The organism is Flavobacterium sp. W21_SRS_FM3 (assembly GCF_052113625.1).
Lineage (GTDB): Bacteria > Bacteroidota > Bacteroidia > Flavobacteriales > Flavobacteriaceae > Flavobacterium.
Genome location: NZ_JBGQOD010000008.1, coordinates 1 through 57,671, shown reverse-complemented (window position 1 = coordinate 57,671; position 57,671 = coordinate 1). Strand labels below are relative to the sequence as shown.

Annotated in this window: 44 protein-coding genes (1 of these 44 running past the window's edge); 16 read left to right on the top strand and 28 right to left on the bottom strand. The window is 31.7% G+C overall.

The genetic code is table 11. The features are described 5' to 3' along the window. Positions 1-1,325: the 3' portion of a glycosyltransferase gene (locus ACEN2K_RS12260; RefSeq protein ID WP_441759618.1), read on the top strand. Its footprint begins 1,066 nt before the window's first position; only the last 1,325 of its 2,391 coding nucleotides appear in the window; the start codon falls outside the window, past its left edge; it ends in the stop codon at positions 1,323-1,325. Positions 1,326-1,691: 366 nt separating this feature from the next. Here ACEN2K_RS12260 and ACEN2K_RS12255 read toward each other — a convergent pair whose 3' ends face one another. The 16 genes from ACEN2K_RS12255 to ACEN2K_RS12180 all read right to left on the bottom strand — a co-directional run bounded on the left by ACEN2K_RS12255 (position 1,692) and on the right by ACEN2K_RS12180 (position 21,723). Next, entirely contained in the window at positions 1,692-1,949 is a 258-nt protein-coding gene (locus ACEN2K_RS12255) for a hypothetical protein (RefSeq protein ID WP_441759617.1), read from the bottom strand. Positions 1,950-1,957: 8 nt separating this feature from the next. Next, positions 1,958-2,641 (bottom strand): HipA domain-containing protein, encoded by a 684-nt coding sequence (locus ACEN2K_RS12250; RefSeq protein WP_441759616.1) that lies wholly within the window; start codon positions 2,639-2,641, stop codon positions 1,958-1,960. Then, positions 2,634-2,954 carry a HipA N-terminal domain-containing protein gene (locus ACEN2K_RS12245; protein ID WP_441759712.1) on the bottom strand — a complete coding sequence of 107 codons (321 nt, stop codon included), beginning with the start codon at positions 2,952-2,954 and terminating at the stop codon, positions 2,634-2,636. The genes ACEN2K_RS12250 and ACEN2K_RS12245 overlap by 8 nt, the downstream gene beginning before the upstream one ends. Before the next feature lie 16 nt (positions 2,955-2,970). Then, positions 2,971-3,168 (bottom strand): helix-turn-helix domain-containing protein, encoded by a 198-nt coding sequence (locus ACEN2K_RS12240; protein WP_441759615.1) that lies wholly within the window; start codon positions 3,166-3,168, stop codon positions 2,971-2,973. A 362-nt stretch (positions 3,169-3,530) separates the two neighbouring features. After that, entirely contained in the window at positions 3,531-4,883 is a 1,353-nt protein-coding gene (locus ACEN2K_RS12235; RefSeq protein ID WP_441759614.1) for a hypothetical protein, read from the bottom strand. Continuing rightward, entirely contained in the window at positions 4,883-8,200 is a 3,318-nt protein-coding gene (locus ACEN2K_RS12230; RefSeq protein WP_441759613.1) for an AAA domain-containing protein, read from the bottom strand. Before ACEN2K_RS12230 ends, ACEN2K_RS12235 begins: the two co-directional genes overlap by 1 nt. 42 nt (positions 8,201-8,242) lie before the next feature. Further along, on the bottom strand, positions 8,243-8,647 hold the full coding sequence (locus tag ACEN2K_RS12225) for a hypothetical protein (RefSeq protein ID WP_441759612.1): 405 nt from the start codon (positions 8,645-8,647) through the stop codon (positions 8,243-8,245). Between the two features lie 41 nt (positions 8,648-8,688). Beyond that, positions 8,689-9,993 (bottom strand): 5-methylcytosine restriction system specificity protein McrC, encoded by a 1,305-nt coding sequence (locus tag ACEN2K_RS12220; protein WP_441759611.1) that lies wholly within the window; start codon positions 9,991-9,993, stop codon positions 8,689-8,691. Beyond that, the gene (locus tag ACEN2K_RS12215; protein ID WP_441759610.1) at positions 9,968-11,905 is read right to left on the bottom strand and encodes an AAA family ATPase; all 1,938 of its coding nucleotides are present in this window, start codon (positions 11,903-11,905) and stop codon (positions 9,968-9,970) included. Before ACEN2K_RS12215 ends, ACEN2K_RS12220 begins: the two co-directional genes overlap by 26 nt. After that, complete coding sequence (locus ACEN2K_RS12210) at positions 11,902-12,702, bottom strand: lipase family protein (RefSeq protein ID WP_441759609.1); 801 nt, start codon at positions 12,700-12,702, stop codon at positions 11,902-11,904. Before ACEN2K_RS12210 ends, ACEN2K_RS12215 begins: the two co-directional genes overlap by 4 nt. 12 nt (positions 12,703-12,714) lie before the next feature. Beyond that, positions 12,715-13,854 (bottom strand): reverse transcriptase family protein, encoded by a 1,140-nt coding sequence (locus tag ACEN2K_RS12205; protein WP_441759608.1) that lies wholly within the window; start codon positions 13,852-13,854, stop codon positions 12,715-12,717. A 200-nt stretch (positions 13,855-14,054) separates the two neighbouring features. After that, entirely contained in the window at positions 14,055-15,335 is a 1,281-nt protein-coding gene (locus tag ACEN2K_RS12200; RefSeq protein WP_441759607.1) for a phosphoribosyltransferase-like protein, read from the bottom strand. 2 nt (positions 15,336-15,337) lie between these two features. Further along, on the bottom strand, positions 15,338-16,516 hold the full coding sequence (locus ACEN2K_RS12195) for a restriction endonuclease subunit S (RefSeq protein ID WP_441759606.1): 1,179 nt from the start codon (positions 16,514-16,516) through the stop codon (positions 15,338-15,340). Continuing rightward, entirely contained in the window at positions 16,516-18,084 is a 1,569-nt protein-coding gene (locus tag ACEN2K_RS12190; RefSeq protein ID WP_441759605.1) for a type I restriction-modification system subunit M, read from the bottom strand. Before ACEN2K_RS12190 ends, ACEN2K_RS12195 begins: the two co-directional genes overlap by 1 nt. A gap of 4 nt (positions 18,085-18,088) precedes the next feature. Further along, complete coding sequence (locus tag ACEN2K_RS12185; protein WP_441759604.1) at positions 18,089-18,913, bottom strand: KilA-N domain-containing protein; 825 nt, start codon at positions 18,911-18,913, stop codon at positions 18,089-18,091. Between the two features lie 11 nt (positions 18,914-18,924). Further along, entirely contained in the window at positions 18,925-21,723 is a 2,799-nt protein-coding gene (locus ACEN2K_RS12180; RefSeq protein ID WP_441759603.1) for a type I restriction endonuclease subunit R, read from the bottom strand. A 1,360-nt stretch (positions 21,724-23,083) separates the two neighbouring features. Between ACEN2K_RS12180 and ACEN2K_RS12175 the strand changes: the two genes are divergently transcribed. The 3 genes from ACEN2K_RS12175 (at position 23,084) to ACEN2K_RS12165 (ending at position 28,612) form a co-directional block, all read left to right on the top strand. Beyond that, a complete protein-coding gene (locus ACEN2K_RS12175; RefSeq protein ID WP_441759602.1) occupies positions 23,084-23,470 on the top strand; it encodes a hypothetical protein in 387 nt (128 codons plus the stop codon). 443 nt (positions 23,471-23,913) lie between these two features. After that, on the top strand, positions 23,914-26,901 hold the full coding sequence (locus ACEN2K_RS12170; RefSeq protein WP_441759601.1) for a CheR family methyltransferase: 2,988 nt from the start codon (positions 23,914-23,916) through the stop codon (positions 26,899-26,901). After that, positions 26,891-28,612 carry a PAS domain-containing sensor histidine kinase gene (locus ACEN2K_RS12165; protein ID WP_441759600.1) on the top strand — a complete coding sequence of 574 codons (1,722 nt, stop codon included), beginning with the start codon at positions 26,891-26,893 and terminating at the stop codon, positions 28,610-28,612. The genes ACEN2K_RS12170 and ACEN2K_RS12165 overlap by 11 nt, the downstream gene beginning before the upstream one ends. A gap of 27 nt (positions 28,613-28,639) precedes the next feature. Here the strand turns inward: ACEN2K_RS12165 and ACEN2K_RS12160 are convergent, their stop codons facing one another. Beyond that, positions 28,640-29,050, bottom strand: coding sequence for a hypothetical protein (locus ACEN2K_RS12160; RefSeq protein ID WP_441759599.1), 411 nt, complete (start codon positions 29,048-29,050; stop codon positions 28,640-28,642). Positions 29,051-29,268: 218 nt separating this feature from the next. Here ACEN2K_RS12160 and ACEN2K_RS12155 point away from each other — a divergent pair, with 218 nt between their 5' ends. Continuing rightward, complete coding sequence (locus ACEN2K_RS12155; protein ID WP_441759598.1) at positions 29,269-29,937, top strand: BON domain-containing protein; 669 nt, start codon at positions 29,269-29,271, stop codon at positions 29,935-29,937. Positions 29,938-30,150: 213 nt separating this feature from the next. Here ACEN2K_RS12155 and ACEN2K_RS12150 read toward each other — a convergent pair whose 3' ends face one another. Both ACEN2K_RS12150 and ACEN2K_RS12145 read right to left on the bottom strand, forming a co-directional pair. After that, positions 30,151-31,227, bottom strand: a complete 1,077-nt coding sequence (locus ACEN2K_RS12150; protein ID WP_441759597.1) for a response regulator — start codon at positions 31,225-31,227, stop codon at positions 30,151-30,153. A 581-nt stretch (positions 31,228-31,808) separates the two neighbouring features. After that, a complete protein-coding gene (locus ACEN2K_RS12145) occupies positions 31,809-33,761 on the bottom strand; it encodes an erythromycin esterase family protein (RefSeq protein ID WP_441759596.1) in 1,953 nt (650 codons plus the stop codon). Between the two features lie 362 nt (positions 33,762-34,123). Between ACEN2K_RS12145 and ACEN2K_RS12140 the strand changes: the two genes are divergently transcribed. Next, positions 34,124-36,448, top strand: a complete 2,325-nt coding sequence (locus tag ACEN2K_RS12140) for a glycosyltransferase (RefSeq protein ID WP_441759595.1) — start codon at positions 34,124-34,126, stop codon at positions 36,446-36,448. Positions 36,449-36,636: 188 nt separating this feature from the next. Here ACEN2K_RS12140 and ACEN2K_RS12135 read toward each other — a convergent pair whose 3' ends face one another. Further along, a complete protein-coding gene (locus ACEN2K_RS12135; protein WP_441759594.1) occupies positions 36,637-37,107 on the bottom strand; it encodes an Hsp20/alpha crystallin family protein in 471 nt (156 codons plus the stop codon). A 252-nt stretch (positions 37,108-37,359) separates the two neighbouring features. Beyond that, on the bottom strand, positions 37,360-38,760 hold the full coding sequence (gene mnmE, locus ACEN2K_RS12130) for a tRNA uridine-5-carboxymethylaminomethyl(34) synthesis GTPase MnmE (protein WP_441759593.1): 1,401 nt from the start codon (positions 38,758-38,760) through the stop codon (positions 37,360-37,362). Positions 38,761-38,930: 170 nt separating this feature from the next. On the opposite strand from mnmE, the gene ACEN2K_RS12125 reads away from it, so the two are divergent. The 4 genes from ACEN2K_RS12125 to ACEN2K_RS12110 all read left to right on the top strand — a co-directional run bounded on the left by ACEN2K_RS12125 (position 38,931) and on the right by ACEN2K_RS12110 (position 43,704). Then, positions 38,931-39,764 (top strand): universal stress protein, encoded by an 834-nt coding sequence (locus ACEN2K_RS12125; protein WP_441759592.1) that lies wholly within the window; start codon positions 38,931-38,933, stop codon positions 39,762-39,764. A gap of 140 nt (positions 39,765-39,904) precedes the next feature. After that, on the top strand, positions 39,905-40,741 hold the full coding sequence (locus tag ACEN2K_RS12120; protein WP_441759591.1) for a universal stress protein: 837 nt from the start codon (positions 39,905-39,907) through the stop codon (positions 40,739-40,741). A 215-nt stretch (positions 40,742-40,956) separates the two neighbouring features. Further along, positions 40,957-42,729, top strand: coding sequence for a MutS-related protein (locus ACEN2K_RS12115; RefSeq protein WP_441759590.1), 1,773 nt, complete (start codon positions 40,957-40,959; stop codon positions 42,727-42,729). 87 nt (positions 42,730-42,816) lie between these two features. Continuing rightward, the gene (locus tag ACEN2K_RS12110) at positions 42,817-43,704 is read left to right on the top strand and encodes a hypothetical protein (RefSeq protein WP_441759589.1); all 888 of its coding nucleotides are present in this window, start codon (positions 42,817-42,819) and stop codon (positions 43,702-43,704) included. Positions 43,705-43,926: 222 nt separating this feature from the next. On the opposite strand, the gene dnaN is transcribed toward ACEN2K_RS12110, so the two are convergent. The 5 genes from dnaN to ACEN2K_RS12085 form a co-directional block, all read right to left on the bottom strand. After that, positions 43,927-45,045, bottom strand: a complete 1,119-nt coding sequence (gene dnaN, locus ACEN2K_RS12105; protein ID WP_441759588.1) for a DNA polymerase III subunit beta — start codon at positions 45,043-45,045, stop codon at positions 43,927-43,929. Between the two features lie 110 nt (positions 45,046-45,155). After that, positions 45,156-46,841, bottom strand: a complete 1,686-nt coding sequence (gldG, locus tag ACEN2K_RS12100) for a gliding motility-associated ABC transporter substrate-binding protein GldG (RefSeq protein WP_441759587.1) — start codon at positions 46,839-46,841, stop codon at positions 45,156-45,158. Then, on the bottom strand, positions 46,841-47,566 hold the full coding sequence (gene gldF, locus ACEN2K_RS12095) for a gliding motility-associated ABC transporter permease subunit GldF (RefSeq protein ID WP_441759586.1): 726 nt from the start codon (positions 47,564-47,566) through the stop codon (positions 46,841-46,843). The genes gldG and gldF overlap by 1 nt, the downstream gene beginning before the upstream one ends. Positions 47,567-47,625: 59 nt before the next feature. Further along, entirely contained in the window at positions 47,626-47,922 is a 297-nt protein-coding gene (locus ACEN2K_RS12090) for a putative quinol monooxygenase (protein WP_441759585.1), read from the bottom strand. A gap of 38 nt (positions 47,923-47,960) precedes the next feature. Next, positions 47,961-48,791: an SAM hydrolase/SAM-dependent halogenase family protein gene (locus tag ACEN2K_RS12085; protein WP_441759584.1), complete on the bottom strand. Its 831-nt coding sequence runs from the start codon at positions 48,789-48,791 to the stop codon at positions 47,961-47,963. Between the two features lie 195 nt (positions 48,792-48,986). Between ACEN2K_RS12085 and ACEN2K_RS12080 the strand changes: the two genes are divergently transcribed. The 5 genes from ACEN2K_RS12080 (at position 48,987) to ACEN2K_RS12060 (ending at position 54,071) form a co-directional block, all read left to right on the top strand. Continuing rightward, the gene (locus tag ACEN2K_RS12080; RefSeq protein ID WP_441759583.1) at positions 48,987-49,937 is read left to right on the top strand and encodes a PhoH family protein; all 951 of its coding nucleotides are present in this window, start codon (positions 48,987-48,989) and stop codon (positions 49,935-49,937) included. 129 nt (positions 49,938-50,066) lie between these two features. Beyond that, the gene (locus tag ACEN2K_RS12075; RefSeq protein WP_441759582.1) at positions 50,067-50,882 is read left to right on the top strand and encodes an SDR family oxidoreductase; all 816 of its coding nucleotides are present in this window, start codon (positions 50,067-50,069) and stop codon (positions 50,880-50,882) included. A gap of 110 nt (positions 50,883-50,992) precedes the next feature. Continuing rightward, positions 50,993-51,826, top strand: a complete 834-nt coding sequence (locus tag ACEN2K_RS12070) for an HAD family hydrolase (RefSeq protein WP_441759581.1) — start codon at positions 50,993-50,995, stop codon at positions 51,824-51,826. 117 nt (positions 51,827-51,943) lie between these two features. Next, positions 51,944-52,900, top strand: coding sequence for a phosphoribosylaminoimidazolesuccinocarboxamide synthase (locus ACEN2K_RS12065; protein ID WP_441759580.1), 957 nt, complete (start codon positions 51,944-51,946; stop codon positions 52,898-52,900). Positions 52,901-52,928: 28 nt separating this feature from the next. Continuing rightward, entirely contained in the window at positions 52,929-54,071 is a 1,143-nt protein-coding gene (locus tag ACEN2K_RS12060; protein ID WP_441759579.1) for a glycoside hydrolase family 26 protein, read from the top strand. Positions 54,072-54,227: 156 nt separating this feature from the next. Here ACEN2K_RS12060 and ACEN2K_RS12055 read toward each other — a convergent pair whose 3' ends face one another. Continuing rightward, the gene (locus tag ACEN2K_RS12055) at positions 54,228-54,686 is read right to left on the bottom strand and encodes a DUF1801 domain-containing protein (RefSeq protein WP_441759578.1); all 459 of its coding nucleotides are present in this window, start codon (positions 54,684-54,686) and stop codon (positions 54,228-54,230) included. A 149-nt stretch (positions 54,687-54,835) separates the two neighbouring features. Next, the gene (locus ACEN2K_RS12050; protein WP_441759577.1) at positions 54,836-55,924 is read right to left on the bottom strand and encodes a M42 family metallopeptidase; all 1,089 of its coding nucleotides are present in this window, start codon (positions 55,922-55,924) and stop codon (positions 54,836-54,838) included. 82 nt (positions 55,925-56,006) lie between these two features. Between ACEN2K_RS12050 and ACEN2K_RS12045 the strand changes: the two genes are divergently transcribed. Beyond that, entirely contained in the window at positions 56,007-56,681 is a 675-nt protein-coding gene (locus tag ACEN2K_RS12045; protein ID WP_441759576.1) for a DUF4294 domain-containing protein, read from the top strand. Positions 56,682-57,671 lie beyond the last annotated feature (990 nt).

Here is a 57,671-nt window from a genome sequence, read left to right as displayed (position 1 = left end):
TAAACGCTTACGCAAAAACAACGCAAACTTCTTGGGAAAACACCGCAATCAAACATATTAAAGTATATCAAGAAATTGCTCCAGACTTGAAACAAAACAAAATGACGTACCCAGAAATAAAAATGGACCATCAAAGAGCCATGACTACAAACATTGGCATGATTCAATTTTGTAAAATTTCTGAACCTGATTTAACAACAGGATATACCTTAGATGATAACGCAAGAGCTTTAATTAGTATGTGCAACCATTTTAAACTAACTGCTGACCGATCAGACATTGCTTATATTGATACTTATGTAAACTTCATAGAAAGATGCCAATTAGTAAATGGGAAATTTATCAACTATGTAGATCAATATAAAGTTGTAGAACCAAGAAACGAAGATGAAAATCTTGAAGATTCAAATGGTAGAGCAATCTGGGCGTTGGGTTACATACAAACTTTAAGAAATGAAAATTCAGTCGCTACTTCAATTTATAAAGCTAATATGTGTTTAGAAAAAGCACTTTTGAGCGTAGATCAATTGAGTTCGCCTCGAGCAATGGCATTTGCAATAAAGGGATTGTACTACATGTATAATTCAGTACCATCATCAAGAGTACTACAATTAGTCGAAGTCCTAACAGAGAGATTAGAAAACATATATATGAAAACTAAGACATTAACTTGGAACTGGTTTGAAGATAAATTAACCTATGCTAATAGCATTTTGCCTGAAGCATTATTACTTTCATCTCAAATGACAGGAAAGGAAAGTTCGAAAGAATTTGCGGTAGAATCTATGGAATTTTTAATTTCAAAAATGTTTGTGGATGGCAAATTTAAAATTATCAGTAATAATGGATGGTATTGTAAAGGCGCAGTTCCGCATCAATATGGAGAACAACCTATTGAAGCTAGTTACATGATGCATGCATTAGACCTATTTTACAAAACTTTGGGAAATCCACAATATAAAAAATACATGAAACAGGTATTTGATTGGTTTTTAGGCGACAATCATCTAAATCATATTATGTATAACCCGATCACAGGTGGCTGCTATGATGGTTTAGAAGAAAAAAATGTAAATCTAAATCAAGGCGCCGAATCAACAATTTGCTATCTTTCAGCTCGCTTATTAATCGAAACATATACTTCTAAAGGCAAAAATTCTTTGCGTTCAAAACCAGAAGAGCATGTCACTGAAAATTTATCGCTAATTGTACTGAAAGAATTATTAAATAACAAACGCAAAGAGGAAGATATTCAAAAAGTAAAATACAATTACCTGAACAAAGCTACCAACTTACACGGGACCTCAAAACTGAAAAAAGCTTAATACATCTAACCACAAAAGGTTTAAAAAAATGACTAAAATTAGAATTAAGTATTTTGTCAGATTAGATAATAGCAATATCAAACATTATTAAAGTAGGTTGTGAACTAAGTAAAACTATATTAAAACTTAATTGTAAAGAAACATTTGCATACTGTCCAATTCATAAAGTAATAACACACAAAAACCCTTTATTTTCAAGGGTTTTTGTGTGTTTTGCAATCAATTTAAAAAAATGGGTTTTACTTCCCGATGCAATTAGTATTAAACGCTATTTTTAAAGGGATTACAAGAGTAGAGATGTACAGCAGCTGTAGTTCTTTTACTGTTTTTGTGTTAATTAGCGCTTATAAAAATAAATTATATTTTTTATTCGGAAAGAAATAGTTGTGTCCTTTTCTCGATTAATGCAGTGTAACTGGCCTTTTTATCATCATTTAAAAAAGATAGTTGAATGAGTTCACTTGCTTTTAGAAGCCATTTATCTAATCTCTTGTAAACAAAGTTAACTTGTTTGTCATTTAATTCTAAATTAGCTCCAAATCGATCAAAATATTTTTTATTAAAATTTTTCTTTTTTCCTCCAAACAATAAGGCTGTATCTTCATCATCCTTTGGCATTATCATTTTTACATTTATAGATCATAGGCAGGTGATAATTCCCAGCTTAAATTTGGATGCCACATGGAGAAATTTTTCAAGTGCATATCATTATTTCCAATGATATAATTAAAAACTGCCAATTCAAAAAAACGTAATTTGTCTAGCAAAGTATTTGCAGATAATTCTCCTATTGTTTTGCCTACCATTTCCATTGTTCCTTTATATTTGTCTTCAAGTTCTAGTATTTGCAGTAAATCAATTATATGGATTTTAGCATTGGGAGCGGGTCGGTCAATACGCTTTGTTATATAGCACAATTCGCCCGAAGCCAAGGGAATCAAATTATGAGGAACTACGTTAATATTGAATAATTCGGCTAATTTCATAGATAAATGCTCGTTCTCAGGCATTTGCTCATACAACTGATTTTGTGGTTTTAAAATATAATTTCCATCAAGATCATCCATTATTGTTAAACGTCCTGTTTGTCCATCTTCTAAGTTTGATTGTATTAAACTTAATGATAATTTTGGCTGTACACCAGGAACAGTTATGGATAGTTCAATGGCCTCTTTTGCGAGTTTAGCCATATCTTCTAGTCGATAGGGAAGACTTGGAGCTTTGCTTGTTCCATAAAATGCTTTATTACATTTTGCATGATAATGGTCGTTATTATCATCTTGAAGTTGCTGATAGCAATACAAACACCTACGCATTTTCACTTTGAATTAAAGGATGAACACTTACCGCACCAATACTATTTTGGCAACAAGCCAATAACAGTCCCATTCGGTCATTTTTATTAATTTTCCAACTTTCTGAATCTATATTCAACAGCCAACCTTCAGGAATTAACCCATCAAAAAAAGGAAATAAATACTTGCTTGTATAGACTTGTGTGCGCACGGGCATATTAAAAGTAATAAAATCGTCGGGATGATTTGTACAATATTCAATATCGTAAACAAATTTATATTCTCCACTATCTTGTTCGCTTAATACACCTGCTCTTTGATTGTTATATTTTATTATGACTTATCTCATCTTACTTTTCGATTATCGGACCTACTTTATGACCAAACATTCTTAAAACGTGATTCACTTTAGACAAGCTTAAGTTCTCTTTGCCTTGTTCTATTTTTCGAATGACTGTTAAAGCTACACCTGCTTTCATAGCAAACTCTTCTTGAGTAAGATTAGCTTGTTTACGTCTTGTTTTAACAAAATTTGCAATTGAATCCATGTTATATGCTTTTGGATATAAAAATAGTTAAAAAATACATATTATATGTAATTAAATATAAAATAGATTTTTAGAATTAAATTATATGCATTTAAATATAGTTTGAATATAAATTACCGAGATAACAGTAAAAATAGTCCGGTTTGATTTCGTAGAGAGTCTCCAAAAAAAAAAATTTAATAAAAAAAGCAACTCCGAAATGGAAGGAATTGCTTGAAATTTCTTTTCTTACTGAAGAAATGAAGGAAAAATATTTGAATTTATTGGAAAGTAGAGTAGGTGTGTATAAATCGTTCTTAAATGACAATTTATTAATACAAATATTAAAGTCTAACAAATGATTGTAATCTACTGACCACATTTTATAAAAATGTAGGTTCTTTTATATTATATTCATTTAAGACTTTTCCCCATTTAGTTGTAACATCAGTACTTATGAGCAAAGCTTCTTCATTAGCTACTTTTTGACCTTCTATTTTATTAAAGGATAAAAAATTAAAACTTCCATGAATGTAATAATCATTGTCTTTTATTACTAGCTTTCTGTGTGAACCCACCATTTTGGTATTTCCTGCTTTTGCAAAATGTGTTGGTAAATGGATTAGTTTAAAGATGCTGTAAGATTGCTCTAATCGTTCCATTTCTTTTAATGCATTTCTATCATGCTCATCAGTACCTCCAATACCATATAAAACCATTATTTTAATATTTCTTTTTAGAGCAGCTTCAATTTCTGATATATAATTTAGAGTAGCTCTTTTAATCCAAGGGCTTTCAATTAATAGCTTTTGATTAACATTTTGTATCGCTTCAATAAATTTTGCTTTTGTTTCCCAAATTGATAGGGTTTGTATTTTATTTTTGCTTTCGATTAATGGCAATCTATCAAATAATGGGCTACTGTCTTTATCTTCTTTTTCAATTTTAGCAATAACTGAACGCTCTGATTCTGAATATTGGTATATAATATTTGGGTATTGTTCCGAAATAATTTGTGTTAGTTTTTTATTTAATGAAAGTTCTTTATTTCTATTACGAATTTCTACTCTTGGCTCTAATTCATCTTCTTTTTCACGTGTTGGAATATATTCAATTAGATAGTAATCGTTATATTCTTTTTTATCAAATTTAATTTCGTTCGCATTATAATCAACTAAATAAGCCTTTCCAGATTTTGCTTTTTTATAAATATCAGCAAGTTGCTCACTTTTATTTAATAATAAATCTGGACTTTTAATAGGATAATTGTTTTTTGCTTCGAGTTTGTTTAGAGTTGTACCATTACTTAACAGATCAAAATCATTAATTAATACTTCATCGGTATAGGCATCTATATAAAATTCAAATTCTTCCTCTGAAAGAATTTTAAGAATGTTATTGTCTTTAACAAAATCGTTACCAATTACTGTAACTAACCATTTGCCGGATATCAAATCTAAATAACCTCTTTCTCTAAGAAAATAAAGTTCTTTCAGGATGAAATCATCTTGATCCAATCCTAAGAAATGTGATAATTCCTCTTCGGTATTTAAACCGGATTTAATTGCTTTAATAAAAACGGTATAAACTTGTTTAATTGATTCTTCTGGAGATTTATTAACAGTAGCATTAATTTTTATTCTTCTATAAGGATAAGCTATAAGTATGATTTCATTAATTCGGTAATTACTTGGGCACTGTTCCTCCAGTTTTTTAAATATATCTTTTAAATCCATTAGAAAATTTGTTCTATAGTATTAACAATCCAGTCTTTTTTTATTTCTTTTAAATATCGCTTTAAAGCAGGTATTTCTTCTTTTAGTTGTGGAGCTTCTGCCGACATTAACCAATCGTAATTTCCAATTATAATCAATAATTTCTTTTGACGTGAAAGCGCCACATTAATACGATTTGCATTTGCTAAAAAGCCTAAAGTATTTTGTCTGCTTCTCACTAAATCAAAAATAATGATGTCTTTTTCTAAACCTTGAAATTTATCAACAACAGATGAAGTAATGTTTTCTTGTTTTAAGTTGGTACATTTTCTGTAATCCAAGTTTTTTCTAAGCACGTTTTTTATTTCATTTACTTGAGCAGAATAACCTGTAATAATTCCAATGGAATAATTTTTCACCAGAGGGTACTGATCTAGCTTCATAAGAACCTCTGGAATTAGGTTGGCACTTATTTTATTTTTAGAGGAACCATTACCATTTATTTCACTTTTATAATCATTTCCAATATTTAAAAAAATAATAGAACTATTTACTTTCAAATTTAAATTATGCTCTTTTCCTTGAGGTCTATCAACTGGCTGAATTGCTTGGTCACCATAAGGTTCATAAAAGCATTTTGAAGTTAATAAAACTTGATCAATTGAACTTCGTCTGCACACCTCCAATTGACTTTTAAAATCTTCATCAATTGAAGTTATTATTTGTTCAAATAAACTAGGTCTATTAAAATAGTCATCCCAACTATCAAAGTCGTCCTCTTTTTTAAAGTTTCCTCTTAACCATTTTTCCACTTCTCTTGTGCTTGTAAGCATTGGTCTTAATTGCCTATGATCACCTACTAGTATAGCTTTGTGTGCTAACACAAGAGGTATTAATGATTCGGCAGTTGTGGCTTTACCACTTTCATCCATAATCACATAATCAAACTCAAAATTATACTTAGCATATTTTTTTGAAGCAATGTGATTAGTTGTTGCTCCAATAACACGAATACTGTCAATTAACTTTTGATTTAAGTTACTACTTTCATCTAAAGAACTAATTGTATTGAGCCATTCTTTATAGATACGTTGTTTTTCAAAATATTCTTCAAAGTCAATGCCTGTTCTCTCAGATAATTGTATAATTAGTTCTGATTCTGATTTCAAAAAATCAAGTATAAAACTTCTTTTAGTATGAGCAGTTACTTCTTTTTTTAAGTTATTAACTTTAAACTCCCAGTTTTTATTAGAGGAAAGAATCTCTACAACGGGTAACAAATTACTATTTAAATCTTTGACTACATCTAAAAACTTTTCTTTAATTGGTTTCCAATTTTCTTTAGTTCTTTTTCTAGTTTTTTCTTTCCAGCCCTCAATTTTTTGCTCTAATGTGTGTTTTGCTAAACTTGGTTTAGGTTGTCTAACTCCACTTAAACGAACAAACGGTATGTCTTTTTCGAGTAAATTATCCAATACATTATCTACCGCATCATTAGTTTGAGAGGTAATTAAAATTTTAGCATTGGGCTTTTTATTCAATATTTGAAGAACAATTTCAGTAATAACTGTGGTCTTTCCGGTTCCAGGAGGTCCTTGAATGATTGTTAATGGTTCTCTATTTAATGCATTAATTACAGCACGTTGTTGATTAGCGCTATATTCAAAAGGAATGTCATTTTCATCTGTTTGATAAACATCCTTTAGTTCATAAATATCTAAGTATTTGCTTTTCAATTCAGCAGAATTAAATAAATAATGCATCAAGTCTCTATTTTGTACATCATTAAATTCAACCTTTTTGATAGCTTCTAATTGTCGTTTTTTTTCTTCTTCCTGTTTACTGATGTTTTGAAACAAATACCCTTTTTTAGGTATTTCTTCAAATGATAGACGTTCACAATCTTTGAATTTTATAATTCGGCTTTTGGAGTCAAAATCAAAAGCAATACCCGAAAATTTTAGTGGTTTTCTTATTTGCTTTTTATCGGCTGTTTCGCTAATAATATATTCAAATTCTTCTGGACGTGGCGGTAGCGATTGGTCGATATGATTAAAAATTAATCCTTTGTTAGAATATTTTTCATTTTCGTCAATTTTAAACCAAACTTCGTAATCACTTTTCTTATCAAAACTTAAGAAAGATAACCTTAGAGAGTTTTGTTCCAGTACTTCCAATTCTTTGTTTAGTAGGTCTTTATAGAACTTTAATTCTTTATTTGTTTCTTGTTTTCCCTTCTTGTAGCTGCTTTCACTGTTTTTTGCAATTTGTTGTTTTTTTAAAAAAGGAGTTAAATTATAAGTTGTATAACTATAGGAATCAAATTTAACGGGTTCTCCAATTTTTTTAGCAAAAGTTTCTGCGTATATCTGTTTTTGATCTAAGATATCTTTTTTACTAAAATTTCTAATTACTAAATGCTTTTCATTAACTATCCAAAGGCAATGCAAATAGTAGCTTTCAGTATAAATATCTAACAAAAAATTATCTTTTGAATTTGGTCTGACATTAATTTTCGGAAGCCATTTGCCATTTTCGCTTCCATTTAATTCCTTAATTAGTTCATTCGTAAAATCTCCTTTAACTTCAATTGCATTGGATTTTTCAAATGAACTATTGAATAAGGACTTACTAATTTCTTCTTTTAAATTAGTATAATTAATACGTTCTTCAGGAGCTTGAACACAGCATTTGTCTATAACATCTTTAATTGTTTCATGTTCAGGTAATTCATTTTTTTCAAAATACCATTCAACAATTTTTCCTATCGAATAAATATCCGATTGATATGGAAAGCCCTTTGGTATGGTTCTATCCCATTTTTCAGGAGCTGCAAAATCTTTTGCAAAAATTTCTAGTTCTTTTTCCTGACTCAATGTTGTACAAATATCAGCAATACCAAAATCGATTAAATAAAAGTCTAAGTTTTCGTCCACTAATATATTGGCTGGATTTAAGTCTCCATGTGTGATTCTGAAATTTTGAAGCAATTTTTTTAAACAAGCGATGCTATTTTCTATTCCTTTTATAAATGAAGCAGGCTTAATATTATGAACACTATTTTCTAATGTATCCGCTTCTTTATATTCAAAAATAATGCAATAGGCTTGTTCTGTTTGATCCCAATCATATTCAATTATTTTTGCTAAACTTGTATGAGTTGCCTTTTTAATATTTCTCAGTTTATCGAATAAAATTTTACCAGCTTGAGAGTTTTGCTCAATTCCTTTTATCCATTTTGCAAAAAAAAGATTTTCCTCTTCATCTTGTACTATTGCAGTTGTGGAATATCCTCTTTCTTGTTTTTTGCTATGTATTTGGTATTTTTCTAAAATCATATATTTTTTATGTGGTAAAATATTTTTTTTTAATTTTGTATGCTAATTTTGTATCATTTCTAACGCAATAGGAGTTTCATTGATAAGGAAAAAAATTTTGCCTTCTTTCTCTTTAATTCCAATTCCCATAATCGAAAAATAATCCTTTTCATTTCCGAGCTTAATCATTTGTCTCTTTTGATCGAATTTCCATTTGGCATTTTTAAGCATATTCAAGGTCATTAAAAATATCTGAGAGGTATTTTTTGATTGAAGCACAAAATTGTCATTTTCGTAAAACGTAAACGTAGCATCATCGAAACCAGCAATTATATCTTTTATTTTGGGATCTGATTTTGGCGTCCAATTTTTTTGAACTTTCCAACTGCCATACATTTTTCCCGCACTGATTTCTTGACTAAATGCTTGTAGCGAAAGGAATAGAAATAGGAGGAGTAGGGTTTTCATTGGATTTTTGTTTTTAGTTTTTTTTCTATGACTGTAGATTCTCAAGTTTTATGTATTGTTGGTATTGAAACACCTATTTTTTTAAACTTAACAAAAGTGCCTAAGTCTTCAGCCTGCTCCAAATCAATTTTGAATTCAACTGAGGAGTTGCTTTCTATCGGTAACGGATAAATTAGTACGCAGTCAATAATTTCAGTTGCATCTATATCTAATTTCTTGAATACTCCTTCATCCCTGGCGTAACCACTTAATTGCCGAATGTTTTCTATATCATAATTACCTGATTTATTGTACAAAGGCTTATATTTTGCATCGGCAATACATTTTATTCCTTCTTTTGTAATCAGATAATCGGGTAAGCCATAATTAAGTTTGGCTTCTTTTCTGCCATAGAGCACATGACTTCCATAAGCGTCTTTTAATAAACCCAAGACATACAACTCAAACAATTTACTCATGTCGATCCAAAAGGGTGGTGTCTGGATTGTTTTTTGTTGGGTGTTGCTAATGTTGTAACCAAAGCGTTTCAATATTAATTTAGCCAAACGTATCGCCTCATCGTATTCTTTATAAAAAACATTCGTTTTAGTCTGTTTTACCTCATGGTGATTTACTTCATCAGAGACAAATTCAAAAGCGGGATTAATGTAATTGAATATTTCTGTGGTGTACTTTTCGTTCTGAAGGTTTTTAATCGTAGGTAAATACCGCTGAATAAAAACCAAAGCTTTCTTTAGTAATCTGTTTTCCAAACTATTTAATCCAAATTCATCATAACTGCAATAGGTGTGGAGTGGTTTGTTTTTGACTAGGTTTTGCTTAATGGTTTGACTAACCATAACTTTGCCTTTCACCTTTGCATACAAATCGTTCTCTACCTTATAATACGATTTTTTCAAACCCTTACGAACGATTTCTTTAACCAAACGTAAATATTGAACCACCAACAACGGACTCAATAAATCTTGTTCAGGAGTGATGGCTATGGGGGTTTTATCCCATTTTATTTCGAATAAATCCTCAGTATGTTTGGCAACTTCTGGATGTTTTAAGGCCGAAAATAACATTTTGAGATAATCCGTTTGTTCTGTGGCGTTTTTATTGAGTTTTGGCTCTACATAGATCGCTTTTTCCTTTTCAATAATCCAATCGACGCCTATAAAATAACTCGTTTGTATTCTTCTTGTACGAGCATTAATTTCAAAACACACTGCCTTTTCATTTTGTAAAAATAAAATGGGTTGTGGTAAGTTAGGAACATCAAATTCAGTGGCAACATCTTCAAAGTAGCAGTGATGATGTTCTACAAAATGTTTACTTTTAGAAGTTTGTAGAAATAAGCTCATTCATTACTGTTTTTAAATGTTCTGTTTCGTTCAAAATTCCATCTTTAATATATTCTTTAAGCAAAGGGATAATCTCGTACTTTAATTTCATGTTTAGGATTAGTTTTGCTATTTCATCCTCTTGATCATCATTACTGTTTTCTTTTTTGCAAATAAAGTAACTGTGCCCAATCCAAATATCTTCTGGTCTAAAATCAGAAGCTAATGAATCTGATGTTTCAATTATTTGGGGAATACTTGAACCATCAAAACCTTTAACGAATAAGCTTGATACTTTTATAAAAGTTTCTCTAATTAACGGATGTACAGGTTCTATTTCTGGCAATACATCCACAAATGCAAAACGTCTTTTAATAGCATAATCAATATGTCCCACACTCCTGTCGGCTGTGTTCATAGTACCTATGATGTAAAGGTTATCAGGTAAAACAATTTCTCTTTTTCCTTCATACTCATACATACTTTCTACAGGTTCGTTTCTATACTCTAAAGCATAGATTAACTCCCCTAAAACTGAAGGTAAATTAGCTCTGTTGATTTCGTCAATAATTAAAACATAATTTTTTAATGGTTCATTTTCAGTGGTATCAGCTACAAATGTTATTTGCTGATCAGTCAAAAATTTCCTGAATAATTCAACTGCCTTGAGGAAGTAGGTAGCATCCCAATAAGCTGAGCGTGAAACATTTTGATTGAGTTTCAGCTCCTGTCTAATTGTGTTATTATCTAAAAAAGCTTGCTTAATATCCTTAAAAAGCATTCGTGTTCCCTTTGCAGTCCATTCATTTTTCCCATTGTATCTAAAGGCATCTGTATCTAATCCTACAATTAAAACAGCTTCCGTTAATGCAATTTTTCTATTTTTTTCTAACTCATCTGAGATGAAATCAATAAATTTTTCAAATTGTGCGTTCAGCCATTTTTCTTTTGATAATGTAATAGCTTCTTTTTGACTATTTAGTTTGTTTTTTAGGGCTTTCTCAGCAAACTCAGCAAGTATTTTGTTTTCGGTTTTAAATACAACGCCTTCTCCGTCTTCATTAGGTACAGAAACAATTCCTCTTACAAAATCTTCGTAGGTATAACTTGGGTGAAACTGAATCAAATTACATTGATCATCCATTATTGATGTATAGAATCCATCGATAATATACCAAACTAATGATCGCTTGGCGTAATGTGGATAATTTACAAAATTGGTCTCCAAGTAATCTTTATTACTATAGCAATCATAAAGTTCATTAACGGAAAAGTTATATTTAGGAACAGATTTAGTACCTTCAAAATAAATCATTTCATCTTTAACCGATTCAATAGCAATGCTGTTTTCATTGATTTTTGATTTGAAGTTTTTTAATGCTAAGACTATTTTTTTAAAATATTGAATGTCAATTTTTTTGCTAGGTATTGCAAAAGATTCTGCTATTTCTTTCGCTAATCTAGTCTTACCCGTCCCTGGAGGACCTTGAAGAATGATTTGTTTTTTGTAGTTTAGTAATTCAATTTGTTGATTTAAATTTTCGTTTAGCATATACTTTGATATGAGAGATTTTGTAATTTGATGAATTTCTTGTTTGTGGATTTGGCATATACCATCTTGGGTTTTAAACAAAAAATAGTCTTCTGGTTTAAGCTCAATCCATTTAGATTTCGCATAAAGTGTTTCATTATTATAACTAATTCTATAATCATCAAATGAATCTTTTAATTCAAGGTTATTAGTGACTGGCTGACAATCTTCTAGAAGTATTGTAATAGCTTTTACAGTATGTCCATTAGCTATTAGTATTATTGATTTATTTTTAGGGTTGCAATCACTACTATGACTTAAAGAAATATTTTTACTTTTAATCATTTCATAAAAGTTTGGAGCTCCTTTTCCCCAAATACAACCTAGTTTATATATTTTCATTTATTGTTTTCATCTAACATTTTTAAATTTTCCATATAACTCTTCATGCCATGGTCATTTATAAAATTTTTCATAGGTAATTTTAAGGCATAAAATAATCTTGGAATCCAACTTTTATTATCTTTTATTTCATTTTTTCTGATCCACAGTTCTTGACCAATGTGGTGATAAAATATCGGCGGAGTAAAAGGAACAACATCAGAGCCATTGATAATTCGCACCGTTTTTTTATTTAGTTCATCATAGAATGCTTTAAATTTTCTTAAACCTACAGCTGGTGATCCAAAAAGAACAATTTCTTGTAATTGATTTTCAACTACATTTGGCATTTTAGCTCTTAATTTCACTGAAAATAAAGTGGCTAATGCACCTCCAAGCGAATGTCCTGTAATAACTATTTTTCTATTTGTAAATAAATTTAAGTCATTTATGTGTTTTATTACTGCATCAAAACTATTAAGTTTTGTTGTCTTATCTGTATAATAAAGTGTCCTTTGAAACCCCTGATGAACATTTATTTTTTTTGAATTTGTATCACAGTTTTTTAGTAAAACAGGAAGCATTTTAAGATTTGAAACCCACCAATCTACACTTTCTCTTGTCCCTCTAAAAGCAATTACTAATGTTTCATCATTCCAAAATAGTCTGCAAAAACCTCTACCATAAGAACCGTGAACAATCTTTTGTCCTGACATTTTTTTACCGTTGTACGACAAGAGATCTTGTCTAACGGGACTTCCATAAACAGATTTACACATTTTTGCTAATTCAAAATATCTCTTATAAATTGTAACCATAATTTAAATTATTTAAACGTACCAGTTTATTTTATTAAAGTCTTCAAGCATTTTTTTGCTCGCTTTTTCGTTTATAGATTTGATGAAACACATGTGGCCATAAAGCCAGTTATGAAATTTGATATTATTGTATTCTGGAAACTCTTTTTGCCTTCTTTTTAAATGACTATTTACCCCATATTTTCTACAATAATAAATATGCTCGGTTATTGTCTTTCTGTACTCTTTAGATACGTTTGTTCCATTAGTTGTTGTTAGTCCGGTTACATATTGTTTACAACCTTTTTTCATGTATTTCGTTTTCTTACTATTAATAAAAAAACCTTCGTCATCAATAATTTTAGTGATCAATTTTAAAGAGGGTAATTTTCCTTTTTTTTCAATAGAAAAAGTTAAATCATCAGCATATCTAGTATACCTAAAATTTAGTTTACTTGCCAAAGCTTCAAATCGATAATCCAATTTAGTAGCTAAAATATTGGAAATGGTTGGACTGGTCGGAGCTCCTTGCGGTAATATAGGCGGTTTATTATCTACTAATTCTTTTAGAATTTCTCTTGAGTTTTCATCGAAATCTTTCCAATAACTATCACGATGTTTTGCTGTAGTTATTTTTGCAAATGAGAATGCTAAATTACTAACATAACCTAATGATTTAAAAACGGTATAAGCTCTTTTTTCAGTTATGGTATCATAAAATTTTAACAAATCTACTTTCAAAATAATTTCAGAATTTTCATGAACCTTTGCATTATCTTTAATAGAAATGCCTTTTCTAAAGCCTTTACAACTATCTGCTAAAACATATTTACTTAATATGTTTACTAAAATCCATTTCTGGATGTATTTTAAATCTTTAGCAGGCACCATTATCTCCCTGAATTTACCGTCTCTTTTTTTTAGCTTGAAATAGTTATACCTTTGATATTTATGCTCATATTCATAAATAAGACCTCTCTTTCCATCTCCAATCAAGTTTCTGAGATAATCTGATTGAATACCTATTTGTATTGCTAGATGTTCTAAGGAAAAAATAACAGGAAATTCTTTTTCTTCTAATTTTTTTGCATAAGATACACAAGTATCAATAAATTCTTGTGATTTATTTTGCTCTTTAGCTTGTGTAATAAATTGTTCAAATGGAAATGACATAATAAATTGTTACTCTTTTTTTGAATGCTAAATAATATTCTTAAAAATATGGTTTAGGCAACAAGGAATCTAGATGACCTAGATTTATTGATGGCTGAATCATAATATTGATAACATTGATATATGCTATCAAGTAGCTTTATTAGTTCTCGATGAACTACACCGAGAAAACCTTATAAGGGTTATTTGCTAACAAAAAACTATGTCAGTCCATTGAACATTGTGGGTAAATATAAGACATCTTTTACTTCTAAATTTTCTTTTGTTTCTTTTCTGAAATTTTCTTTTTGAGTTTTTCTTTTTAATTCTTTCAAAAATTGAATTCCTCTATTACTTATGTTGTATTGAACATTTAAAAAACCTAATTGCTTTGCTTTATTATAAATTTTTTTTAATTCTGTTCTAGTTAATCCAAGTAGATGACAAATAATTACAATATCATGTCTCTCATTTATTAACGTCAATAAAGCTATTACAGAATGATCTAGTTTTGAGTTGTATTTTATTTTTCTAATAAATTTATCATCCTTCTTTTCTATAATTGATTTGCCAGAATATAAATCAATTTTCAATCGGTTACATATTCCTATGTAAAACGCTATGTCTTGTTTGAATTCACGTGCTTCTCTCATTCTAATGTTCGCCATTCTAGGAAACAATGGAGTCCAATTCCTGTTTTTCCCCCATATTATTGATAATGTATTGTTTGGCGTACAATGAAAATAAGAAATTAAAGATTGACTATTATCAAATCCGTAAGGAAAAACATAAGGGTAAGGACCTACTTTTAAATTTTCGCCATGTTTTAGTGTTGTTTTTTCAATATCACTTAAATTTCCCAAAATATTAAGAGGAGACAATGTTGGTTCAAAAATTTTATTCCTTTCTTCAGAAATAATTTTTACTTGAGGGTAACGATCCAAGATGTGTTTTTTTCCTTCAACCATTATTATGGAAGAGAGTATATATATGTTTTCAATATTATTATCAGTTAACCACTGTTGGATATCATTAGGTTTTGAAAATTCTTTGCAAAATGTTTTACCACTACCAATAAAATCATCTAGAAAAACAATATGATTGTATGATCCAGGATCCGTTACATATTTGTAATCATGTGTCAAAAGGATATCATTTTCTCTTTTTTTAAAGGCGTTTGTATTTTTTAATGGATAAGTCACTAAAGTTCCGCTTTTACCAACTTTCCCATAGGGAAATATTATTATTTTATCTCCCTTTGGAATACTTTTATAAAGTTCATATAACAAATCATTAAGTCGGAACATAAGTTCATTAAAAGGAATATACTCGTAAACACTCAATAAATCAATAGCCAAGTCAACCTCGTCTTCATCAAAGTTTTCCAACCAACGAATTATTTTCGTTGGTAAAACCGAATGTTTTAATCGAGCCAATAAATTCTCTACCTTTCTTAATGAATTTTCATTATACGAAAAAGTATGTTTTTTTTGTATTTCCATACCTATACATTTTCTATTTTAACCTTCAATTCCCCCTTAAACGCCTTCTGGCTCAAAAGCCCATACATATTCTCTAATTCTTTCAAACTGGCTTGATATTTAGTTTTCAAGGTTTCTACTTTTTCTACTATTGAAGCAAATTTGTTTTGGAGTTTTAGTGGTGGTAGAATAACTTCTACTTTATTTAAGTTTGATTGATTAATTCCTGAAATTGTTGATTTAGTAATATGTTTTAAAATATAATTTGATTTTGCCCTATCATTATTTAAGTAATAAAATAGATATATCGGAAGTATTTTTGTCAAATCAGGACTAAGTTTAATCATTGAAGATTCAAACACTAATGGTTCATCAGATTTAGGAATAAGACACGCTTTTGCAGCACCTTCAAATGTTAATGAACGCCTCGCTATAAGTAAGTCAAATTCTGTGATAGAATATTTTTCTATTTCTTTTTCTGGAATTAAAACTCTTTTTAACTTACCTCTAGGAACAATATTATAAAATAGATCTGACATATGTACCATTTCTGTACCATTTGGTAAGTATTGTTCTTTAGGTACATAATGTCCATTCATTGAAGGTTTAAATACTAAGTTTTGTATAATTTCAATCTTCCATCTCTTTTCATTTAAAGCAGGATCCCCAAACATCTCTAAAAAAGTACTCTTCAACAATTCATCCAAAAGCAAAATACTTTCTTTGCGTTGTGTGATTAAGTTTTCGGCTTGACTTAGTATTTCTGCAATACGGATTTGGTCTGGTAATGGTGGTAAAAATATTTTGTGATTGTCAAAATCTTTTTTGACAACATGTTTCATTGTAGAACCATGTGCAAATTTGGTCAATTCATCAATTGTTTGCTTCAATGCGAAAATAAAATATCGTTTTTCTACTTTACTAAAGTCAAAAACTACTTTGAATATATGTTGGTTTAATAAAGCATCTTCTTCATTCTCCCATATAAATACATCAATGGTTGCTGACCATGAAACTAAAACATCTCCCTTTTTTACGATATATTTATCATCAACTTTTCTTAATGTTCTATTATATGGTTTGTTAGGATTTGTTAAATTTTGGATACGAATAATTCTTAATCCTTCATCATTCCAATCCTCGGGTTTAAAAGCTGCTCCATTAATGAATGTTGCGATATTACCTAATCGTTCTTGATTCATTACACTAATTCTTTAAGTTCACTAATCCCTTTCAATATAGTAGCTTCAATCATTTCTAATTTCTCAAAAATAACTTTGGGATTTTCGTAGCTTACTTCTTCGTACACTTCTTTTTTGTATTTGCTTAAGCTCAAATCATAGCCATTGTCTATAATTTCTTGTTTGGGTATGGCAAAGTGAAATCCTTCTCTTTCGGCTTCGGTACTAGCTTTTGTAGGTCTGTTGTGGTATTGTGCAATGATATCTTGTAAGTCGCTTTTGTCAATTTTGTTGCGTTTGTCGTCTAGGGTGTAACCGTCGTTTTGCATTTCATAAAACCATACATTTTCGGTTTCGCTTCCTTTGGTAAACAATAATATGGCGGTACTCACACCTGCATAGGGTTTAAAAACCCCGCTTGGCATGGTAATCACGGCTTTTAGTTCGCTTTTTTCTACCATAATTTTTCGGGCTTCTACAAAGGCTTTTCCGCTACCAAACAATACGCCTTGAGGTACAACAACGGCGGCTGTTCCTCCCATTTTTAGCATGGTGTAGATGCGTTCTATAAAGAGCAATTCGGTTTTGGTAGTGCCTAGTTGTAAACTTTCGTTTATGTCGCCTTTGTCAATATTTCCCGTAAAGGGTGGGTTGGCAAGAATAATATCAAATTGTGCATCTTCGTTATAGGATTTGCTTAGGGTGTCTTTGTAATCAATATTGGGTTGGTCTATGCCGTGCATCATCAGGTTCATTAATCCCAAACGCACCATGGTGGTGTCAATATCATAACCAAATAGGGAGTCTTCTACAATGTGTTTTAAATCTTCGTTTAAAGTTGCAGAGACTGTGGCACGCATAAAACCATCTTCGTCGGCTTGCAAAGCGGCTGGGTTTTCTCTTTTGACCAAGTCGGTCAAAATGTATTGGTAAGCACCCAAAAGGAAACCGGCCGTACCACAAGCAGGATCGGCAATGCGCTGTCCTAATTGGGGTTGTACCAAATCATTCATTAGTTTAATAATGTGGCGGGGTGTTCTAAACTGTCCGTTTTTGCCGGCACTGGCAATAGCGCCCAAGAGCATCTCATACACATCACCTTGTATGTCTTGAAAAGCATGACCGCCATCTACGGCATCTTTTTCTATTTCGACAAAAATCTCTTCAATGATTTTTATGGCTTCTACCAATAAGGAAGGCTTTGGCATAATAAAAACCGCATTGGCCATGGCGTGGGTAAACTTAGAACCGCCTTCAAAGGCTTTCAAAAAAGGAAAAACTTTGGTTTGCACATGCAACAACATGGCTTCGGCAGGCATGCGCTTGAAGTTGCGCCAACGCAAATCTTGTTTGTCTACTTCCTCGTTGCTACCCGGTACTTTGTACATACCCACAAATTTTGAGGTGTAGGGTTCTCCAGTAAATTCGGCATCACGCTCGCGTTTGGCTTCGAGGTCGTCCATTTGTTTCATAAAAAGCAAATAGGTAATTTGTTCGATGGCGGTAAGCGGGTTACTGATACCACCACTCCAGAAGTTGTTCCAAAGGCGGTCTATAAGTGATTTTAAAGCAGAGTTGTTTTGTAACATGGTATTATTTAAGTTTTTGTATGTTTTTATTGCCCAATAGGGAATTCATTTGCGAAATGGCCATTTTGTTCAATTGCAACAAGCGTTCTTGTTGGTCTAAACCTTGATGAATCAAAACCGAATTGATGCTTTCCATATTAGAAAGTACCACCAGTTGCTCTATTGTGGCTTGGTCTCTGATGTTTCCTTCGGCATTTGGGTTGGTTTCGCGCCATTCTTTGGCGGTAATCCCAAACAAGGCTACGTTAAGCAAATCGGCTTCATTGGCGTAGACAAAGGTAATTTGGTTTTTGTGAAGTTCCTTCGGAATTAAATTTTCTTTAATAGCATCGGTATGAATTTTATAATTTATTTTGGACAAAGTGCGTTGCAAATTCCATTCGAGTTGTAGGCGGTCGTTTTCATCGTCTTTCAATCGTTGAAATTCTTTGATAAGGTAAAGTTTGAAACCCGCATTTACCCATGATGCAAATTCAAAAGCAATGTCTTTGTGGGCAAAAGTCCCACCATTATATCCTGATTTAGAAATGATTCCTTTTGCATTGGTTGTTTCAATCCATTTTGAAGGCGAAAGGGTAAAACTGTTGCTTCCTGCTTCAAATAGTAAGGGGTCGAATTCGACCCCTTTAAAATCAGGGTTGTATAATTGTTCCCAAAGTCCTAGAAACTCAATCGTTGCACGCGAACGCATCCAGTTTTTAACCACATCTTTGGGCTCTGCCGCATTTTTATTGCGAGCAATATCAGTTAAAGAAATATAATCCTCTTTCCCGATTTTTAGTATAGAAATGGATAGATTCTGTACGGTAAGTGTGGTTTTTTTTGCCATAGTAATGCTGTTTATGCCGCTAGTAATTTTTCGGTCAATTTCAATATTTCTTCTATTTCGCTAGGTTTAAACACGCCACGAATTCCTTCGGGATGCAACATCGTAAAAGGCGATTCTATCAAATTGCGTTTGTTGAGTGCACCTTTTTCTAAAATAAATTTTTTGAGCAAATCTAAAAATTGCAATTGTCTTGCACTAAGGTAACTGTGCGCCTTAACAAATTCTGAAAAAGCATTGGAAACCGTCTCAGGAAACGACTCTAATTCTTGAATACCTAAAATGTGTTTGATGAATTGTACCAATTGTGCTTTTCTATGCGAATAGACTCTTCGCAACAAATCGACCGTAATGTGTGGGTGTTCGTCATGCAGAACTTCGGCAAGAGCAGCAGCTTCATCAGCAGTGATCTCTTCGCCTTGTTTTAGTTTTTGCAAAATCGGATTTTGAGAAACCAACTCGATAACGGTTTGTTCTACCAATTCGCGGTATTTGGCAATGCTCAAGGCTTCGTGCTGCGGGCCAAATTCTACATATTCTTTGGCATAAACTTCGTCTTTAAAATTGAATTTGGCCGTGCCTAGTGGCATGATGGCTTCTTTGAACTTCATTAAGGGCGCTACTTTTTCAATCAATTCGTCAAATTGCTCTTCGGTTACGGTTGCCCAAAAGTTATTGGTTTGTGCTTTTCTAATTAAAGTCGCTTCTTTGGTAATTAGGCTAACGGTCAAAGGCAATTCGCTAATTTCTTCGACAATACTTTCTTTTAAAGCTTCAAACTTATCTGCTTCTTGATTGAGTTGCGCTAATGAAGCTTCAAGAATATCTTTTTCAAAACGCATGGCTTTAAAGTCAACATCCGAAATAGTTCGCATTAATGGTTTGACTACCATTCTTAAAAAATCCAGTTTATCATCGGTTAGAAGGTTCCAAAAATTATCGTCTTCCAAACGTTGCAATTCCGACTGGGCATCCAGAATTACAATAGAATTTTTGGGTAATGAAGCAATTTGTTGGCGCAATTTGGCTATTTCATTACGTACAATGGTATCGTTTAAAAGTTCTTGTGCTTTTTCTATTTTATCCAAGCGAATGCCAAACAAACGAACAGGCAACGGGATCGAAGAACTTAATTCTTTGCCACGAGGATTGATTTTGAAATATTCAAAATTATCCCAACAATCCAATATCAAGAAATTATCTTTTTTAGTACACCAAGGTTTCATTTTGGTAGGTTCAAGTAGGCGAGTACCACGCCCAATCATTTGCCAAAAACGAGTATAAGAATAGACAGGTTTGGCAAAAACAAGATTGACCAACTCCCGCACATCTACGCCAGTATCTAGCATGCCTACACTAATAGCAATGCGTGGCATATCGTTATGAGTAAATTGACTCAACAAACCACTTTTTCCATACACACGTGGATCGTCACTTACCAAAACTTTGGCTAGTTCACCATGATATTCTGGATAAAAGGCATCGAACAATTCTTCCATTCTACGCGCATGTTTGATAGTTGTACAAAAGAAAATGGTTTTACCTGGCAAAACGCCACTGGGATCTTTAATACATTCTTCCATAAACTCCCGAACAATCAAAGCATTGGTGCCTTTGTTGGTCACGGATTTTTCTATATCAGTTCCTTCATAATTAATTTCAGCCACTTCTTTTCCTTCGAGAATCAAGTTTTTTTGATCTTCTAAAGTGATGGTTCTTTTACTAATTCCCTCTTCCTGAAATTTGGTTTTAATTTTCATTACCTGAAAATTACTCAAATAGGGAGGGATGTTATTTACAGCTTCTTCATAGGAATAGGCAAAAGTAGGCACGCCTTCTTCACATTCAAAAAGTTTAAAAGTATTGTGGTCTATAACATCTGTTGGAGTTGCGGTTAAGCCCAGCGTTATAGTATTAAAATAATCTAATATTTCGCCATAGGTATTGTAAATACTGCGGTGGCTTTCGTCAACTACAATCAAATCAAAAAAATGCGGACTCAAAGAGTTTTCTTCATCCCTGATTACATTCAACATTGTGGGATAGGTAGAAACGTAGATTCGTCTGTCTTTTGCAATGGATTTTTCGCCAATCTTAGGCCATCTTGGCTCATTGGGCAAATGCTCTTTGAATGCGTCTAAAGTTTGATCTCTCAAAGCAATTCGATCTACCAAAAATAACACCCGTTCAGCCCATCCTGCCCGCATCAAAGCATCTACCAAGGCAATGCAGGTTCTGGTTTTTCCAGTTCCAGTAGCCATGACGAGTAGAAATTTCTTTTTGCGTTTTTCAATAGCTTCCATTACAGATCGGATAGCAGCAATTTGATAATCACGACCCGCAATAGCGGTATTGATTAATTCGCTTGCTAATGCTTTTCTGGCTTTTCGAATGTATTGGTATCGTTCTAAATCATCAAGAGTAGGAAATCCATGAACCTTCTTAGGAGGATAGTTGCCTAAATCCCAAAAGTAAATGTCATGACCGTTGGTGAAAAAGCAAAAGGGGAGTTCGCCACCTTTTTCATTTTGAATATTTTGACAGTACTGTTTGGCTTGTTCTTTACCAATATTAGCATCAACCAATGATTTTTTAGCTTCGACTACAGCAAGCGGTTTTCCATCTTTACCCAATAAAACATAATCACTAAATTGATGGCCTTCATATTTTGTACGAGCTTCATTTACACCTTCAGCTAATGGTACTGCAATGTCAAACTCTTCAAGTACTTGAGTAGCATCATTAACATTCCATCCTGCAGCTTGCAGCCGTTTGTCAATTATTTCTTTGCGAGTATGTTTTTCGTTTTTCAAGAATATTTTTATTAGCCTAGAGTGTGATGTAATTCCTCTCTATAAAAAATCTATTTTATAAAGAGATAGCATCAAGTATAACAGTTGCTAATTTAGATATTTTTTAGTTGAAATTATTACGTAAAACCGTAAAGTGATGAAAAATAAATAAAACTTTTCTTATTTCCAATACAGAAATTAGCAGCCCAGTTTTTATTGGGGTTTAAAGATGTCGAGGTACAAATAAGGTACTATTCTGAACAAATAAACACCTCAATAACAACAAACAAACCTTTATTAAATTTCAAGTAAAATATGGCTTTGTTGACTTTGAAGTACTAAATTTATAAGAACACATTAATCCAGTGGTTGATGCAAAAGTATAAAATCTTGTATTTACTTATAAATTATTTTAATGTTTCTTTAATATAATTTTAATTCGATAGGCACGAAGGTTCGAACTCATCATCGCCCTCTAATTTACTTTATTTTTTTATTGAATTTGACGGTAAGGAATTCGAACCTTTTATTAGAAGATTTAAAATTTTGAACAATTCATTTTAGAACAATTCCTCTTTGAGTTTGTCTCTAATTTTTGTTAGAATGTCCAATTTGTAAATGACGAAGCTGAGATTTTTCGGCTTGGCTAAAACGTGTTGCTAAACGGTAATTCCACCAAAACCCCACTATCTCAAATTAGCGATTGGGTGATGTTTTTTTATTTATCAAGTGTCTCCAAGATCCAATTTAAACACACTTCATAATTCATAATCGACCAGGAATGTGGATTTTTTGTGATGTCTAATCTAAATCCTTTTCCTACATTAAAAATTACTTTAGTATTTTCAGTTTTAGAGAGGAAAAAATATTTTGAATTTATTACTATTGTGAGAATTTGATATACAAACAAGAAACAAGGCTTAGCTATTTTTCAAGAGGTGTAATTATTTTGAATATTTTTTTGTATCTATTATTATTTTACCCAAGGAATTGATTTTATGCAAATTAACGTTAATTTTTTTTGCTTTAAAATGACCTAGGTCATTTTAAAGTGGCTTTGTTATAATTACTTTTAAAGCTAGCTTAAGGTGAAATAATTAACTGTTTACTAAAAAATAATGGCTTTTATTTGATATACTTATAAGGGCTACTAAAGGATGTTTTTTAGGATTATAATAACTAATTTTTGGAGATATTTTGCAATGGCTTCAGCTGAAGAGATCTCTCTATCCTTAACACATTAAAAAAATTAATAGATCTAAATAGAGAGTTTATCTTATCCACTATGTGAATAGGATGGTATTAGTATTCTAATAAGGTAGCTGTAAATACTATTCTATTGCTTATATAATAAAAAAAATAATCTAAAACTTAAAAAGATATGGAAACAGAAATTTTGTACAACTCAGATTTGCATTTTGAGCACATTCAGTGGCGTCGTGAACTATTATTTTGGGAGGATGAATTAAAATCTTTTACAAATAAGTTGGAAGAGTTGGTGAAACGATGGACTAAAATGGAGGTCCTTGCCCAACTAGAACATTATCAAAACCAATTTATCCTACACTCACAGGTGATAGATGAATTGCAACATGAAATTAATGTTCATGAGACTAATATGGCTGCTCACAGTATAAAACAGCAGGAAGTTCTAAATCAATCGTTAGTTCACAATCATGTGGAATTTAGAAATAGAATGGAAATGCAAAGACAAATATATAGTGATCTTAAAAAAGAATTTTTTCATTTTCTATCAAAGTACATGTAAGCTTGCACTTATCAAATTGTTTGTTTTGAATATACCAAAATTTATATAGTGGGAATTATGTAGCTATTTTACAATAGAAATAAATAGTGTAGGATTGCTTAATTGACTGATATACTGGATTAATGCGTTTTTTTAAATCAGATATTTGATGAAAAATGCATCCATAATCCTTGATCTATTTTAAATTTTAAAAGAATATAAAAGGAAAAGGCCAGACTATTTTTGCTGAAAATTGATTTCCATGAATGATGTAAATTCATGTCTTTTTTTAATTTTTAGAGCAGTTTGAACACTAGGATTGCTTTTCAATCTTGTCTTTAATAGATCCTGTATATTTTTTAATTCTTACAACAGAATATTAATAAAACCGCACTATTAAATTTTCGATTAGTTATCTTTGTTATGTAATTATATAAAAATTTTAACAAAATAAACCATTTTCTATGGTCCAAAAAAAAGCATCAGTAGGACAAAATTTAGAAAAAAATAAACTTTCTAATACAAACAAGGAAAAATTCACTAGTAAGGATACTTTTCATATTGTGGGTATGGGAGCATCTGCAGGAGGTTTAGAGGCTTTAAAGGATTTTTTTTCTGCTGCATCAAAGGATATGGGGATGGCTTTTGTAATAGTACAACACCTTGATCCAACCCATAAAAGCTTAATGGTCCAACTTTTAAAAAGCCATACCGAAATGCCTGTTTCGGAAGTTGAAGATCTTACAAAAGTGGAGCCAAATCATGTATATGTTATACCTCCAAATAAAGATATGGCCATATTCAAAGGGATTCTACATTTGATCGAGCCCGTACAAGCAAGAGGATTTAGAAAACCAATCGACTTTTTTTTTAAAACATTAGCAGCTGACCAAACTGAAAGAGCTATTGGTATTATATTATCTGGAACAGGAACTGAAGGAGCTGCTGGTCTAAAAGAAATAAAAGATATGGGAGGCTTATCTATTGTGCAAGATCCTGAAAATGCTAAATATGATGGTATGCCAAGAAATGCTATAGCTGCTGGTGCTGATGATTTTGTACTTACAGTTCGTAAAATGCCAGAAGCCTTACTAAAATATGCAACAAACCGGACATTTAAATCAGGTAGTAAAACAGACTTGGATTCTAACTTAAATCAGTTATTATCAAAGATATTTATATTATTACGCAACGAGACGGGTTGTAATTTTGGTGATTATAAAAATAGTACAGTAATCAGACGAATAGAAAAGCGCATGGCACTAAATCAAATAGAAAAGTTAGAAGACTATTTGAAATACGTGCAGAAAAATAAAGAAGAACTTAAAAAATTATTTAATGAGCTTCTTATTGGTGTCACTAGCTTTTTTAGGGATAAAGATGCTTATACTGCAGTTGAAGAAACAATTGTTGGACAAATAATTGCGAATAAGACGGAAGGAGATACCATTCGAATCTGGGTTGCTGGATGCTCTACAGGAGAGGAAGCTTATTCCCTCGCTATTCTTTTTGATGAAGCTATCAAAAAACAAGAAAAATCATTAAAGCTACAAATTTTTGCTTCTGATATGGATAATCGCGCTATAACAATAGCCAGGCAGGGGCTTTACCCAGAAACAATTTTTAGTGATGTAACTCCAGAACGATTAAAAAAATATTTTCAGCATGAGGATGCAACGTATAGGATTAATAAAGAAATACGCGATAAAGTAATATTTTCAGAACATAATTTAATCAAGGATCCGCCATTTTCTAAACTAGATATGGTAAGTTGTAGAAACCTTCTAATCTACTTAAATATTGAAGCCCAGAAAAAAGTTTTCGCTATTTTCCACTATGCTCTTAATCCTGATGGGGTCTTATTTTTAGGCAGCTCAGAATCATTAGGTGATTATGCAAATATGTTTGAAGTTATAAATAGAAAACATAAGCTCTTTAAACATAAGTTAGTAAAGAAAGGAGAAGTTCCAGATATAGGACATCTCTTCACAGAGCCTTCGAGTAGTAAAAAGTTGAGTTCTTTTCCTATGCCAAAACGAGATAAAATGGATAACCTTGCTAACATTACTGAGCAATTACTTCTTGATAATTATGCGCCAGCTTGTGCTATCATTAATGAAAGTGGAGATGCTATTTATTTTACTGGTAATACTGGAAAATATTTACAACCGTCACCAGGAGAAGCAAGACTAAATATTGTAGATATGGCAAGGGAGGGCCTCAAAACAGATTTACGTTCGATAATTTCTAAAATTAGAAAAAGTAACACAAAAGAAATACGCACAAATATTTCCGTGAAAACTAATGGTCATCAACAGTTGATAGATTTATCGATTATTCCTATGAAACATTTGCTACCACAAGAAGATTACTTCATGTTGACTTTTGTAGATAGAGGCGATACTTCTTCAAATTCTGTTACTGATATAGAAACTATACAACTAAATGATGTTTCCGAAATGCAGGCCTTAGAGCAGGAGTTAATAGCAACTAAAGAATATTTGAGATTCACAATTGAACAATTAGAAATATCTAATGAGGAGTTAAAAGCATCTAATGAAGAATTGCAATCAAGTAACGAAGAATTACAAAGCACAAATGAAGAGCTAGAAACATCTAAAGAAGAACTACAAAGTGTCAATGAAGAAATTATCACCGTCAATACTGAATTACAAAACAAGATTGATGAGCTGGCATTGGCTTACGATGACATGAATAATTTACTGGCAAGTACAGAGATTGGAACTATATTCTTAGACATCGATTTAAAAATAAAACGTTTTACACCCTCAATTTCTAAAATTTTTAATTTAATCCAGACAGATGTAGGCAGACCGTTACAACACTTAACTTCTAATTTAGTTTCGAATAATATCATTGAAGATGCTAAGAAAGTTTTGGAAAAACTATCTCCATTTCAATCTGCTGTGAGAAGTACTGATGAAAAATGGTATCAGATGCAAATTATGCCCTACCGCACTTCTTCAAATGTGATTGAAGGTGTTGTTATTACTTTTGTTGATATTACAAAAGAAAAATCGTTAGCGTTAGAACTGCATGATATAAAAGAGAACTACGAGTATCTCTTAGAACTCACTTTGACTAGTGTATACACTCAAGATTTAAAGCTAATTTATACAAGTCTATTCAGTAAAGACGCTAATTTTAATTCAAATTTGATTCTGGGTAAAACCGATAGCGGTCTTTTTAATGAAGAAGATGCTATCAAATTAGAAGCAATTAAAAAGAAAGTCATAAAAACTAAAAAACCGTATAGAGATTCTATTTTTTTATATACCAATGGTTTGTCCCGCTTCTATGATATAACAGTAAGACCAATAATTGCTGATTCAAAAGTTTTAGGAATAGCTGGTACTTTCACTGATTTAACAGAGCTTAATCCAACGGAGAAGCAAACAGAAGTAACAAACGAGAAAATAAATGAATCCTAAAAAATCAAAATATGATCGTTTAAGGGAGCGTGCAGAGAAGAAACTTATCGATACTTTAGCAGAAGTAGAGGGGGTTTCTTTGGATGAAGCAAAAACATTATTACATGAATTAGAGGTTCATCAAATTGAGTTGGAGATGCAAAATGAAGAATTGCGTGAATCCCAGCATAGATTAGAGGAAGTAAAAGATCAGTATACAGATTTGTTTGATTTCGCACCAGTTGGTTATATAATTCTAGATAAAAATGGAATCATTGTCAATATAAACCTCACCGTTTGTGATTTAATAGGTGTAGAACGTAGCTTTATAAAAGGAAAACCTTTGTCCAAATACTTGAAAAGTACTGATGCTCCTATTTTATTTATAAAGCTTCAAGAAGCTTTTCATCTAGGTAGGCTAGAGTTATTTGAAATTCAAGTGCAACGAGAAGACAAATCTTTATTTACTGCAGCGCTTCAGGGTATTGTAACAATGAATAAAGAACATACTGATTTTTTATGTAGAATGTCGTTTCAAGATGTCACTACAGTTAGGGTGGCTGAGGAGTTATTATTGCAACATAAAGCATTGCAAGTTCAAAAAGAAATAATACAAGAATATTTAAAACAAGCACCTATTGTATATGTCTTACTAGACACCAATAATCAGGTGCAAATGATTAATAAAAAAGGTTGTACAGTAATTGGAACAGATGAATCATACATTATTGGAAAGGAATGGTTTAAAAATTTTTACTTAGAACTAGATTCTAGTGACTTTAAATATTTAAACATTGATGGAAATGGTAAAGAGTCTATTTCTCCAAATTTTGAAAGTAAATTAAAAAATTTTAAAAATCAGGAAATAATATTGTATTGGACTAATGTTACTTTACAAGATGACAAAGGGCAACATATAGGGACCTTAATGGCTGGTGAAGATATAACCGACAGAAAGGAAATGGATCTGCGTAAAGAACAATACACCCAAGACCTTGAAGATATTGTAGAACAAAGAACCAAGAAATTAACTGAAGCGCTGCATAATGAAAAGATGGTTAACGAGATGAAAACTGCATTTGTATCTATGGCTTCCCATGAATTTCGTACGCCGCTTACTAGTGTGTTATCTTCAGCTATATTAATAGAAAAATATTTCCATTTAAAAGATTTTGATAAACAGCCGCGACATATTGAGCGTATTAAATCTTCAGTACATCAATTAACCTCAATTCTAGAAGATTTTCTTTCCATGGATAAATTGGAAAGAGGTATTATTACTACCACAAAGGAGCAGTTTGATTTGAAAAAATTTACTGAGGAAATAATCGAAGAACTGCATTGGTCATTAAAAAAAAATCAATCGATAACTTTAAATTTTAAAGGTGAAACTTTAGTGGTTTTAGATCGAAAAATTGTGCGTAATATATTTTTGAATTTAATAACTAATGCCATTAAATATTCAAATGATAGAATTATAATAACAATTCAGGTAAAGGATATGGTTATTCATATCGATATAATTGACCACGGAATTGGAATCCCTGAAGAAGAACAGAAATTTTTATTCACTAAGTTTTTTAGAGCAAAGAATGCTATAAATATTCAAGGCACAGGTCTAGGGTTAAGTATAGTTAAACATTATATCGACTTGCTTCAGGGAGATATCTCCTTTGTCAGCGCACTAGGAAAAGGTACAAAATTTTCACTTTCATTTCCACAGGATAAGTAGTTGAAAAACAAACTAAATCTAGTTACTTTACTTAGTTTTTTTGACAGCACTAAATACAGTAAGTTTAAAAGTATTGAATTCGTTTGCAAATGCTCCCATAAGGGACTGAAGCCTACGGTGTTTTTCTCGATATTCGGCCTCTCCAATGCTTTTTTTACCTTTTAGAATTCCTGAAAGTAATTTTTCATGTGCAATTATATCCATTTCAATATAATGAAAAAGTTGTTTATGAATGCTTTGTAAATCATCAAACATTTTTTTAAACTCTATTGAACGCTCCTCTTTTGACTGTTTTTCTTTCAATAAATTATCAAAGAATTTAATTTCATCTTTCCAGAAAGCAATGGTATCTATCCATACTTGACTTTCGAAATGCAAAACATGCAAAGCTGCTTCTAGAAGATAAGATGATTTTGGGTTTAAGGATTCATTTCTCATAATTATGCTTTTTAATTGTACTTGTTATTTCACAATTTGAGGCTCAGTGTTCACAAAGTTGTTTTTTTTATTGAGAAACAAAATGATCATTATCATTAAAACGATCAATAAATGTAGTATTAAAAAAAGCTTGTAACTGATGAGGGTCATTCCGTAAGTATCATGACTAATCTAAATTTGTAACAATATAATAATTGTTCAACTTAAATTAAAATGTTATGAAAACGGATGTAGAAGTAAGGGATGATGTATTAGCTGAATTAGCTTGGCAACCTAATATTGACGAAACTCAAATTGGAGTGATTGTCGAAGATGGAGTTGTTACTCTAAATGGAGTGGTTAATGATTATTCTAAAAAATTAGCTGCTGAGAAAGCCGCTAAAAGTGTAGTAGGAGTAAGGGCAGTTGCACTTGATATTGATGTAAAGTATGGGGAAGAGTATAAAAAAACCGATAAAGAAATAGCTAAAGCAGTGGTCTCAGCTTTTGAATGGAAAGCTTCAGTACCTGAAAATGACATCACTGTCAAAGTCGAAAATGGTTGGGTTTATCTTTCAGGAGAAGTGCAATGGTCTTATCAAAAAGAATCTGCCAAAAATGCTGTGGAAAATTTAGTAGGAGTGAAAGGGGTAGTCAATTCGATTTCTTTAAAAAACAGAATTCAGCCATCAGAAGTCAAAAGTAGAATTCAAAATGCGTTTCATAGAATGGCGACATTAGATGCAAATAACATCATACTAGAAACGCATGACCATACGGTGACTTTGCGCGGTAAGGTTCATTCTATAAAAGAGAAAGAAGATGCTGAAACAGCAGCCTATAACGCACCGGGTGTTTATGATGTAAAAAATGACCTGACTGTGGAGTATTATACAGAATTTGTTTAGCAGAAAATAAAGTTGATTTTTACCGTAATAGCCCTGATTTATCACTGAAATCAAGGCTATTACAATTTGGTGTACCTCATAGTATTATTTATCATATTGTTGGGGTAAACCTATATTAGTACTTATTGTATTAAATAAAAAAATAATTTTTCTGATTCAAATAGTGAACCATAATAGGTTTGAAGTGGACTATAGTTGTTCCTATTACATTACTTACCTTACAAAAGTGGCTAGATTATTTAAGCGGTTCTTATCTTTAAGAATAATTTTTCTTTGGAAATCAATACTTATAATACCTTCTTTTTTAAATTGAGTGAGCATTCTTATCGCTGTTTCAGTTGCCGTACCTATTATGCCTGCAAAATCGTCTCTAGCGATATCTATTCCAAAACTGTCCTCGTCTATTAATATGCCTCTATCATTTAAATCTAGTAAGGCTTTAGCGGTACGTTGTCGCACACTATTGAATGCCATATTTGTTAATTTTTGTTGAAGTTCAATTAAATTATTAGAAACTAATTTTAAAAATTTATTGGAGACTGTTTTGTTTTCATAAAGCAACTTAATAAAATTAATTTTTGGTACTTCAAAAATTTGTGCTTGATTAAGAATCACTGCTGATTCAATATATTTGCCCTTATCTGAGAGTAACGATAATTGTCCTATATAATCTCCAGGACCATAAAGTCCAGTAATAAATTCTTTTCCATCTGCAGTTGTTACAAAGGTTTTAACACTTCCTTGTTGAACACGGAATAGATTATGTGCAGCGGATCCTTCTGTAAAAAGAACTTCCTTCTTTTTATAATTATTGATAGTCAAATCCTGAGTTAAAGAGTCTAAATTTACATATTGTGAAGCTTCATCTATAATTTTATTAAATTCAGAAATTTTAGTTGAAAACTCTTTTTTTAAATTTTGATGTTTATCTAAGCGCGATTTAATGCTAATTAAAAGATCATCCTCTTCAAATGGCTTTGTTAAATAATCGTCCGCTCCTAAATTCATCCCTTTTCTTAAATCTGATTTTTCTGATTTTGAACTTAAAAAAACAAACGGGATACTAGCGGTTTTAGGACAGTTAGTTAGTTCTTGTAAAACAGAAAATCCATCGCAAACAGGCATCATTATGTCGCACAAAATTAGATCTGGTTTTTCTTTTCTGGCTTTATCAATTCCTATATAACCATTTTCGGCAGTAATAACTGCATAATTAGCCAAACCCAAAATTTCTGCGGTATTTTCTCTGACCATTTCATTATCTTCAATTACTAATATTAATTTTTTCATAATGCTGGTTGTTATAATTCATAAAATTATTCGGCAATACTTATTATTATATCAGTTGAAATACTTTCTTTTTTAATACAAAAAGGACAATTAGACAATGTTGTTTCTGTTATTGAATTCGATGAATATTTTTGACATAAGAATAAATCTACGCAACAAATTTAATGTAAAGTACTGTTATACAATGTGATAATTATCATATTTGCTTAAATTGTATTTATATAGTCTCTTTTTTTAGCCTTTTTAATACAAAATAAAAGATATCGCTAACAATGATTTTTTGGGTATAGTGTATTATGAAATTGGAGCAGATTTATTGGGTTATTACAAGCAAAATTATTTTACTATTTTTGATTTTAGATAGTAGGTAAAGTGCGATTTACTGCAATTTCTAACAGATAATAATGAGTTTTATAGGGTATAGAAGTAGCTTAAAAACTAGCAGTAACGATACAATTATCTAGGTCATTAGTGATGCATAATAACTTTATAAAATATATTTATAAAACATTGAAAAGAGAAAAGAGCATCTAATGAGTTAGTAAGGAAAAAGATGACTGTATATTTATTTATTTATTTATTTATTTATTGAATTTAGGTATAAGGCAGTTTAAGGTAAGTTTGTCAGTCAAACCTTTATTATTAATTGTAGGAGTAATCGCTTGCGTAGTATTATAATAGATATATTCATCATACTGCATGGGAAGTATGGATTTTGAGTAATTTCTAATCGCTTCTTTTTTAGGACTGTAAAGTACCCCAATAGACCTTTGCAGTTTAGGCACTGCTAACAATTCCAGTAATTCATCATCCGCATTTTGTGCTCTCAAAGGTAACGTGAAATTACTAATCTTTGTTTTATGGCAAAGTGATTCAAAGCTATTATCAAGGCTCTCCTGTAAAGAAAAAATTTTCATCTTAGCTCCCCAATTACTTGAAGCAGCAAGAGTCCCTTTGTGTGTCCCAAACCCGATATGGTAAGAATTATCCCCGTATTGTTCTTTACAAAGATGACCTAAATTTATTTCACCATTCGCATAGACTTCTGTAGCAAATGCATTACCTACATCAGCGTTATGGCCCCATATGATAGCTTTAGAATCACTGCCAGAATAAGATAATAACGATTGTAAGGTATGAAACATATGGAGACTTCTTAAATTCCAAGATTCTGCACTACTAAATCGCATTGCTTGGTAATGACGATCAGCATTGATTACTACATTAGCGTTTTGATAAGCATTAATAAAGGAGTGACAATGATTTAATCCATTATCTTTCTTTAGTAAATCCAGTAGAATCTTAAGAACTTCATGATCGTAGCAAGCCAAATTATTAGTGCCTTTATTATCTTTATTATAGGTCTTTTTAGAAAAGTTTTCAATTACTTTTGTGTATCTTTTTTTGGCCAGTTGACCCAGAAGAGGGTCAATTTCTTGTAAATATTTAACTACCAACTTAATCGACTCTTCGTAGCCATAAAGATCTAGTCCATAGATGCCTACACTATTATTATGTTGTTTATTATACAATTTTAACCAGTCAAGAAAACTATTAATCTCTTCATTTTTCCAACACCAATGAGGAAATCGGGATAGGGGTGAAGTGTTTTTGGCATTTAGTTTGTTTTGAATTCTTTTGTTTGTATGTTCTGTATCAGACCAATTGTTATCGGTACAAATGATATTGAATCCTTTCTGCTCAATTAGCGCTTTTGTGATATTTTGGCGGGTTAAATAAAATTCTGCCGTACCATGAGAGGCTGCACCTATCAATACCACTCTAGCATTTCCAATTCTTTCTAATAATCCATCAATTGGATATTCATTTGTGTTTTTAAACGGTATAGAATTAATACCTATTTCATCGATGATTTCTCGAGGGCTGTATGCTTCCCTTCCTAATTTTGGAAGTGTTTTAGGCTTAGGTATAAAGTAACAATCTCTTAAGGCACTTACATTATAATCTGTACTTGAATTTCTCGTTACGATCTCCAAAATAAGGTGCGTCCAGTCCGGGCCAACAGGAGCTATTAATTTAGCCCCAATTTGAAGTTGGTTTTTTAATTTTTCTGTCAGATTATTGAATTCAGGTGCAATTAAGATAGCATTAAAGGGTCCTTTTTCATTCCAACCAACAATAGGATTACCATTTTTAATATCGACATTAGAAATGCTCATTGTTTTTAGCACTTCAAGCGAGCTGCTTATACAATTGTCTTGTGGTTCGATACTGTATACATTTTTATATATTTTTGAAAGAACTATTAGAATATAAATTGATTCTACACCTACTAACAGAATCTTTTCCTCTGACTTTATTTGTAATTGCTCTAGCATTTTTGCAATTACAATTACTCTAGGTTCTGCATGATCAAATGAATTTGTAATATCACTCTTTTCATAGAAATAGGGGTTGACGGTTTCAGCAAATGAGAAGGCTTTTGGTATATTTTGAAAGGCATCAAGTAGCAATAAGTTGTTGATTCCCTTAGCTACTAATTGTCGTTTTATACTTAGCTTATTCCTTTGCATTTCTCATTTATTTGGATTGTTATGAAAATTCGTTTGACTGTAATATCAAAACATATCCAAAAATATTACAGCTATTTCATTTATAGAATGACTTAGGTCATTGTGATTCGTTTTGGCAAAAATTAATTTTAACAAATGCTTCAGAATCTTAGAAGCATGAATATAAAATAATTTTAGATTGGAATAATTTCTAAGCAGTATGGAAAAATAATATCTATAAAATTTTGAAGTGCTAAGCTATTTGGAAATTAATTTAAAGATAAGGAATGATTATAACCGATGATAAGTCAGTTCCTACTATTAATTACAATGCCATCTTTTGAAGAATGATAAAATTTTAATAATCAGTAAAAGGAATAGTTATGCCAAATGCAGTTCGATCCAAAATAGTATTTTTATCAACATTTCCGCCTACAGAGTGCGGCATTGCCACTTTCACCAAAGACTTAATTGCAGCTTTATCCAATGGTTTTGGTGAGAGTATTGAACCACTGTTATGTAATTTAACTACAAAACCAGCATCAGCAAATGTTGATTTCGTGTTAAATCCCCATCTAAAGGAAGATTATATAAAAGTAGCGCAGGAAATTAATAAAGATAGTTTGATAAAGTTAGTCCATATCCAGCATGAGTTTGGTCTATATGGAGGAAAGTATGGGGCTTATCTTTTAGCATTTTTAGCCACCATTCGTAAACCTGTTACAATCACTTTTCACAGTGTAATTCCTCAACCTGATGTAGCGTTAAAAAGATTTGTAGAACAACTGACTTCCTATGCTACTTCAGTGATTGTCATGACTAATAAATCTCGAGACACCTTGGTGACCAATTATTCCATTACTAAAAATAAAATTATTTGCATTCCTCATGGAACCCATATCGTTGACTTTGTAGAACCAGCAGAAATTAAGCAAAAATTTAATTTAGAAAACCGTATTGTATTGTCAACATTTGGTCTTCTAGGACCAGGAAAGTGTATTGAAACGGCTTTAAAAGCGCTACCAGATATTATTCTTCATAACCCTAATGTAGTATATCTGATCATTGGTAAAACACATCCAAACCTTATAATAGATCAAAAGGATGATTATAGGGATTTTCTCGAGAGTTTAGTCGATAAATATCAGTTAAATGATCATGTAATTTTTATAGATAATTATTTAGAAAACAAGGAACTTCTTAGTTATTTACAGGCAACTGATATTTATTTGTTTACTTCTAAAGACCCCAATCAAGCAGTTAGTGGCACTTTTACGTATGCGCTGAGCTGTGGTTGTCCAATTGTTGCTAGTTCAATAGCACATACTCGAGAAATATTAACAAAAGATACCGGAATATTATACGATATTGAACAATCAGACCAACTAGCAAAGGCAGTTAAAAAAATAATGTCAGACGATGAACTGCGTAAAAACATGGCATTAAATGCATACAAAAAAACTAGAGAATCTTCTTGGGAAAATGTGGCAGTAAAACACTTGTATGCATATCAAAAAATCATAGATGAATTAAATAGAATTCAGTATAACATACCACCTATAAATTTAAATTATATAAAAAAAATCACCAATTCAGTGGGAGTTATTCATAGCTGTAAAGTAACTAAGCCTGATAAAATTTCTGGCTATACGTTAGAAGATAATGCTCGCGCTTTAATTGCAGCAGGAATGCATTACAACCTTAATAGAGAGGAGATTGATTTAGATTATCTGTGTACTTATTTGCATTTTTTAGAACGATGCCAAAAAGATTCTGGAAAATTTAGAAATTATGTAAATGAACACTTTGATGAATCATTCCATTTGTCTCACTTAGATTGGGAAGAATCAAATGCTCATGCTGTTTGGGCGCTAGGTTATATTATTTCATTAAAAAGCATTTTACCTCATTCGATTATTAAAAAAGCCACCTTATGCATACAAAAATGCTTTATTTGGATTAATAAATTGGAAAAACCAAGAGCGATAGGATTTGCAATTAAAGGTCTGTATTTATATCATTTGGGCACTCAGGAAAAACATGTGATTTCAACAGGAGAGACCCTGGCTAATAAAATGCTATTGGAATATGAACGTAATATATTAAAAAATTGGAAGTGGTTTGAAAACTATATGAGTTATGCAAATAGTATTCTTCCAGAATCTATTTTATATATATACCTATTAACTAAGAATGTAAGATACAAAAATATCGCTGAGAGCTCATTTAAATTTTTGTTATCCAAGGTATTTGTCAATGGAAAGTTAAAATCTTTATCAAAAGAAAGCGTCGAAAATAAAAAGAACATTACTACGGAAATAAAAGATCAGCCCATCGCTATTTCCTATGTGATTCAAACACTTAATACTTTTTATAGAGGTTTAAAAAAAGAGGAGTATAAGATAAAAATAGAATCAAGTTTTAGTTGGTACTTAGGTAGAAATCATTTGAACCAAATTATTTATAATCCCGTGACAGGTGGTTGTTACGATGGATTAGAAAAATCTCAAATTAATCTCAATCAAGGCGCTGCATCATCAGTAAGTTATCTCATCGCACGGTTAGAATTAGAGGAAAACAATCGAGCCAATGTAGTAGCTGCAAATAACAATCAACAATTATATTGTGAAGCTAAGGCAAATGCAAGCCCAGACCAACTGCTGCATTTTAAAAGAGCATCCTTTAAAAAACTCATTTATAGAGAGTAAAAAAAATAAAGACATCATTATTCTTTCTAAGTATTATATTAGGATTGTACTAAAGATAGTTCTTAAAAACAATTAGTCTAGTTTGAATGAAGTAAAAAAAATACCCTTTAATCAAAAAGCAGCAGTAAAAGAGTTGCTTTTTGATCTAAAGGGTATTAACTGAAGAACTTGGATTATCCTAGGTTCTATCATGAGATTTTTATTTGCTTAGCTTTAAGTTTTTTACTTTCTTCTTTTTTAATAAGATCAAAATTTAAGATACCATCTTGGTAAGTCGCTTTAATATCTTCTTCTTTTATATTTTCAGGTAATTTTAATGATCTAGAAAAAGAGTTGTAATTGAATTCCTTTCTAGTATAATTCTCATCTTTATCTTCTTTATTCTCCGTTTTTTCGGCAGATATATTCAGGAAACCATTATCAATATTTACTTCAAAGTCCTTTTTAGCAAATCCTGGTGCCGCAAGTTCAATTTTAAACTTACTATCTTCTTCTTTAATATTCAAAGCAGGCTCACTTAAGCGGACATTCCAGAAGTCTTCTATTAGTGGAGATCCATTCCATAATTGATTTTCAAAGAAATCATTAAGATCAAAAAGATTTTGAGCCATAAGACTTTCAAGAGGTCTTCTTCTTTCGTTAAATTTTACTAGTGACATAATTTAATAATTAAGGTTAAACAATTTTTATTTCACTAAATTATGATAATTAAGCAGTTAAGTAAATGACCTACGTCATCTCGACTAAAAACAAAACATATAAAAACTGTTGTAAGAATAACGGCATTACTCTTATTAATCTCAATTAAATTAGATTTGTCCCTAGTATTAGAAGTTTCATATTGAAACAACACTAGAAACAATTACTAAAATAAAAATATTATTATTGCTGATTTTTGATGTTTTGTTGTGCTACTTACCAATACAGAAATTAGCAAAAATATTCCCCAACAATTCATCATTAGTAACCTGTCCCGTAATCATTCCAAAATGATATAAGGCTTCGCGTATATCAAGTGCCATTAGATCACTAGAAAGGTTTGTTTCCAGCCCGTATTTTACTTTAGTTACTTCCTCTAAAGCTTTAAGTAAAGAGTCATAATGTCTTGTATTAGTTACAATAGTTTCATTATTACGTAATGCCCCTGTATTAACAAAAGAAAGCAATTGATTTTTAAGTTCGTCAACACCGATATTTTGTTTAGCACTTAGAAAAATTAGTTTAATGTTTAAGGTTTCAAGTTCTAGGCGAATAGTTGAAATTTCATGATCGGTCAATAAATCAAGTTTGTTGATTACAACAACCAAAGGTTTTAAAGGAAACTGATTTTTTATTTTTTCTATTTCGATGATGTATTCTGAACTTTGAACTTTAAACTTTAAGCTATCAAACAAATACAAAACGACTTGCGCTTGATCGATTTTTTCGAATGTTTTCTTTATACCAATACTTTCTACAACATCTTGAGTTTCTCTAATTCCAGCAGTATCAATAAAGCGGAAACCAATACCACCAATGGTTAATTCATCTTCAATAGTATCACGTGTTGTACCTGCAATCTCAGATACAATAGCACGTTCTTCGTTCAATAAAGCATTTAATAGTGTCGATTTCCCAACATTTGGTTCCCCTACAATGGCTACAGGAATTCCGTTTTTTATGACGTTACCTACAGCAAAGGAATCGATAAGGCGTTTCAGTACAAATTCGATACGGTTTAATAGTTCATGAAACTGCGTACGATCTGCAAATTCGACATCTTCTTCTGCAAAGTCTAATTCAAGTTCGATTAAGGAAGCGAAGTTCAATAATTCCTCACGTAGCTTAGCAATTTCGTTAGAGAAACCACCTCGCATTTGTTGCATTGCAATTTGGTGTGACGCTTCATTATCAGACGAAATTAAATCAGCCACAGCTTCTGCTTGCGATAAATCTAGTTTTCCGTTTAGAAAGGCTCTCAAAGTGAATTCACCGGCATTGGCCATACGGCAACCTTTTCGAAGCAATAACTGTATGATTTGCTGCTGAATGTATGTAGAACCATGACAAGAGATTTCAATTGTGTTTTCTCCTGTATAAGAATTAGGTCCTTTGAAAATAGAGACCAAAACTTCGTCCAGCGTCTTATTATCGTCTACAATATGACCAAGATGTAAAGTATGTGTCTTTTGTTTAAGTAAATCTTTGTTTTTAATGGACTTGAAAACACTATTCCCAATAGTGATGGCCTCATTTCCAGAGACGCGTATCACAGCAATAGCTCCAGCTCCTGAAGGCGTAGCTAACGCTACTATAGAATCGTTGTTCAACATATATTTTTATTCTTAGTTGCAAAGGTAGTAAATCTTAGGAAGTATCCGTTTTTTTAAAGTAATGCCTGCAGTTCCATTAAATAATATTTAAATAACTGATAGTTACTATTTTATATTGTAACTTTAAGGTGTAATTAGCTCTCTATTAATCTTTTAAACCAAAAAATATAATGAAACGCATTTTATTTCCAACAGATTTTTCAGAAATTGCTACTCACGCTTATATTCATGCACTTGAATTTGCTAATGTAATGGATGCTGAACTAGTCATTTTACATTCGTATGAGTTACTGGCATTTGATGAAGACTTTTTTCATGAAAATTATTCGATGATTTATGATGCAGTTACTTTAATGGAATTTGACAAGTTTAAAGACGAACTGCCTAAAATGCATAAACTGGCACAGGCTCTTAACAGAGATCAAATTAAAATGACACATCGATTAATGGAAGGTAATCTCTTAACCAATGTTAGAAAGGCAATTGTTGAAGATCAAATCGATTATGTAGTAATGGGAACTTCAGGATTAACAGGTTGGGATTCTTTTTTTGCAGGTTCTAATTCGGGTTCCGTTATTTTAAAAATCAAAGTTCCTATGGTGTGTGTACCATTAAGTGCAAAATACAGACCTATAATAAATATTGGTTTTACAACAAGATTTCGTGATAAAGACAAACAACCACTTGCTGCAGTTCTTGAAATTGCAAAGAAATTGAATGCAAAAGTGAAATGTCTTTATGTAAAAACGAGTACTTCAGATGTCTCTTTTGAAACTATTGAAAAATGGAAAAAAGAATACAGTAATGAACCTGTAGTCTTTTATGTGGTACTTAGTGATGCTATAAAAGATACAGTAATGGATTTTGTTTCTACAAAAAACATTGATATTCTTACGATGCTGACCTATAAAAGAGGCTTTTTTGAAGGTTTATTTGTGCCAAGCTATGGTAAGAAAGAAGATTCTGAGTTACAGATACCAATACTGGCCATTCATAGTGATTAAAATTTTCAAGTTTATAATAGCACTGTAATCGTTAGAGAATTTAATAATGTAATTTGTATAACCTCCTGATAATTATCATATAAATACCCGCATTTTAGGTTTAAATTTGATAATTGAATCACTTAAAAACGCTAAATAAGATGAAACGTATTCTATTTCCAACTGATTTTTCTGAAACGGCTACTAATGCCTTTGTTCATGCCTTAGAATTTGCAAAAATGGTTCAAGGAGAATTGATTTTATTACACACCTTTGAATTACCCGTGTTTGATAATCAGTTTTTTCCAGAAAATTATATGGTAATATATGAATCACTAGAATTATCTCAATTTGATATGTTTAAGGAAGAAATTCCAAAACTCCGTACTATAGCTGAAGAACGAGGTTTAAGTAAAATTAAAATGACGCATCGCTTAATGGATGGAGGCTTACTTTATAATATTGAAAAATCAATTAAAGAAGATAAAATTGACTATGTCGTTATGGGAACTGAAGGGGCTACCGGCTGGTCAGCAATTTTCTCTGGAACAAACACAGGAAATGTATTGACGGATATTGATGTTCCTTTATTGAGTATTCCTTCAGAAGCCATTTATAATAAAATTCAAAATATAGGGTTTACCACCCGATTTAGACCAAAAGACAAAAAAGTTTTAAAAGAAGTTTTAGAAATTACAAAACTTGCCGAAGCAAATTTAAAGTGTTTGTATGTAAAGACAAGTAAATCTGATGTGACTAAAGAAACCATTAAAAAATGGGAAGAAGAGTTTGCTAATGAGCCAATTGAATTTTTTGTAATTACTAGTGATGAAGTAAAAGAGACAATTCTTGACTTCATATTATATAAAGAAATAGATGTATTAACGATGTTAACCTATAAAAGAGGCTTCTTTGAAGGAATAATACATCCGAGTTTAACAAAGAAATTTGCAAACAGTTTTGAAATACCAATTCTGTCCATACACATCAAGCCTTAATTTAAGGATTGATCGATTTTATTTTATTCATATTGTACCTTATTGCATTATAAATAATATAAAATGTTTTTTTGAGTCAGCAAAAGCAGTTAGAAACATAACGTTACTAGCTGCTTTTCTTTTGCTTAATTAGTACTGTTTTGTTATTGATTTATGATTTTATTAATTAGCTTTTTTATAATGGAATCCTATATTTGTAGCTCATAAAAATAACAATGAATACATACATATCCAACCAAGAAAAATATTCTAAAGAGTTATCATCAATTAATAAAAAATACAGTACGATAAGCCTTCTAAGGCTACTAAGTGTTATCCTTTTTTTAGGAGCATTCTATTTTTACATTCGTGACAGTGCTGTGCAATACGTCCTTTTGGCTGTGGTATTTTTGGCTGCTTTTATATTTTTAATGCGTCATCATGCTAAGCTGTTGTTAAAGCGAAAAATTACCGAAGCACTATTACTGATTAATAAAAATGAGAATGATTACTTGGATAAAAACAGTTTGCCGTTTGCTAATGGAGCCGTTTTTAATGATTTTCATCATCCATATGCCTATGATTTAGACATTTTTGGTGATCATTCCTTGTTTCAAAACTTAAATAGAACCGCTACTTATATTGGTAAAAAGAAATTAGCCCAGCAATTACTTACTCTTTTATCGAATGATGAAATTATTCAAAATCAGAAAGCAGTTCAGGAATTAACCACAAAAATAGAATGGCGTCAAGAATTTTTAGCTTATGCCAAAGTGGGCAAAGACAATAAAGCGAGTTACCAAGCATTATTAGCATGGAGCAAGTTTCCTATTACTTCATTGCCAAAATGGACTGCTGTGGTATCGTATATTACGCCATTCTTATTTTTAGTAACACTGTTGGCCTACATTATTACTTCAAAAGTGGTATTGCTTTCTTATCTAACGTATATCTTTCTGATCAATTTAGGAATTCTGGGCTTTTTTATGAAACGCATTCAAATAGAAATTGCTAATGCTGAAGATATAGACAAAGTCATTAGTCAGTATGGTTTATTGTTGAAAAAGATTGAGGAAGAATCGTTTCAGTCCCAAAAACTACTTGACCTTCAGCAAAAACTAAAATTTAAAACGGATGATGCTAGTCACCATTTAAAAAATTTATCAGAGCTGTTCTCTAACATGGATACTATTGGGAATCTTGTTGCGGCTTCCTTATTTAATGGAACTTTTCTTTTTAATTTACATGTTCTAAGAAAATTATTAGCATGGAAAGAAGAACATGCTGCCATACTAGAAGAATGGTTAGAAGTGATAGGGGAATTTGAAATGATGAACAGTCTTGCTAATCTTGCTTATAATAATCCGGAATTTGTTTATCCAACTATAAATTCAGATTTTAAAATTGATTTTGAAAACTTGAGCCATCCATTATTAAATGCTAAAAAGAGAGTAGGGAATGATACCAGTTTTCATCCACAATCTTTTATGATTCTTACGGGATCAAATATGTCTGGGAAAAGTACGTTTTTACGAAGTCTAGGAATTAATATGGTTTTAGCAGGAGTAGGATCAGTAGTATGTGCAAAAAACGCAAATGTTCATCCATTGCCCATCCTAGTTTCTATGCGTTTGTCTGATTCTTTATCTGACAGTGAATCTTACTTTTTTGCCGAAATAAAACGTCTAAAGCAAATCATGGAAGAACTAGAAGACCAACCAGCCTTTGTTTTACTAGACGAAATCCTTAGAGGAACAAATTCTGATGATAAGCGTAATGGAACTATTGAAGTGGTTAAAAAAGTTATTGCTAAACAAGCTGTGGGTGCTATTGCAACACATGACATTGAAGTTTGTTTAACAACAGATGAATATCCTGATACTTTAATTAATAAATGTTTTGAAGTGGAGATTGTTGATAATGAGCTGCATTTTGATTATAAACTTCGTGATGGCATCTGTAAGAATAAAAGTGCTACTTTCTTAATGAAAAAGATGGGGGTTATTTAAAGTATTTATTATTTAAAGAAAAAACGAAAAAAAGATAATGCTTGGATTTAAATTCACTACTTTAACTACTCTTAAAAAGAAGTATTTATGAAAAGGAAGCTTTTTGTTTTTTTATTGGCATTATCTTATTCTTTGGCTTTTTCACAACATAATCTATCGCAAAAGAGTAGCACTGTTACTTACATGAAATACAGTGGCTACAAAGCTTTAAAAAAAAATAATACTACTGTTATTGACTCGGTAGGTTTTAAAATTGTTGACAATGACACTTTAATAAATGTAGGTGGATACCAACAAAAAGGTGTCAGAGTAGCATATGAAGAAAAAGATTCTATTTTTTTAGAACGATACAAACAACTGGTTTACAATAAAAAGTACCAGAAAAAAGAAGAAAAACTCAAACCTACGATGAAAACATGGAAAACGCCAGTAAACGTTTACTTTGACAAGTCTGTGGATAAAGAATTTAGCAAAGAGCTTATTAAGTTTATGCGAGTTCTTGATAAAGAAGTAGATTCCTTGCATATTAATGTTGTTAAAGACAAGGAGAAATCAAATTACTTTATTTATTCGATTAATAGCCCTACTGATGTTAATTTAGATTTAAGAATCAGGACAGATGATGGTTATTACCTTTCATGGAATAACAGACAAAACATCTATAATTGTGCGCTAAAAATTGACGGAAAGAATCCAAACAAAGAAAATGCAGCTACTAAATTGAAAATAAATTTTATACGATCGTTAGGTCATTTCTATCTTGACTTTGATAGTACTAATTGTACCAGTTATTTTTCTTATTGTAAATCTGATAAAAAAGAATTTAGTGCACAAGATATGGAAATTCTAAAGTATCACTATTCGTACGGAATTTGTAAAGGAACTACTGTTGATACATTCGAAGAAAATCATAAAACTGCTAAAGAATCTCTAAAGAAGCATCATACAAAATTTTATTTTCTACATACTAATTAAAGTACCGCAGCCACAAATAGCAGGAATTAGAGTTTGTTAAAAGTGAATTTTACTAATTTCATCTACAATTTTTATCTTAAAAAAAAACCGCATATCCATTGAAGGAAATAGCGGTTTTTTTAAATATAAAAAATGGTTTGGTTAATAGCGTTATCTGAATTACAATGATAAGTATAATATTTGGATTACAAAAACCAAATACAACAAAATCATAATATTATGTTAACTGTTTAACATTACTGGCATAACAAGCATAGTAACTGTTTCACCTTCTTCTAATCCATCCACAGGCGTAAGGATACCCGCTCTATTTGGCAATGACATTTCTAACATGATCATGTCTGACTGTAAATTAGTCAACATTTCTGTTAAAAAACGCGAATTGTAACCTATTTGCATGTCGTCACCTTGATAATCACAAGTTAGTCTTTCCTCAGCTTTGTTAGAGTAATCGATATCCTCTGCAGATACGTTTAACTCAGCACCAGCAATTTTTAAACGAATTTGGTGCGTAGTTTTATTAGAGAAAATAGCAACACGACGTACTGAACTCAAGAATTGAGAACGGTCAATCATTAATTTATTTGGATTCTCTTTAGGAATAACGGCTTCATAATTTGGATACTTACCATCAATTAAACGACACATCAAGATGTAGTTGTCAAAAGAAAAAGTAGCATTAGAATCGTTATATTCTATCTTCACTTCAGCATCTGAAGTAGAAAGAATGTTTTTTAAGATAGTCAAAGGTTTCTTTGGCATAATAAAATCAGCTACTTGTGATGCCTTAACATCAGTACGAGCATATTTTACTAATTTATGTGCATCTGTTGCAACAAAGATTAACCCTTCTGGTGAAAATTGAAAAAATACACCAGACATTACTGGACGTAAATCATCATTTCCTGCAGCAAAAATAGTTTTGCTTATCGCAGTTGCTAATACATCAGCAGGTACTAAGGTAACAGATGGTTCTTCTAAGTTTACAGCTTTAGGAAACTCTTCACCTGGAGCATAGGCTAATGCATATTTTCCTGAGTTAGAACTTATTTCAATAGTACTATTTTCTTCAACAGTAAAAGTTAGTGGTTGTTCTGGGAACGTTTTTAAGATTTCCAAAAGTAATTTTGCAGGTACAGCAACACTTCCTTGACTTGTAGAATCAATTGCTAATGTAGCAGACATTGTTGTTTCTAAATCGGATGCCGAAACTGTTAATTCATTATTGTCTAACTCAAAAAGGAAGTTATCCAAAATTGGTAAAGTATTACTGCTATTGATAACACTACCCAAAACTTGTAATTGTTTTAATAAGTACGAACTCGATACTATAAATTTCATCTGTTTTATTTTATTTTTTGTGGTATATATTTTAGTTCAATTTTTAAAATACAATACATTTTACAAATATATCGTAAACTATTCTAGTATTGAAACTTTTTTATTAACATCTACTTGCTGTATTTTCTTTTTCGAACATAAGTAAATAAAAGCCCAAAAATGCCTAAAAATACAATTGGAAGCCCGATAGTTATGACTTGCGTGAGGGTATAGTTTTCGTATACTTTTTCTTTATCTAATAAAGGCAAATCCAGATCTTTACTTCGAATGTTAATAAGTCCAGTGTCATCCAGCAAATAATTGACACAATTCAATAAAAAATCCTTGTTGTCATATAGATTTCCAGATCTTTGATCAAATCCTAATTCTACTGGTTGCTGATTTTTATCCAACTGATTTTTGATTAAATCCCCATCTGATATAACTATCATTTTACTTTTTGTACCCTCGCTTTCAAATGTTTTTTGTTCAAATGGTAAAACACGATTTTCAAAAACCGAATGGAAAGAACCTTCTAATAAAACTGCCAGCGGAATATTTCCGGTATTGATATAGTGATTAGGACTCGTTTCCTCGGCAACAATATTTAAGTTTACTTCGGCCGGACTTCCTATTTTTTTAGAATATTTAGAAGATTGCAGCAGTACTGTTTTTTTAATTCCGTTTTTAAGAGTATCTATAGGATTAGCAAAATCAAATTTAATCCCTCCTAAATTCTTGACAATGGGATGTGTACTTTGAGGGTAAACTAACGGAGCAAATTTCCAGTTAAAATTTTGGTACTGTGTTGCGCTTCCTTGTTCACCTGTGGCTAACTTAATAGGACTGCCTTGCTCATCTTTGACCATGTCAGGATTAATTCTAAACCCATATTTAAAGAACAAGTCATTCAAATTCAAATCTCTGGGGAAGGCTAATGTAGCACCAGTCTCATTATACAAACTGTCCATTTCTACAGCAACCTGATCAATAAGCCACAATGATTTTCCACCATTTATAACATACTGGTCTAGCACTTGCTTCTCTGCATCAGAAAAAGTTTCCGTTGGTTTTGCAATGATGGCTAAATCATATTGCTCTAATGCATCTAAACTTTTTAAAGGGTTTTTAGCCACTGAATCTAATGTAAACGGTCCAATGTGGTAACTTTCTCTTATTTGCAAAAGAAATTTAGCCATCAATACATCTTGTAATTCTCCATTACCCTTAATTACAGCAATTGTTTTTTGCTTTTCAGTCGTAATTTTGTTTAAAGCATCCGCAATCGAGTACTCTAAATGTTGGACGGAACCAATTACTTTTTCTGTAGTCGAAGCCCCCATTTTATTTTTTAATAAAGGAATATTAACTTCTTTATTATTGTAAAATGCGATGGCCCATGGAAACACCATTGCTTGTGACTGCTTTCCTTTATCGTCTACAGTTATGTTTACAGGCGTTAGTCCTTTACGATAGAGTTCTTTAATGTTATCCATACTCTCCTCTTCATTTTCTAGAGGATTAACAAATTCAAATACAATATTGCTATTATAGGCCTGAAACTCTTCTAAAAGTTGTGCTGTTTCTTGTTGCAAACGTTTAAATTCGGCTGGCAAGTCTCCCTGCATGTATATTTTGATCGATAATGGTTCATGGACTTGTTTAATTATATTCAAAGAAGTCGAAGAAAGTGTATATCGTTTGTCTTTTGTTAAATCAAAACGATGAAAAAAGTAATTCCCAAGAATGTTTACTATTAGCAACGCAGCTATAATGAATAGTAAAGATTTAATATTATTTTTATTAGCTGATTTCATTACAATTTCACAGTTTTAAGTTTATAAACAGTAAACGAAAGGAACAAAATTGTGATACTTACAAAGTATAAAATATCTCGCGTATCTAGTACGCCTCGTCCCATGCTTTTAAAATGTTCTTGCATTCCTAAAACTGCTATATAATTAGCCATTGAAGGAGATAAGTTGGCCATACCTTCAAATCCGAAAAACAGTAAGAAACTAACAAATACAGCTATTATAAAGGCCACAATCTGATTATCTGAAAGGGTAGAGCTAAATACGCCAATAGCGCTGTAAGCAGCAATTAAGAATAAAAGTCCAAAATAGGAGCCAATAGTACTTCCCATGTCAATATTACCTTCAGGCATTCCTAAATTTGAAATAGCCAAAACATAAATAAATGTTGGGATAATAGCCATTATAATGAGTACTACAGCAGCCAAAAATTTCCCGTTGACAATTTCCCAGATACTTAAAGGTTTGGTCAATAATAGTTCAAGTGTACCTTGTTTCTTTTCGTCAGAGAAACTACGCATAGTTACCGCTGGAATTAAGAAAATTAAAATCCAAGGGGCTAACGTGAAAAAGGGACTCATATCTGCAAAACCAGTATTCAAAATATTGTATTCCCCTTGAAATACCCAAAGAAACAATCCATTGAGTATTAAAAAAAGACCTATGACTAAATAGCCAATAGGTGAACCAAAGAAAGATTTAATTTCCCGTAATAATATTGCTTTCATTTTAATTTTTTGTTTAAAAAGGTTAAGGTTTAATGCTGCTCAACTTCGAACAGTGAACTTTAAACCAAAGAAGCTAATTTATCGACGCTCCAAGCTTCGGGTTTTTTATTAAAAAGTTTTTTTGTAAAAGTCCATACTTCATTGAAAAATTCAGAGTTTCTATAGTTTTCTAAATCAGCCTCAGTTTCCCAATAACTGTATGTAAAAAAAATACGCTTATCTGTTTTATCCTGATAAAGTTCTAAAAGTTGGTTTCCAGGTGCTGAACGGATTCTTTCCTTAATTGACTCGAAATTTTCTAAGAAAGCAGTGATGTTTTCTTCGTGGAAACTCAATTTTACTATTCGTACAAACATTTAATTTTGGGTATATAATAGTTAAGGTATAAACAACTTTAATTTTTGAATTCTATCGAAACTACATCTCTGTAATTCAAACCTAACAAACTGTTTGCTGAGCCTACAGTTGCTGGATTACTTCTAAAAATCGCAATTTCTAAAAAACCCGCTTCATTAAAAATTGCTAGTTTTTCTCCTTCGTAATTCTTAATTGGATATTTATCTGAACTTGCTATGGCAGAATAATTAGGCAAAATGGTTTTGATATTTTTGGTTCTCATGATTATCTCATAAGGCCTGCCTTTAGCCACTTCTAAAAATTGTTTTTTACTGATATTCGTCACAACATTACCTAGTTGATCAATATAAATAACATGACCTTTTAGTATATTGAAATCATTTGATACTACTGCCTTAAGTTCAGTGATTTGTTTTATTGCTGGAATTTCTCGACCTATAACGTTTAGTAGTCCACCTTTGGCAATATGACAGGCAACCTTTACAAAAACATCTAAACCAGAAGCATCACTAGATAAGCGATCATGTATATTGATGGCAACGATTTTTTGAGGAACAATTTTTTGCGAAAGCATACTAAGTATACCATTGTCTGCAGCAATAAAGTAAGAATCATTCCATTGCATAGCAATATGCTGGTTTTCTTTATTCAATTCCATGTCTACGCCTATGAGGTGTACAGTCCCTTTTGGGAAACTAGAATAAGCCGCCCCAATAACATAACTTGCTTCTACTGTGTTGAATGGATCAATGTGATGCGAAATGTCAATAATTGTTGCTTCTGAATATTCAGATAAAATCTTCCCTTTCAACGCACCTACAAAGTGATCTTTCAAGCCGTAATCAGTCGTTAGGGTAATTATTGACATAAATTTGTTTATAACTATTGGTGTTATCTAAAAGTAATTTTCATTAAATTTGAGAAATGCAAAGCTAATAATAGTAAATTCAAAAATGCAAAAAACAAATATAAATTCTAACTATTAAGAGAAATAAAACTAAGGTTTAAAACCAAAACGGATTAGATTTATTAATTGATTAATTTTAATATAAAACTACAACTTTTGAACGAAAGAATAATCGAGCTCATAGACATCGCGCCAAAAGAGTTTTGGGGCGCTCAAGACACTCATCTTGAAATGATTAAAAAATACTATCCAAAGCTTAAAATAGTAGCGAGAGGAACCACATTAAAAGCATTTGGTGAAAAAGAAATCTTAGACGAGTTTGAAAATCGTTTTCAACGTTTAATGCTTCATTTTTCTAGATACAACAATATTGATGATAATGTAATTGAACGTGTGATTTTAGGGGACGCGCAAGATGATCGTAAAATGGCTGGTAATGATAAAATACTAGTGCATGGGGTGGGAGGTAAGATTATTAAAGCAATGACACCTAACCAGCAATTACTAGTCGATACCATTAATAAAAATGATATGGTTTTTGCAGTGGGACCAGCGGGGACAGGTAAAACCTATACTGGTGTAGCCATGGCTGTAAAAGCACTGAAAGAAAAACAAGTGAAGCGTATCATTATTACCCGTCCGGCAGTAGAAGCAGGTGAAAATTTAGGGTTTTTGCCAGGTGATATGAAGGAAAAATTAGATCCGTACATGCAACCTCTTTATGATGCTTTACGTGACATGCTTCCTAATGAAAAGTTAGAAGATTATATCTTAAAAGGAATTATTCAAATTGCTCCTTTGGCTTTTATGCGTGGAAGAACCCTTGACCACGCTTTTGTTATTCTTGATGAGGCTCAAAACACTACGCATTCACAAATGAAGATGTTTTTAACTCGTATGGGAAAGAATGCTAAATTTATGGTGACTGGTGATCCTGGCCAAGTAGATTTGCCGCGTCGCACTATTTCTGGACTCAAAGAAGCTTTATTGATTTTAAAAGATATTGAAGGAATTGGTATTATTTATCTTGATGATAAAGATATTGTGAGACACCGATTAGTGAAAAAAGTAATTGATGCTTATAAATACACCGAAAATCCCGATTAAAGTATAGAATTCTTGAAATCAGTAAAATACTGTATGCGACCCCTACTTGGGGTCGTATTTTTTTAATAAAGGTAACTTTAGAAACACATTTTTAAATGAATTTCTTTTACTGAAAAAAATAATGATAAATTGAAGAATGTAATTATTACAGGTGCTTCTGGGGGAATAGGAAAAGAAATGGCCATTCACTTTGCTGAAAACGGTTGGAATGTTATTGCAACCATGCTATGTCTTGATCATGGAAAAGAACTTCAGTCTGTGGCCAATATTCATTGCTATATTCTTGACGTAACCTGTACGGATAGTATTGAAAAAGCAAAACAAAAAATTCTAACTGATTTTAAAAAAATAGATGTTGTTGTAAACAACGCAGGAGTGGGTTACAGAAGTTTTGTCGAACTTTCAGAAGATGATAAAATTAATAACATTGTAGATGTTAATTGGTTAGGAGTTGTTAAGATGTGCCGGGCTTTTATTCCTGTTTTTAGAAAACAAAAATCAGGTCAGTTTATCAATATAACTTCTATTGCTGGATTAGTTAACTTACCGTTGGGTAGTTTTTACCATGCTACAAAACATGCTGTTGAAAGTTTTTCTGAATGTATGGCGTATGAACTAGCTCAATTTAATATCAGCGTTTCTACAATACAATTTGGCAACACGCCAACTAACTTTCAAAAAAATGTAACCAAATCAGAACGGTCTTCTCTAGCATCTTACAATAATTTAATGGACAAAATAAGTGCGATAGTAGAAAATAAAACAAAGAATAATCCCGATTTAAAACCATCTATCATTAAGCAAGTATTTAAAATTGCCGAAAACCCAGCTAAAAATTTTAAAAGATATACTATAGGTTTTGATGCTAACAGCCTTAGTATGCTGAGATCTAAAATTGGATACCGATTGTTTGGTAGAATCATTAGACAGTCAGTTTTTAAATAAGAATAATCGCTATAAAGTTAAATCAGTGTTATTTTTAAAGAGTATAGCATGGTTATTTTTTGCAAACTGTTTATAATGAGGTAAATTTGGACAAGAATTAGAATAAAACAATGAACATAAAAGAGAATATTAAAGTTATAATTAGTGATTTAGATGGTACTTTACTAAATGCTAATCACGAAATATCAACCTACACACAAGCTGTTTTTCAAGAGCTACATCAACAAAATTATTTAATTATCGTTGCTACAGGGAGACATCATCTTGATGCAATGCCTATCGTGGAGCGACTGGGCTTTCCTCTTTACTTAGTAACGTCAAATGGTGCTAGAATTCACTCGCCAGAAAAAGAATTGCTTTTTTCTTATGATATGGATAGTGAGTCGATAAGATCTGTACTGAATTTAGGAATTGACTCTGAATTCACAACCGTTCTTTTTAAAGAGAATGTATGGCAAACTAACAAGCACAATGAGAAACTCAATAGTTTTCAAACGAAAATGAATTACATACCTGAAGTAGTAGATTTTAATAAGGTAGAAGATCTTCAGGCGATTAAAATGTTTTTCACTCACGAAAGTCATGCTAGATTAGTAGAATTAAGAGATTTGATAATAGCTGACCACTCTGAGCAATTTAGTCATGCGTTTAGTCTGCCACACTGCTTAGAATTCATGGATAAATCTGTAGATAAAAGTGTAGCTATTGCAAAGATTTTAGAAATAGAGAATCTTAATTTTCAGCAAACGATTTCTTTTGGAGATGGCTATAATGATGAAAACATGTTAAATGCAACTGCCAAAGGCTTATTAATGGGTAACGCTCCTGATAGTTTAAAGAAAAAATTGGCTCACTTAGAGGTTATTGCTACCAATTATGACAATGGTGTTGCCAGTTATTTGTCAGAGAAATTGCTGAAAAGAATTGTTTCAATAGAGGAATAAATGTAGCTACTATTGGCTTTAATTTAAAAGATGTCGGTAAGGATGAATTCTTTGTTTTTCTTTATAAAATAATCCTAAATTTGCATTAAAATAAATAACTACCCAACACTACTAATAATGAGTAATACAATCACAACTACTAATTTTAATTTTCCTAATCAAAAATCAGTTTATCACGGTAAGGTTAGAGAAGTTTACAACATTAACGATGAACTTCTTGTTATGGTTGCTACAGACAGGCTTTCGGCTTTTGATGTAGTGCTACCAAAAGGAATTCCATACAAAGGTCAAATCTTAAACCAAATTGCAACAAAGTTTATGGAACTTACGCAAGATATCGTTCCTAACTGGTTACTAGCTACGCCTGATCCTAATGTTGCCGTAGGACATCTATGTGAGCCGTTTAAAGTTGAAATGGTCATTCGTGGTTATCTTTCAGGTCATGCTGCACGTGAATATGCTTTAGGGAAAAGAGCAATATGTGGTGTGAGTATGCCAGAAGGTTTAAAAGAAAATGATAAATTTCCTGAACCCATTATTACGCCAACCACAAAAGCAGATAATGGAGAACATGACGCTGATATTTCTAGAGAGGCTATTTTATCTAAAGGAATTGTTAGTGAAGAGGATTATCTAGTTTTAGAAAAATATACAAGAGCGCTTTACCAGAGGGGAACTGAAATTGCTGCCAGCCGCGGTTTAATATTAGTAGACACTAAATATGAATTTGGTAAAACCAAAGAAGGAGTCATTGTTTTAATTGATGAAATTCATACTCCAGACTCTTCTCGTTATTTTTATTCGGATGGTTATCAAGAAAGACAAGATAAAGGAGAAGAACAAAAACAATTATCAAAAGAGTTTGTACGCCGCTGGTTAATTGAAAATGGTTTCCAAGGTCTAGAGGGACAGCAAATTCCTGAAATGAACGAAGACTATATTCAGTCAGTATCAGAACGATATATTGAATTATATGAGAAAATTTTGGGAGAAAAGTTTGTAAAAGCTGATCTTGACAATATTGTTTCTCGAATTGAAAAAAACGTATTAAATTATTTAGGAACGAATGGCTAATTTTCAAATTTAAATTAAAATTTAAATTATGAAGATTACTAATGGGTCACAGAGCTTTTTATTTATTGTATGTTTAATTTTTTCGACCTCTTCTATTGCACAAATTGATAAAAGAGCTACAAAAGAAACTAAAGCACTTTATAAAAATCTTAAAAAATTATCTGAAGAGCATATTCTTTTTGCGCATCAACACGATACAGAATACGGTCATGGCTGGGTAGGAGATAAAGATCGTTCAGACGTAAAGTCAGTTACGGGTTCGTATCCAGCCATGGTAGGTATTGATTTCAGTGGATTATCAGGCGTTTCAGATGAGGCAATCGAAAGAACAAAAAAAGCACTTAAAAAAAACGTTGTTGATACCTACAATAGAGGAGGAATCACCACGGTTGCATGGCATTTTTCCAATCCTGCTTCTGAAGGTGGTTTTTATTGGAAAGACAGTGTTAGTGTACCCGCTATAAACTTAATTAAACCGGGTGGTTCAAAACATGAGGAATATAAAAAAATTCTAGAAACTATTGCTGATTTTGCTAAATCAGTGAAAGGAAAGGATGGTAGTTTAGCACCAATGATTTTTAGACCTTATCATGAATTTGATGGGGAATGGTTTTGGTGGGGTAAACCCTATACATCTCGTGAAGATTTTATAGCGGTATGGCAGTTTACAGTAAATTACCTGAAAGATACACTAGGAGTTCACAATTTCTTATATGCTTTTTCTCCAGATAATAAATTCACAACCGAAGAAGAGTTTTTAGAACGCTTTCCGGGAAATGACTATGTAGATATGGTAGGAATGGATAACTACGGAGATTTTGGAAGGTATGGCAAATATGATTTACCAAACGCTGTAAAAAAGCTGAAAATCGTTTCAGATTATGCTGTTAAGAATAAAAAATTAGCTGCTCTAACCGAAACAGGATTAGAAAGCATTCCTAATCCCACTTGGTGGACAGAAACATTACTAAAAGTAGTTAAATCCGAGAATATGCAGTTGGCGTATGTACTCGTTTGGAGAAATGATATTCAAAGTACCACACATTATTACGCTCCTTATCCAGGACAAGAAAGTGTTCCTGACTTTGTGAAATTTTATAACGATCCCTTCACTATTTTTGAGAAAGATTTACATAAAATATACCGACGTAAATTCTTAGGTATATTTTAGTTATCAAACAAAAACCTGCGATTCAACTTTGAGAATTTCGGGTTTTTTATTTCTTCAATTGGGATACTTAATTGTGTAAAGGGCACTACTATTTACTAAGTAAAAGAAGTTGTCTGCTTTGTAGTTAGGACTCCGTTTTTACTTAGCTTTAATTTATCATGATTTTTTGAATTGTGTTTCGTAACACTTTATCCATTCTTCAACAGAAATTTTTTGTACTAATGCTGCTATTAATGGCAATGGAATTTGATCTACTTTCTTAAATCGAATACAGCTTTTCCCCATGTCTAGTTTGTGTGTGCGATATTTTGGGTATTCCTTGACAAACCATTGTAAAAGATCAGGTTTTGCATATATACCCATATGATATAAAGCAATAAAATTTTTCTGCGAGGCTATATTGATAAAGGGTAATGGGAGTTTTGGATCACAGTGATACCCTGCTGGATATAAAGAATGCGGAATAACATATCCTATCATTCCGTAACTCATAGTTTCCGTAAAACCATCTGGAATATTATTCAGTATAGCTTCTCTTAGAGCTAGCATGGCTGTTTTCCTTTCTTCTGGTAATTCATTTAAATAGTCAACTACTGATAGTGCTTTAGATTGCATAGTTAGATATTAGTTGCGTAAATTTAATATAAAAAAAAAACACAGCCTTATGAAAAACTGTGTTTTTTAGCCCTGATGGAAGCGGCATCCTCTTGTGCCGGAGTTCGGCACAAGAGATACAGCGTACAGCAGGATAAGGCTTCTACTACTTATTTGAAATAAGAAAAAGTTTCGTTATTTTCTAATTTTAAGATAGTCTCATAAATTAATTTGATCACATTTTCAACATCATCGCGATGAACCATCTCAACAGTGGTATGCATGTAACGTAATGGAAGCGAAATTAAAGCAGAGGCAACACCTCCATTGCTATAAGCAAATGCATCAGTGTCTGTACCCGTTACACGAGAAGAAGCAAGACGCTGAAAAGGAATATTTTTCTCCTCGGCAGTATCAAGAATCAGTTCTCTTAAATTGTTTTGTACAGCAGGGGCATAGGTAATTACTGGACCTTTACCAATTTTTGTATCTCCTTCAATTTTCTTCTCAATCATTGGAGTGGTAGAGTCATGGCATACATCAGTAACGATTGCTACATTAGGTTTGATTGTTTTAGTAATCATTTCAGCACCACGTAAACCCACTTCTTCCTGAACCGAGTTAGTAATGTACAATCCAAAAGGAAGATTTACTTTATTTTCATGTAATAAACGAGCCACTTCAGCAATCATAACCCCCCCCATACGGTTATCAATAGCGCGGCATACAAACTTATTGTCATTTAAAATCATAAATTCATCAGGGTAAGTGATAACACATCCTACATGAACTCCCATTTTTTCAACCTCTTCTTTGGTTTCACAACCCAGGTCAATAAATATATTGCTTATTGAAGCACTCTCTTCTTTGTCTCTATTGCGCGTGTGGATTGCTGGCCATCCAAAAACACCTTTTACTATTCCTTTCTTTGTATGGATATTAACACGCTTAGATGGTGCAATTTGATGATCTGAACCACCATTTCTAATAACATAAATCAATCCATCATCAGTAATATAATTTACATACCATGAAATTTCGTCAGCATGTCCTTCGATTACCACTTTATATGGAGCGTCAGGATTAATTACACCTACTGCTGTTCCGTATGTGTCCGTTATAAAAGTGTCAACATATGGTTTTAAATAATCCATCCAGATTTTTTGTCCTTCGGCTTCAAATCCAGTAGGGGAAGCATTGTTTAAATAGTTTTCTAAAAAGCTGATTGATGATTTGTTTAATATCGATTTTGTACTCATAATAATATTTTTTTGCTAAATTATAAATTTGGTATTACAGTTGTGTATATAATGTATAATTTTACCAATTAAATTTTGCCTCATGAAGTTTGTTACCTTTATAATAGTCTTGTTTTTATTATCGAATTCTGTACAATCTCAAGAAATTCCTCCTAGACCTGCTACTATGGGATATGAGTTGTCGGATTCTGATGATGTAGTTAATGACACGATAATGTTAGAAGAAATTGTAGTTTCAAAAGTGAAATTAGACCCTGATGCCAAAAAGGAATTTCTAATACTTCAAAACAGAGTGTATAGAACTTATCCTTATGCAAAATTAGCATCTGAAAGGTTGACAAATTTAAATAAGGGGATGGCACGTCTAACTACAAATAAGGAAAAGAAAAAATACTTTAAGATAGTTGAAGACTACCTAAACAATGAGTTTGAAGCCAAGCTGAAGAAACTATCTCGCAAACAAGGCCAAATATTGGTCAAGTTAATTCATCGTCAAACCGGTATTACAACTTATGAGCTGGTTAGAACGTTAAAAAGCGGTTGGAAAGCCTTTTGGTCTAATAACGCAGCAAATTTATTCAACATAAGTTTAAAGGAGGAATATGCTCCTTATGAGGTCAATGAAGACTTTTTGATCGAAACCATATTACAAAGAGCTTTTCAAAACGGAAGATTAATCAATCAGCAACCAGCAACTCCTGTTGATATTGACGATCTAAATAATTTTTGGGAAAGCAAAGCAGGGCAGTCAAACTAACTTCGGCTTGTCGTATTTTCAACACCTATATATATAGGTATACTATTAAATTACTTTAGTAAACACGTAATGGTGTTTTTATTAGGAGCTATTTCCTGCTATTCGTTGCAATCTTTTACTTTTAAAGAAAAAAGTAAAAGGATTTCCACTGCTATCAGGGCTAGGGCCTGTGGGTAGTAATTGTGATTTTTCATAATTGAACTGATAATGTGAGCTACCTATATATAAGTAGTGAATTTATTTGTACAAGTTTTAATTAAGAAAATCCTAATTCATTCCATACTCTAATCATCCAAACTACTTTAGTTAATGACATTCTTCTTTTAAAGAGAATAGGCAAGAGTATTGGTGTTCCAGTTGATAACGACCTAGGTATTTCTATATTACAAATAGCTTTAAAGTTTAGCTTAAGTGTCTGGTAAAGGAAAGTACTATGAGTTGTGGGTAAAAAAATCCGAGCTCCTGCACTGGTTTTCGTTCAAGGAAACCTAAGAACTGATCAGTAATCTGATGAATCTTCAAAATCAGGAAAGATTTATCAAACACAAATAATACATTTCCAGCTGTTTAAAAATAAATGCAATAAAACTTTAAAAAAAGTATTGAATAACGGTATAAAGGGGCTACTTTTGCACCCGCAACAACGCAGACGTTCTTAATATACTGGCAAGCAATTAGAGAGTGATAGAAATTTATTTCTTAAAAAAACTTTCAAAAAAGCTTGTGAGAATTAAAGTAGATGTTTACTTTTGCCGACCGCTAAATCAGCAACGTTCATTGATATATTGATAAGAGAAAGGAGTAAAAAGAGATGAAAATTTTCTTTAAAAAAACTTCAAATTTTTCTTGTCGTATTAAAAAAGAAGTTGTAGTTTTGCACCCGCTTCCAGCGCCACGTTTAGTGGTTAAGGAAACGAGAAAAAAAGATAAGACACGTTCCTAGACATATTGAATTGACAGCCGTTTTGAGAAGAGATTCTCAAGACAAAA

What these genes read in the sequence shown, in the direction of transcription:
- ACEN2K_RS12045 (WP_441759576.1), top strand. Translation starts at nt 56,007, where the DNA reads ATGAAGTTTGTTACCTTTATAATAGTCTTGTTTTTATTATCGAATTCT.
- ACEN2K_RS12200 (WP_441759607.1), bottom strand. Translation starts at nt 15,335, where the DNA reads ATGGAAATACAAAAAAAACATACTTTTTCGTATAATGAAAATTCATTA.
- ACEN2K_RS12210 (WP_441759609.1), bottom strand. Translation starts at nt 12,702, where the DNA reads ATGGTTACAATTTATAAGAGATATTTTGAATTAGCAAAAATGTGTAAA.
- ACEN2K_RS12195 (WP_441759606.1), bottom strand. Translation starts at nt 16,516, where the DNA reads ATGAATCAAGAACGATTAGGTAATATCGCAACATTCATTAATGGAGCA.
- ACEN2K_RS12250 (WP_441759616.1), bottom strand. Translation starts at nt 2,641, where the DNA reads ATGCGTAGGTGTTTGTATTGCTATCAGCAACTTCAAGATGATAATAAC.
- ACEN2K_RS12150 (WP_441759597.1), bottom strand. Translation starts at nt 31,227, where the DNA reads ATGAAAAAATTAATATTAGTAATTGAAGATAATGAAATGGTCAGAGAA.
- ACEN2K_RS12050 (WP_441759577.1), bottom strand. Translation starts at nt 55,924, where the DNA reads ATGAGTACAAAATCGATATTAAACAAATCATCAATCAGCTTTTTAGAA.
- ACEN2K_RS12090 (WP_441759585.1), bottom strand. Translation starts at nt 47,922, where the DNA reads ATGTTTGTACGAATAGTAAAATTGAGTTTCCACGAAGAAAACATCACT.
- ACEN2K_RS12055 (WP_441759578.1), bottom strand. Translation starts at nt 54,686, where the DNA reads ATGCAATCTAAAGCACTATCAGTAGTTGACTATTTAAATGAATTACCA.
- ACEN2K_RS12205 (WP_441759608.1), bottom strand. Translation starts at nt 13,854, where the DNA reads ATGTCATTTCCATTTGAACAATTTATTACACAAGCTAAAGAGCAAAAT.
- mnmE (WP_441759593.1), bottom strand. Translation starts at nt 38,760, where the DNA reads ATGTTGAACAACGATTCTATAGTAGCGTTAGCTACGCCTTCAGGAGCT.
- ACEN2K_RS12115 (WP_441759590.1), top strand. Translation starts at nt 40,957, where the DNA reads ATGAATACATACATATCCAACCAAGAAAAATATTCTAAAGAGTTATCA.
- ACEN2K_RS12155 (WP_441759598.1), top strand. Translation starts at nt 29,269, where the DNA reads ATGAAAACGGATGTAGAAGTAAGGGATGATGTATTAGCTGAATTAGCT.
- gldF (WP_441759586.1), bottom strand. Translation starts at nt 47,566, where the DNA reads ATGAAAGCAATATTATTACGGGAAATTAAATCTTTCTTTGGTTCACCT.
- ACEN2K_RS12125 (WP_441759592.1), top strand. Translation starts at nt 38,931, where the DNA reads ATGAAACGCATTTTATTTCCAACAGATTTTTCAGAAATTGCTACTCAC.
- ACEN2K_RS12070 (WP_441759581.1), top strand. Translation starts at nt 50,993, where the DNA reads ATGAACATAAAAGAGAATATTAAAGTTATAATTAGTGATTTAGATGGT.
- ACEN2K_RS12140 (WP_441759595.1), top strand. Translation starts at nt 34,124, where the DNA reads ATGCCAAATGCAGTTCGATCCAAAATAGTATTTTTATCAACATTTCCG.
- ACEN2K_RS12135 (WP_441759594.1), bottom strand. Translation starts at nt 37,107, where the DNA reads ATGTCACTAGTAAAATTTAACGAAAGAAGAAGACCTCTTGAAAGTCTT.
- ACEN2K_RS12235 (WP_441759614.1), bottom strand. Translation starts at nt 4,883, where the DNA reads ATGGATTTAAAAGATATATTTAAAAAACTGGAGGAACAGTGCCCAAGT.
- gldG (WP_441759587.1), bottom strand. Translation starts at nt 46,841, where the DNA reads ATGAAATCAGCTAATAAAAATAATATTAAATCTTTACTATTCATTATA.
- ACEN2K_RS12185 (WP_441759604.1), bottom strand. Translation starts at nt 18,913, where the DNA reads ATGGCAAAAAAAACCACACTTACCGTACAGAATCTATCCATTTCTATA.
- ACEN2K_RS12175 (WP_441759602.1), top strand. Translation starts at nt 23,084, where the DNA reads ATGGAAACAGAAATTTTGTACAACTCAGATTTGCATTTTGAGCACATT.
- dnaN (WP_441759588.1), bottom strand. Translation starts at nt 45,045, where the DNA reads ATGAAATTTATAGTATCGAGTTCGTACTTATTAAAACAATTACAAGTT.
- ACEN2K_RS12145 (WP_441759596.1), bottom strand. Translation starts at nt 33,761, where the DNA reads ATGCAAAGGAATAAGCTAAGTATAAAACGACAATTAGTAGCTAAGGGA.
- ACEN2K_RS12065 (WP_441759580.1), top strand. Translation starts at nt 51,944, where the DNA reads ATGAGTAATACAATCACAACTACTAATTTTAATTTTCCTAATCAAAAA.
- ACEN2K_RS12160 (WP_441759599.1), bottom strand. Translation starts at nt 29,050, where the DNA reads ATGAGAAATGAATCCTTAAACCCAAAATCATCTTATCTTCTAGAAGCA.
- ACEN2K_RS12230 (WP_441759613.1), bottom strand. Translation starts at nt 8,200, where the DNA reads ATGATTTTAGAAAAATACCAAATACATAGCAAAAAACAAGAAAGAGGA.
- ACEN2K_RS12220 (WP_441759611.1), bottom strand. Translation starts at nt 9,993, where the DNA reads ATGAGCTTATTTCTACAAACTTCTAAAAGTAAACATTTTGTAGAACAT.
- ACEN2K_RS12085 (WP_441759584.1), bottom strand. Translation starts at nt 48,791, where the DNA reads ATGTCAATAATTACCCTAACGACTGATTACGGCTTGAAAGATCACTTT.
- ACEN2K_RS12215 (WP_441759610.1), bottom strand. Translation starts at nt 11,905, where the DNA reads ATGAAAATATATAAACTAGGTTGTATTTGGGGAAAAGGAGCTCCAAAC.
- ACEN2K_RS12190 (WP_441759605.1), bottom strand. Translation starts at nt 18,084, where the DNA reads ATGTTACAAAACAACTCTGCTTTAAAATCACTTATAGACCGCCTTTGG.
- ACEN2K_RS12120 (WP_441759591.1), top strand. Translation starts at nt 39,905, where the DNA reads ATGAAACGTATTCTATTTCCAACTGATTTTTCTGAAACGGCTACTAAT.
- ACEN2K_RS12255 (WP_441759617.1), bottom strand. Translation starts at nt 1,949, where the DNA reads ATGATAATGCCAAAGGATGATGAAGATACAGCCTTATTGTTTGGAGGA.
- ACEN2K_RS12060 (WP_441759579.1), top strand. Translation starts at nt 52,929, where the DNA reads ATGAAGATTACTAATGGGTCACAGAGCTTTTTATTTATTGTATGTTTA.
- ACEN2K_RS12225 (WP_441759612.1), bottom strand. Translation starts at nt 8,647, where the DNA reads ATGAAAACCCTACTCCTCCTATTTCTATTCCTTTCGCTACAAGCATTT.
- ACEN2K_RS12170 (WP_441759601.1), top strand. Translation starts at nt 23,914, where the DNA reads ATGGTCCAAAAAAAAGCATCAGTAGGACAAAATTTAGAAAAAAATAAA.
- ACEN2K_RS12240 (WP_441759615.1), bottom strand. Translation starts at nt 3,168, where the DNA reads ATGGATTCAATTGCAAATTTTGTTAAAACAAGACGTAAACAAGCTAAT.
- ACEN2K_RS12110 (WP_441759589.1), top strand. Translation starts at nt 42,817, where the DNA reads ATGAAAAGGAAGCTTTTTGTTTTTTTATTGGCATTATCTTATTCTTTG.
- ACEN2K_RS12165 (WP_441759600.1), top strand. Translation starts at nt 26,891, where the DNA reads ATGAATCCTAAAAAATCAAAATATGATCGTTTAAGGGAGCGTGCAGAG.